38 protein-coding genes and 6 pseudogenes are annotated in these 55,635 nt (G+C 46.3%); 25 read left to right on the plus strand and 19 right to left on the minus strand.

Annotated features, from left to right (window positions below):
- A pseudogene (mglC, locus tag D908_RS20355) lies at positions 1 to 137 on the plus strand (galactose/methyl galactoside ABC transporter permease MglC); the annotation flags it as partial.
- Positions 138 to 316: 179 nt separating this feature from the next.
- On the opposite strand, the gene D908_RS15840 reads toward mglC, so the two are convergent.
- The 4 genes from D908_RS15840 to D908_RS15825 all read right to left on the minus strand — a co-directional run bounded on the left by D908_RS15840 (position 317) and on the right by D908_RS15825 (position 5,632).
- Positions 317 to 1,960, minus strand: coding sequence for a TIGR04141 family sporadically distributed protein (locus D908_RS15840; RefSeq protein WP_005522772.1), 1,644 nt, complete (start codon positions 1,958 to 1,960; stop codon positions 317 to 319).
- A gap of 370 nt (positions 1,961 to 2,330) precedes the next feature.
- On the minus strand, positions 2,331 to 3,860 hold the full coding sequence (locus D908_RS15835) for a tripartite tricarboxylate transporter permease (protein WP_000883965.1): 1,530 nt from the start codon (positions 3,858 to 3,860) through the stop codon (positions 2,331 to 2,333).
- Positions 3,861 to 3,869: 9 nt separating this feature from the next.
- Positions 3,870 to 4,367, minus strand: coding sequence for a tripartite tricarboxylate transporter TctB family protein (locus tag D908_RS15830; protein ID WP_001281722.1), 498 nt, complete (start codon positions 4,365 to 4,367; stop codon positions 3,870 to 3,872).
- Between the two features lie 293 nt (positions 4,368 to 4,660).
- The gene (locus D908_RS15825; RefSeq protein WP_000911044.1) at positions 4,661 to 5,632 is read right to left on the minus strand and encodes a tripartite tricarboxylate transporter substrate binding protein; all 972 of its coding nucleotides are present in this window, start codon (positions 5,630 to 5,632) and stop codon (positions 4,661 to 4,663) included.
- Positions 5,633 to 6,059: 427 nt separating this feature from the next.
- On the opposite strand from D908_RS15825, the gene D908_RS15820 reads away from it, so the two are divergent.
- The 9 genes and pseudogenes from D908_RS15820 (at position 6,060) to D908_RS15780 (ending at position 20,160) form a co-directional block, all read left to right on the plus strand.
- Positions 6,060 to 9,170, plus strand: coding sequence for an HD domain-containing phosphohydrolase (locus tag D908_RS15820; RefSeq protein ID WP_005522775.1), 3,111 nt, complete (start codon positions 6,060 to 6,062; stop codon positions 9,168 to 9,170).
- Positions 9,171 to 9,333: 163 nt separating this feature from the next.
- On the plus strand, positions 9,334 to 10,038 hold the full coding sequence (locus D908_RS15815; RefSeq protein WP_000842810.1) for a GntR family transcriptional regulator: 705 nt from the start codon (positions 9,334 to 9,336) through the stop codon (positions 10,036 to 10,038).
- Positions 10,039 to 10,048: 10 nt separating this feature from the next.
- Positions 10,049 to 10,945: a methylisocitrate lyase gene (prpB, locus tag D908_RS15810; RefSeq protein ID WP_005522777.1), complete on the plus strand. Its 897-nt coding sequence runs from the start codon at positions 10,049 to 10,051 to the stop codon at positions 10,943 to 10,945.
- Between the two features lie 175 nt (positions 10,946 to 11,120).
- Positions 11,121 to 12,254, plus strand: coding sequence for a bifunctional 2-methylcitrate synthase/citrate synthase (gene prpC, locus D908_RS15805; protein WP_005522778.1), 1,134 nt, complete (start codon positions 11,121 to 11,123; stop codon positions 12,252 to 12,254).
- Positions 12,255 to 12,331: 77 nt separating this feature from the next.
- Positions 12,332 to 14,938: a Fe/S-dependent 2-methylisocitrate dehydratase AcnD gene (acnD, locus tag D908_RS15800; protein WP_005522779.1), complete on the plus strand. Its 2,607-nt coding sequence runs from the start codon at positions 12,332 to 12,334 to the stop codon at positions 14,936 to 14,938.
- Between the two features lie 50 nt (positions 14,939 to 14,988).
- Positions 14,989 to 16,052: pseudogene (gene prpF, locus D908_RS15795) on the plus strand (2-methylaconitate cis-trans isomerase PrpF); the annotation flags it as partial.
- Between the two features lie 100 nt (positions 16,053 to 16,152).
- On the plus strand, positions 16,153 to 18,030 hold the full coding sequence (locus D908_RS15790; protein ID WP_005522783.1) for a propionyl-CoA synthetase: 1,878 nt from the start codon (positions 16,153 to 16,155) through the stop codon (positions 18,028 to 18,030).
- 173 nt (positions 18,031 to 18,203) lie between these two features.
- The gene (locus tag D908_RS15785) at positions 18,204 to 18,680 is read left to right on the plus strand and encodes a GNAT family N-acetyltransferase (protein WP_005522785.1); all 477 of its coding nucleotides are present in this window, start codon (positions 18,204 to 18,206) and stop codon (positions 18,678 to 18,680) included.
- 31 nt (positions 18,681 to 18,711) lie between these two features.
- Complete coding sequence (locus tag D908_RS15780; protein ID WP_005522787.1) at positions 18,712 to 20,160, plus strand: bifunctional NUDIX hydrolase/phosphatase PAP2 family protein; 1,449 nt, start codon at positions 18,712 to 18,714, stop codon at positions 20,158 to 20,160.
- Positions 20,161 to 20,235: 75 nt separating this feature from the next.
- On the opposite strand, the gene D908_RS15775 is transcribed toward D908_RS15780, so the two are convergent.
- Entirely contained in the window at positions 20,236 to 21,342 is a 1,107-nt protein-coding gene (locus D908_RS15775; RefSeq protein WP_005522789.1) for a tripeptidase T, read from the minus strand.
- A gap of 460 nt (positions 21,343 to 21,802) precedes the next feature.
- On the opposite strand from D908_RS15775, the gene hppD reads away from it, so the two are divergent.
- Genes hppD through maiA form a run of 4 tightly spaced genes read left to right on the plus strand, consistent with a single transcriptional unit; the run spans position 21,803 to position 25,676 of the window.
- Entirely contained in the window at positions 21,803 to 22,876 is a 1,074-nt protein-coding gene (gene hppD, locus D908_RS15770; RefSeq protein ID WP_000969343.1) for a 4-hydroxyphenylpyruvate dioxygenase, read from the plus strand.
- The gene (locus D908_RS15765) at positions 22,869 to 24,074 is read left to right on the plus strand and encodes a homogentisate 1,2-dioxygenase (RefSeq protein ID WP_005522791.1); all 1,206 of its coding nucleotides are present in this window, start codon (positions 22,869 to 22,871) and stop codon (positions 24,072 to 24,074) included. The genes hppD and D908_RS15765 overlap by 8 nt, the downstream gene beginning before the upstream one ends.
- Complete coding sequence (locus tag D908_RS15760; protein ID WP_005522793.1) at positions 24,013 to 25,035, plus strand: fumarylacetoacetate hydrolase family protein; 1,023 nt, start codon at positions 24,013 to 24,015, stop codon at positions 25,033 to 25,035. Before D908_RS15765 ends, D908_RS15760 begins: the two co-directional genes overlap by 62 nt.
- Positions 25,032 to 25,676 (plus strand): maleylacetoacetate isomerase, encoded by a 645-nt coding sequence (maiA, locus tag D908_RS15755; RefSeq protein ID WP_000052753.1) that lies wholly within the window; start codon positions 25,032 to 25,034, stop codon positions 25,674 to 25,676. Before D908_RS15760 ends, maiA begins: the two co-directional genes overlap by 4 nt.
- Here maiA and D908_RS15750 read toward each other — a convergent pair.
- Complete coding sequence (locus D908_RS15750) at positions 25,658 to 26,797, minus strand: response regulator (RefSeq protein ID WP_005522795.1); 1,140 nt, start codon at positions 26,795 to 26,797, stop codon at positions 25,658 to 25,660. The genes maiA and D908_RS15750 overlap by 19 nt on opposite strands.
- Positions 26,798 to 26,918: 121 nt before the next feature.
- Between D908_RS15750 and D908_RS15745 the strand changes: the two are divergent.
- Both D908_RS15745 and D908_RS23180 read left to right on the plus strand, forming a co-directional pair.
- Positions 26,919 to 30,246 (plus strand): annotated as a pseudogene (locus D908_RS15745) (hybrid sensor histidine kinase/response regulator); the annotation flags it as partial.
- 80 nt (positions 30,247 to 30,326) lie between these two features.
- Positions 30,327 to 30,896 (plus strand): annotated as a pseudogene (locus D908_RS23180) (Hpt domain-containing protein); the annotation flags it as partial.
- Positions 30,897 to 30,974: 78 nt separating this feature from the next.
- Here D908_RS23180 and D908_RS15740 read toward each other — a convergent pair.
- Positions 30,975 to 31,448, minus strand: coding sequence for a peroxiredoxin (locus D908_RS15740; RefSeq protein WP_005522798.1), 474 nt, complete (start codon positions 31,446 to 31,448; stop codon positions 30,975 to 30,977).
- 619 nt (positions 31,449 to 32,067) lie between these two features.
- Between D908_RS15740 and D908_RS15735 the strand changes: the two genes are divergently transcribed.
- Complete coding sequence (locus D908_RS15735) at positions 32,068 to 35,004, plus strand: ligand-binding sensor domain-containing diguanylate cyclase (protein WP_032467513.1); 2,937 nt, start codon at positions 32,068 to 32,070, stop codon at positions 35,002 to 35,004.
- Between the two features lie 25 nt (positions 35,005 to 35,029).
- On the opposite strand, the gene D908_RS15730 is transcribed toward D908_RS15735, so the two are convergent.
- Both D908_RS15730 and D908_RS15725 read right to left on the minus strand, forming a co-directional pair.
- Positions 35,030 to 36,223 carry a class I SAM-dependent methyltransferase gene (locus tag D908_RS15730; RefSeq protein ID WP_005522800.1) on the minus strand — a complete coding sequence of 398 codons (1,194 nt, stop codon included), beginning with the start codon at positions 36,221 to 36,223 and terminating at the stop codon, positions 35,030 to 35,032.
- A gap of 94 nt (positions 36,224 to 36,317) precedes the next feature.
- Complete coding sequence (locus tag D908_RS15725; protein ID WP_005522803.1) at positions 36,318 to 37,721, minus strand: methyl-accepting chemotaxis protein; 1,404 nt, start codon at positions 37,719 to 37,721, stop codon at positions 36,318 to 36,320.
- Positions 37,722 to 37,809: 88 nt separating this feature from the next.
- Between D908_RS15725 and yccX the strand changes: the two genes are divergently transcribed.
- Positions 37,810 to 38,085, plus strand: coding sequence for an acylphosphatase (gene yccX, locus D908_RS15720; RefSeq protein WP_005522805.1), 276 nt, complete (start codon positions 37,810 to 37,812; stop codon positions 38,083 to 38,085).
- Positions 38,086 to 38,161: 76 nt separating this feature from the next.
- Here the strand turns inward: yccX and D908_RS15715 are convergent, their stop codons facing one another.
- The 6 genes from D908_RS15715 to D908_RS15690 form a co-directional block, all read right to left on the minus strand.
- Positions 38,162 to 38,491 (minus strand): TusE/DsrC/DsvC family sulfur relay protein, encoded by a 330-nt coding sequence (locus D908_RS15715; protein ID WP_005522810.1) that lies wholly within the window; start codon positions 38,489 to 38,491, stop codon positions 38,162 to 38,164.
- 113 nt (positions 38,492 to 38,604) lie between these two features.
- On the minus strand, positions 38,605 to 39,276 hold the full coding sequence (locus D908_RS15710; protein WP_005511563.1) for a Bax inhibitor-1/YccA family protein: 672 nt from the start codon (positions 39,274 to 39,276) through the stop codon (positions 38,605 to 38,607).
- Between the two features lie 244 nt (positions 39,277 to 39,520).
- Positions 39,521 to 40,276 carry an amino acid ABC transporter ATP-binding protein gene (locus D908_RS15705; RefSeq protein WP_000193743.1) on the minus strand — a complete coding sequence of 252 codons (756 nt, stop codon included), beginning with the start codon at positions 40,274 to 40,276 and terminating at the stop codon, positions 39,521 to 39,523.
- A gap of 22 nt (positions 40,277 to 40,298) precedes the next feature.
- Positions 40,299 to 41,396, minus strand: a complete 1,098-nt coding sequence (locus tag D908_RS15700; RefSeq protein WP_000848140.1) for an amino acid ABC transporter permease — start codon at positions 41,394 to 41,396, stop codon at positions 40,299 to 40,301.
- Between the two features lie 2 nt (positions 41,397 to 41,398).
- On the minus strand, positions 41,399 to 42,604 hold the full coding sequence (locus D908_RS15695) for an amino acid ABC transporter permease (RefSeq protein WP_000805331.1): 1,206 nt from the start codon (positions 42,602 to 42,604) through the stop codon (positions 41,399 to 41,401).
- A gap of 134 nt (positions 42,605 to 42,738) precedes the next feature.
- Positions 42,739 to 43,767 carry an amino acid ABC transporter substrate-binding protein gene (locus D908_RS15690; RefSeq protein ID WP_001284564.1) on the minus strand — a complete coding sequence of 343 codons (1,029 nt, stop codon included), beginning with the start codon at positions 43,765 to 43,767 and terminating at the stop codon, positions 42,739 to 42,741.
- A 465-nt stretch (positions 43,768 to 44,232) separates the two neighbouring features.
- On the opposite strand from D908_RS15690, the gene D908_RS15685 reads away from it, so the two are divergent.
- On the plus strand, positions 44,233 to 45,165 hold the full coding sequence (locus tag D908_RS15685) for a precorrin-2 dehydrogenase/sirohydrochlorin ferrochelatase family protein (RefSeq protein WP_005522811.1): 933 nt from the start codon (positions 44,233 to 44,235) through the stop codon (positions 45,163 to 45,165).
- Between the two features lie 53 nt (positions 45,166 to 45,218).
- Here D908_RS15685 and D908_RS0118910 read toward each other — a convergent pair.
- Positions 45,219 to 46,039: pseudogene (locus D908_RS0118910) on the minus strand (Cof-type HAD-IIB family hydrolase).
- A gap of 220 nt (positions 46,040 to 46,259) precedes the next feature.
- Between D908_RS0118910 and queE the strand changes: the two are divergent.
- Complete coding sequence (gene queE / locus D908_RS15680; protein WP_032467514.1) at positions 46,260 to 46,910, plus strand: 7-carboxy-7-deazaguanine synthase QueE; 651 nt, start codon at positions 46,260 to 46,262, stop codon at positions 46,908 to 46,910.
- Between the two features lie 12 nt (positions 46,911 to 46,922).
- Entirely contained in the window at positions 46,923 to 47,618 is a 696-nt protein-coding gene (gene queC, locus D908_RS15675; RefSeq protein WP_005522820.1) for a 7-cyano-7-deazaguanine synthase QueC, read from the plus strand.
- Here queC and D908_RS15670 read toward each other — a convergent pair.
- Positions 47,590 to 49,533, minus strand: coding sequence for a diguanylate cyclase domain-containing protein (locus tag D908_RS15670; protein ID WP_005522821.1), 1,944 nt, complete (start codon positions 49,531 to 49,533; stop codon positions 47,590 to 47,592). The two genes, queC and D908_RS15670, sit on opposite strands and share 29 nt — an antisense overlap.
- A 275-nt stretch (positions 49,534 to 49,808) precedes the next feature.
- Between D908_RS15670 and D908_RS15665 the strand changes: the two genes are divergently transcribed.
- The 3 genes from D908_RS15665 to D908_RS15655 all read left to right on the plus strand — a co-directional run bounded on the left by D908_RS15665 (position 49,809) and on the right by D908_RS15655 (position 52,537).
- Positions 49,809 to 50,033: a hypothetical protein gene (locus D908_RS15665; RefSeq protein WP_000498505.1), complete on the plus strand. Its 225-nt coding sequence runs from the start codon at positions 49,809 to 49,811 to the stop codon at positions 50,031 to 50,033.
- 156 nt (positions 50,034 to 50,189) lie between these two features.
- Positions 50,190 to 51,209, plus strand: coding sequence for an ABC transporter substrate-binding protein (locus D908_RS15660; RefSeq protein WP_005522823.1), 1,020 nt, complete (start codon positions 50,190 to 50,192; stop codon positions 51,207 to 51,209).
- Entirely contained in the window at positions 51,206 to 52,537 is a 1,332-nt protein-coding gene (locus D908_RS15655; protein WP_000610835.1) for a GGDEF domain-containing protein, read from the plus strand. Before D908_RS15660 ends, D908_RS15655 begins: the two co-directional genes overlap by 4 nt.
- 57 nt (positions 52,538 to 52,594) lie before the next feature.
- Here the strand turns inward: D908_RS15655 and D908_RS15650 are convergent, their stop codons facing one another.
- On the minus strand, positions 52,595 to 53,248 hold the full coding sequence (locus D908_RS15650; RefSeq protein WP_000434279.1) for an MSHA operon transcriptional regulator: 654 nt from the start codon (positions 53,246 to 53,248) through the stop codon (positions 52,595 to 52,597).
- Positions 53,249 to 53,631: 383 nt separating this feature from the next.
- On the opposite strand from D908_RS15650, the gene D908_RS15645 reads away from it, so the two are divergent.
- Positions 53,632 to 54,708, plus strand: coding sequence for a GGDEF domain-containing protein (locus D908_RS15645; RefSeq protein ID WP_032467518.1), 1,077 nt, complete (start codon positions 53,632 to 53,634; stop codon positions 54,706 to 54,708).
- Between the two features lie 56 nt (positions 54,709 to 54,764).
- Here the strand turns inward: D908_RS15645 and D908_RS20360 are convergent.
- Positions 54,765 to 55,635: pseudogene (locus D908_RS20360) on the minus strand (Hsp70 family protein); the annotation flags it as partial.

Genomic DNA, 55,635 nt, shown 5'->3' on the forward strand with positions numbered 1-55,635 from the left:
TGGTGCTGATCTTTACTGTTATTAACTACGGTATGACCTACATCGGCGTTAGCCCGTATTGGCAGTACATCATCAAGGGTTCCATCATTATCTTCGCCGTCGCGCTAGATTCAATGAAATACGCGAATAAGAAATAAACTGTGTTTCGACTCAAGCTTGCTAAGGCCTTACATTCATCAGGCCTTTTCTTTTTTATAAAGGCAATAGACTTTGGTCTTTCTAATTTTAGTACTGGATAAAAATATTTAGAATCTTAGCGAAAAATAGTGCTCTATAGGTGAAAGCTCCTGACAAAAATATCTAACATTACTTATGTTTACTCACTTTCAGTTAATAATTTTGTACATTTGGCAGTCTTTGATTGACACTGGCATTTAGAATTATTCAATGAATTCAAAGGGTTTTTATCAACAGGAATCTCTGCTAGCTCGACAATGAAGCCTTTATTCTGCATTTCTCGTGCATGATGACGAAGATTAACTTTGGAGAAGAAAGGAATATTAAGATTTCCTGAATGAGGATATATGATTGCTAAAACAACTCTATGAACTCTTTTCCCCAATGGTGAAAAATCAAAGCTTATGTATGTTTCCTGTAAATGTTCTTGAACTTGAGGAATAACCTCTGGGCAATTTAACATCATATTTAGCCCGTTAGTAGCTTGTGCAAATAAATGACTGAATACGCTACTCCCGCCATAGTGCTTTACATGGATTATACGATTACATTGAGTAATTAAATCACAGAATTCATAGTTTTGTTTTACATCTTTTTGTCTTACCCAATGCTGATCAAGCACAGCTATCTGCTCAGAATCAGCTATTCTCCTTAAATAACAGCATTCACGCTGATCTTTATAAGGCTTGTCTTTAAGGCCATCCCAGCGGTCCAACGAGTAAAAATATGATTCAACCACCTTCGCAAAAGAAGGTTTAACATGATACCAATGGCCATCATTCAATACATATTTAAAACCGTTATGGTCTAACTCACCATTAAGAGATTCAAAAAATCCAATTGTATCAATGCAACGATCATCACCATTATATAAATAGATTTCTTTTGCTTTTATTGTGCTGATAGAAATAGATGCCTTACTCTTAAATGGAGCTTCCGCCAAAAAAATATCTAGTCTTAACTCAGGATGCTTACAGGGTGCTTTATGTCTTATTGTTTTGGTTGAGTAAACAAAACCAGAGAAGTCATGATAATCAATGATTTTAGGTGGAGCTAACCAAAAACCATCTATACTATCAGTCTGGAATTTTTGAACTAATTTGGATTCAAGTTGCTTTATTATTTCCGGGTCTGATTCCAAGCCAATAAATTCAGCCCAAGGATACTGCTCTTTGTAGTTATCACTAAAATAAGCGGCGACTAATCGTTCTGCAATTTCTCTAAACTTGTCAGCATCAATTTCAGTATATAAAGATACTGAGTCGTTGCCAGATACCATTTCAAGATCATCATCGTTTCTACTAACTATTGCTGTGATGGATTTCAATATTTCATGGTCGAAAGCAAAGTCGAAATCTTGAATTCCCGAGTTCAGTGCCACTTGAGATCGTGTATTTCTAGCAACCCTATCTAAGGTTGATTTGTCTATTGATTTGAGCTGCTCAGGATCACCTAGGTTCATAGAGACTCTTAGTCCAAAACCACGTTCAATAGACGACTTATCTAGAAGACTTCTTCCGTGACCGAATGTAAAAATTACATATCGATTTTCGACTTTAACAAAAAATGCTCCTTTAACAGATTTTTGTTTGAAGTGCTGATCCGCAATGCAGTAATCTGAAAATAGTGAAGCCCATTCAGCTTGGTTTGTATGGTTTGATAAACAAAGAACTAAGTCATCGGTTTCGTTCTTACAGTGTGATGTAAATTGCTTTTTGCTATTTTGAATTTCTTCAAGTAGCAAGCCTTCTTTACTTAAAAAAGCGACTACGTTTCGTTTCATTCACTTTCCTCCATCACAAAACTATATAAGCCACAATTCATATAGTTTATGTCAAGATAACAACATGTCTGTAGTAAATAGTTAAATTAGATAACTATAAATTGAAGCTCGTTATATTTTGAAAGGACATAATGTTTATCATGACGAAACTTATACTCTATTTCATTTGGATTAATCATGACTCGATATAGAAAATCTTCCGTTAGCGACTCGTTGATTGTTGGGTCTAGCAGTAAAATGATGAAACGAAGTTCTGTATTAAAAATGTCATATTTTTATCATCGCTAGATATTAACAGTGATTTCTCCCCCACGAAAAAGCGCCACCTAAATGGTGGCGCTCTCATGTTCTCGTGAAGAATAAGCTTTAATTAGTGCGGCAGTTTCACACCTGTTGGGCGCTTTTTACGCTCCATCAAGCGGCCAAACAGTGGGCTGAGTAGCGTTACAATCGCCAATACCGTAAAGGCTAAAGTGATTGGGCGTTCCCACAGGAAGCTGATTTCACCATCAGTAATGATCAATGCACGGCGCAAGTTCTCTTCCATCAAGCCGCCCAAAATAAAGCCGAGCAGTAGGGGAGCGAGTGGGAAGTTCGCTAGACGCAGAGCAATTGCGCCCATAGCCACCAGAATCATCACATACACATCCATAGTATTGAACGACACCAAATACACGCCAGTGATTGAGAAGAACAGAATCATCGGCAGCAGTACAGTGCGTGGTACTGCAAGCAGTTTGGAGATGTACGGAATCAACGGCAAGTTAAGGATCAGCAGTACGATGTTACCCACGTACATAGAGATGATCACTGACCAGAAAATATCGGGATGCTCAACAAACAGACGTGGACCCGGTTGAATGCCGTAAGCAATCAATGCACCAAGCATAATTGCAGTAGTACCAGACCCCGGAATACCCAGTGTTAATAGTGGTACAAATGAGCCGCTGGATGCCGCGTTGTTAGCAGATTCTGGCGCAACCAGACCACGAATAGAGCCTTGGCCAAATTCTTCTTTCTTGCCTTTAGGTGCGAGATTACGCTCCATACCGTAAGCCAAGAAAGCGGCAATTGTCGCACCTGCACCGGGCAAAACACCAGTGAAGAAACCAAGGATTGAGGAGCGCAGTGAAACCGGAGCCGCTTCTTTGATCTCTTCTTTGGTCAGCTTCATGCTGCCGATGTTTTTCATCTGCTCTTGTTCGTTGGCACTGTTGTCGGCATCCGGTTTTAAGATGCCCATCAAAGTTTCGCCAAGTGCAAAGGTCGCCATCGCTAGGAGTAGGAAGCTAAAGCCATCCATCAAATCCGTCAGGCCGAAGGTGAAACGTTCTACACCAATGCCTTTATCAATACCTACTGTGGAAAGCATTAAACCGAGTACGGTCATCATCCATGCTTTGATCACTTGGCCTTTGCCAGCAAACGCGGCAACGGCTGAAAGACCAACCAGCATCAGGGCAAAATAGTCTGAGGATTGGAAGCTGAGTGACACTTTCGCCAGTGCAGGAGCCGCAAACAGCAACATAATGGCTGAGAGTGTGCCGCCGGTGAAAGATGCGTAAGCAGCCAATGCTAGAGCTTTACCCGCTTGGCCTTTTTGTGCCATTGGGTAGCCATCAAATGCGGTCACGACGGTTGAAGAACAACCCGGGGCGTTAATCAAAATCGAAGAGGTTGAACCGCCAAAGATGGCGCCGTAGTAAACGCCGGCCATCAAAATCAGGCCAGAAGCGGGTTCTAATCCGTAAGTAATTGGGATCATCAGCGCAATGGCTGAAATAGGGCCTAAGCCGGGCAACATACCGATGAAGGTTCCTACGAAGCAACCAATCATCACCATCATCAGGTTGGTCGGCATTACCGCCGTCGCCAGCCCTTGTAAAATTCCGTCTAACATGATGAGTTCCTATCCGAAAGTAAACAGATGACCCGGCTCAAGATAGACATCCAGTCCTTTGGTCAGTAGTAAATAAAAAGCGATAACGAAGGGGAACGAAGCACCAAATAGAATGCTTTTACGTCGCTCGCCCAACAGGTAAAAACCCGCCATGAGGAAGAAGGAGGTGGCGATGACAAAACCAAGGTACGTCAGGCCAAGACCATACAGCGCCATCAAGACTAAAAAGCTGATCAACAACTTCCAATTGAACTCCAGTACTGCGCCACTTTTCTTGTCAGGTTGCCCAACAACAAGCAGTAGCAGCGATAGGGCGATGCCCGCATAAGTCAAAATGGTAGGCAGAGTTCGAGCGTTAAACGGTTCGAGCTCATCCCCCGGAAACATGGTGATCAGTGAGGTTTGATAGCCGTAACCTAAGGTAAACAGCAGAAAGAGCATGGCTCCGACTCGATCACGGCAGAGCAAATTCTCTTTGGTAAAAATTTTGGTTGGCAAGTCCGACATATCCAACTCCATTGGGTTTGTGAACGGTACGAGAGAAAAGAGCCGGGTAAACACCAGTTAATGAAGGTCGATTAACTCTCTCTTCCTACTTGAAGCGACAACGCCAAGTAGTTGGAGTAAAAAACCTGTCACACTGCCAACACGAATGTCGGCAGGTTTGAGGTGTAAGGGTAGATGAGGGACTGCCTGTCAAAGGATTCACCCATAACATTTACCCATAAACAAAGGAGTAACGGTGTATATGCTTACCCAGCAAACGGTGAGAGAAGCGGATTACTCCGCTTCTGCTGCAATTACTTCAAGAAGCCTAGCTCACGCATGAGATCAGCCATTTGCTTCTCTTGCTCTTCGAGGAAAGTGTAAAACTCTTTATCGCCCTTATAGCTGTCAATCCAGCCGTTACGGTCGCGGATCACTTTCCACTCTTCGCTAGCGAACATCTTCTTGAACACTTCGTTCCACTCAGCCACTTTCTCTGCACTCACGCCTGGAGCTGCAAAGTAGCCACGCCAGTTTACGAACGTGGTTGGGTTGCCGTAGTCAGCAAGTGTTGGGATATCCGGCGCGATATCGAGACGTTTTGGTGAAGTGATCGCAAGAACGCGTACTTGACCAGATTTCGACATCTCCAGAACTTCACCCAAGCCAGTTGAAAGCACTTGTGTTTCACCAGAAAGCAATGCTGTCATGGCTGAGCCACCTGCATCATAAGCGACATAGCGCACTTCTTTCGGGTCTAAGCCTTGGCCTTTAAAGGCGGCGGCTGCGACCAAGTGGTCCATGCTACCGCGTGCTGAACCGCCCGCGATTTTGATTTGCTTAGGGTTAGCTTTGAAATCAGCAACCACTTGTTCCCAAGAGGTGTATTTTGAATCACCAGATACAACAAATGCGCCGTAATCAGACACAATTTCAGCTACAGGAGTTAAATCACGGAAGGATTGTGGGAAAACGCCAGACAGTGAGCGAATGACGATCGGGGTTGAGTTCACCATCAAGGTATCTTGCTGACGATCAGCCGTTTCAATCAGGTGAGCAATCGCTTTGCCGCCGCCGCCACCAGATAGGTTTTGGTAAGACGCGTTTTCGATCAACTTGGCTTTCATTAACGCATCGCCTGTTGCGCGTGCGGTCATATCCCAGCCACCACCAGCACCACCGGGTACGATAAAGTGGATTTTCTCAATATCGGCCGCGAGAGAGGAGAAAGAAAAAGTAGCGGCCAGCATGGCGGCGGTGATAGAGGGTTTAAAAAACTTCAACATGTTTCACGTTCCTTATGTCGGCGCATCATACTGCACGTTGATGCTTATTGTTTTGTACTGTCCCCTTCCTACTGAAGCTATCGTGTTACTCACGACAACCACTAAGGGTCGGGTTAAAGGGCGTCAACCAACGATAATGACAGGTTAACGACCCACTACCGATGACTTGGTATGTAGACAAGGTTAAAAAGCTGTTAAAGAAATGTCTTCAATCCGTCAATAAAAACAATATTGGGCATTAAGGGGATTTTGTTCATAAAGTTCACAGATAAAGAAAGAAGCTAATTTAGGTAACTTGCTAATAGTGGAAATCGTGTAAATACTTTTGTTTTAAGCCATGGAATGGAAAGAAAATCCGTGATGCAGTGTAATCAGGAAATAATAAAAAGTTGGATCCATGGTCTCTGTCACGAGAGGACACAACATCATGGGTGGTTTAATACGTCGGGCTAGAAAAATATCTATTCGCTACACAGTGGGAACGTTATTTTTAATTGCGACCACATTAACGGCATTAGTTGCAATTGCCTTGCAGTTTCATTTCGGTAAGCAGACATCCCAAGAACAATTATTATCGAAACTGATCATGGCCTCGGCAGCGATCAGCGAATATGTCAGCGAGATGGAACTGAGTGCGGTGAGTAATGCCCGTATCTTAAAAACCATTTCTATGGCTGATACGGAGAAGTTTTCACAACGTGAAATTCGAGATCTTTTGGTTGAGGTTTTACGTGATAATCCATTGTTTTACAGCATCTATTATGGAAAGCCGAACGATGATTTTTACCAAATAATCAATTTAGATTCTTCCCCAGTCGTACGCCAACGTTTACATGCAGAAGATAGGGAAAGATGGGTAGTGATTAATATTGATGGGAGTGGTGCGCAGCGAACGCGTGCTACTCGCTATTTTACCGATCGTTTAAGCCTGACTCGTATCGTTACCGAGCCCAGTAATTATTTTCCGACTCAGCGTCCTTGGTATTCCACAGCGCAAGCAAACAAAGTCAATAAAACCCATCCTTACTTGTTTCAGCATTTCAAAATTACTGGCCAAACGTATTCTATAAAAAGTCGAAATGCCGTAATTGGCATTGATATTGTGCTCTCTTCTGTAGCCTCTAAATTAAGTACTCAAGCGCTTGGGCTAGGAGTTCGGCAAGATGTGGAAACGTATTTGTTTAACCGAGAAGGGGAAATTCTGGCCTCGAATTTTAATCAAGTATCTCCCAATGAATCCTCGCTACCTGAGGTGCAGCCTTTGGTGCTTTCTGAGCCTCAACAGCAGATAGTTAGGCAAATTAAGTCTCTGAAAGTATCAAATCAAACCGATTGGTTTCCTTACGATTTTGCTAATGCGGGGGAACCTCAAGGCTACACCATAGATCTGCTGAACATGGTCGCCCAAATGATTGGGATTAAACTGGAGTACATGAACGGGTTCAGCTTTGAGGAACTTTCAGATCAGTTCCAAAAAGGTAAGCTGGATGTGCTCAACGCGGTAGCTTTGCCACAAGGTGAAAACAGCGCTTTGAGCGCTCCTTTGGTGTTAGATAAACCTGCTTTATTGAAGGCGGAAAATGTACAAGGTTGGCCCCAAACGGTGGCGGTTGTGCGGGGTCAACAGTGGCCATTAATGAATGAGCCTTCCGTGCGATGGATAGAGTTTGAAGATGTTAACCAGGCCGTTGAGGCTTTCCGCGCTGGACGTGTGGAAGGGTTTTACAACGCTTATCAGGTACTGAAAAGCGTTAATTTGACTGGGCTTGAACAACAAACACAGATTCAAATTCTGGATGCACAACCAGAAATCCCCATCTCCTTAGTCATGAGCCCGCAATACGCGGAGTTGTCGGCGCTATTCAATCAAGCTCTTGCTCAAATCACGCCAGAGCAGCTCACTTGGTTACAGGAAAAATGGTTCAGTGGGCATACTACCTTTTCACGTTGGGTACCTTATTCGATTTTGCGTGAAGTGAGCCAACAGCAAGAACAATATGGCCGCATGCTGCCGATTACCGTAGCGGATAAAGACCGTTACCTTTATTTAGTGCCAGTGAGTGATGAGCAGGAATATTTGGCCGTCTTAATTCCGCAGCACTTAGTGACTGAGCAGGTCGTCGCACAACTTTGGAAATCACTATCAATGACGGTGGGCGTTATGCTCATTCTTCTGCCTGTCGCTTGGTGGTTTGGTACGCCGATTGTGAATCCGATCAGTCAGTTGATTGATGAAACACACAAAATCAAACGACGAGAGTTTGAGGATGTAAAATTGGTCGATAGCAAAATTAAAGAAGTGTCAGAACTTTCTGGAGCGATGACGGATATGGTGAAAGAGATCCGCCGCCATGAAAAATCGCAAGAAGAGTTCGTTGAAGCCTTCATTCAGCTCATCGCAGGAGCGATTGACGATAAGTCACCGTACACGGCGGGACACTGTAACCGAGTACCTGAATTGGGCATGATGCTTGCCAAAGCGGTAGAAGAGAGTGACGAAGGTCGCTTCAAAGACTTTCGTTTCGCCAATGCCAAAGAGTGGCGTGAGTTTAGGATTGCGGCATGGCTGCATGATTGTGGGAAGATCACTACGCCAGAACATATTGTCGACAAGGGCAGTAAGTTAGAGGCCAATTACAACCGAATTCATGAAGTTCGTACCCGATTTGAAGTGTTATGGCGTGATGCGCAAATTGAAGCGCTGAAAGCCCAGCTAAAAGGCACACCGAAAGCTCAAGCGGAGAGAGCTTGTAAACAACGGCAGCAGCAACTGCAAGAGGATTTCGCCTTTATTGCTCAGGCCAATATTGGTAGTGAGTTTATGAGTGACGAATCACTACGACGTATCCGCACCATTGCCACGCAAACGTGGGTACGTCATTTCGATAATCGCTTAGGTTTATCGCCGTTGGAGGAACTGCATCAACCGGAGAATATGAAAGCTCCACCAGTCAAAGAAAAGCTGCTGATGGATCGCCCAGAACATATTGTTCACCGTGAACGTTCAACCCATTTTGATCCTAAATTGGGAATTAAAATGGAAGTGCCTGAACACCTGTATAACTTGGGTGAAGTGTATAACCTCTCAATACGGGCGGGTACGTTAACGGCGGAAGATCGTTACAAAATCAATGAACACATGATCAGCGGCATCAAAATGCTGGACGCTCTGCCTTTCCCGAAAGAGTTGAGTCGCGTTCCTCGCTATGCATCGACACACCACGAAACACTCAAAGGTACAGGTTATCCACGCAAGCTGAGTGCTGAAGAACTCTCAATCCCTGAGCGGATCCTGGTGATTGCCGATATTTTTGAAGCGTTAACCGCGGCGGATCGGCCTTACAAAAAAGCGAAGCCATTAAGTGTTGCTGTCGACATCATGTACAAAATGGCCTGCGACCAACATATCGACAAAGACCTCTTCCTCCTGTTCTTAAAACAAGGAGTTTATCTCGAATATGCACACATGTTTTTGCCTGAAAAACAGATAGATAAAGTCAATATTGAACAGTATTTTCAGCAAGAAAAGGTGGCATGAATTCAACATAATTAATCGCTCATGTTTCTTATACCTTAGTCTAAAGTGTCGACAATTTGCTTGATTGTCGACACTTTGTTGGGCTACTTTTTCATCAGACCGAATTGTTATTAATGAGTACCTAGGTACAAAGATCTAGGTGCGATAGTGAGAATTACGATTGATGAAAAGCAGTACCTTATCTCGTCAGCCGAGCACCGAAAAAGAGAACACCAAATCAGAGAACCTAACTGAATATCTGATTGAAGCCATTGTGGAAGGGGAGCTCGCTCCGGGCAGCAAAATCTCTGAACCTGAACTGGCAAAACGTTTTCAAGTCAGTCGCGGCCCGTTACGTGAAGCCTTAATGCGAGTCGAAGGGCTTGGGTTGATAGAGCGCATTCCGCACATTGGTGCGCGAGTGACTCAGCTTTCACCCACCAAATTGGTTGAGTTGTATGCGGTGCGCGAAGCATTAGAAGGCATGGCTGCAAGGCTTGCGGCGCGCAATATCACCGAAATCGAATTGGCGGGCTTAGAAAGCTTATTGTCGACACATTCGACCCATATCGATCAGGTTGAAGGCGCTTCTTACTTTCACCAGCAGGGTGATTTCGATTTCCACTACCGAATTATTCAAGCCAGCCGCAATCAACAACTGATTGGTTTGCTGTGTGATGAGCTTTACCACTTGCTGCGCATGTATCGTTACCAATCGCCGCGTTCGCATTCGCGCCCGGTAGAAGCTTTGGAAGAACACAAATTTATTCTGCGTGCGATCCGCCAACGAGACGAAGAGTTGGCAGAAATGCTGATGCGTCGTCACATCGCGTGCAGTCGTCAATTGATCGAACAACAAATAATGCTGGATGCCCAACAACAAGGTTAAGGAGAATCCCATGAGCTTAAGCCCAGGAGCCAAATTCAGGCTCGCGGTTAAAACCAACCATCCGTTGCAGATCGTCGGCACGATCAACCCTTATTGCGCGATGATGGCGAAAAGTATCGGTCATCAGGCGGTTTATCTTTCCGGTGGTGGCATTGCTAATGCTTCGTACGGCTTGCCGGATTTGGGCATCACCACGCTGAATGATGTGCTGGTGGATGTGGAACGCATCACCAACGCCTGCGATTTGCCCCTATTGGTGGATATTGATACTGGATTTGGCGGCGCATTTAACATTGCACGCACCATCAAAGCGATGGAAAAAGCGGGAGCCGCAGCAGTGCACATGGAAGATCAGGTGGCGCAGAAACGCTGTGGTCATCGTCCCAATAAAGCGATTGTTAGCCAGCAAGAGATGGTGGATCGCGTCAAAGCCGCAGTAGATGCGCGCATCAATCCTGAGTTTGTGATCATGGCACGCACCGATGCGTTAGCGGTGGAGGGCATGGACAGTGCGATTGAACGAGCGATTGCTTGTGTGGAAGCTGGCGCGGACATGATTTTCCCCGAAGCCATGACTGAGCTGAAACAGTACGAGCAGTTTTCGACGGCACTGCGCAGTGCCACAGGTAAACATGTGCCGATTTTAGCCAACATTACCGAGTTTGGTCAGACCCCCCTTTACAGCGGTGAGCAATTGGCGGCGGTGAATGTGGATATGGTGCTGTACCCACTCAGCGCTTTCCGCGCCATGAATAAAGCCGCGGAAAATGTGTATCGCCATTTGCTTGAACACGGTAATCAGGAAGCGCTGCTCGATCAAATGCAAACGCGCAAAGAACTTTACGCTTACCTGCATTACCACGAATACGAAGACAAGCTAGATCAGCTGTTTTCACAATCCTCTTAAGTCGAGGGAAGCCCAAGGAAAATTAGTGCCCCCTAAAGATTTGGTGTTGCCAAACAACGCCAGATCGGCAGGGAAAAATCCAATAACGTGAAATTGCTCTCCCGACACACCTGAAGGTGGACACTAAGAGGTCGGTGCGTAAGCGCCAAAAGGAGAGCCAGAAAAGGAGTTCGACATGTCTGCTGCAAAAGAGTTGGGCGGAGCAGGGCTGCGCGGCCAAAGCGCGGGAAGCACCGCTTTGTGTACTGTGGGTAAAACGGGAACTGGGTTAACCTACCGTGGTTACGACATTACCGATTTGGCTCATCATGCTCAGTTTGAAGAGGTTGCACACCTGCTATTGGTGGGGCACCTACCAACGCAAGCCGAGCTAGATCAGTACAAAACCCGTTTGATTGGCCTGCGCGGTTTACCCGAAAAACTCAAACAAGCGCTGGAATTGATCCCTGCCGAAGCGCATCCCATGGATGTGATGCGTACGGGCTGCTCGGTGCTTGGTAACCTTGAGCCTGAACACTCTTTTGCAGACCAACAATCGGCTACCGAGCGCATGCTGGCGCTGTTTCCGGCGATTATTTGTTACTGGTATCGCTTCAGTCATGATGGGGTGCGCATTGATACTGCGGATCACAGCGAAGACTCGATTGGCGGCTATTTCCTTAAAATGCTCACTGGCCAAGCGCCGAGCGAGCTGTTCAAACAGGTGATGCACTGCTCGTTAACTCTGTATGCCGAGCACGAATTCAATGCATCCACCTTCACCGCGCGAGTGTGTGCGTCAACCTTGTCGGATATTCACTCTTGTGTGACGGGCGCGATTGGTACGCTGCGTGGGCCTTTGCATGGCGGGGCTAATGAAGCCGCGATGGCGATGATTGAGCAGTGGCACAGTGCCGATGAAGCGGAAGCGGGCACCATGCGCATGCTGGCTAACAAAGAGAAAATCATGGGCTTTGGCCACGCGATTTATCGCGAGAGTGACCCACGCAATGCCTTAATCAAAGAGTGGTCGAAGGCGCTTTCCGAAGCGGTGGGTGATACTCATCTCTACGCTGTCTCTGAGCGTGTGGAAGCGGTGATGAAGCGCGAGAAAGATCTGTTCTGTAATGCCGACTTCTTCCACGCCTCGGCCTATCACTTTATGGGCATTCCGACCAAATTGTTCACGCCAATCTTTGTGATGAGCCGTTTAACCGGCTGGGCGGCGCATGTTTATGAGCAGCGTGCGAATAACCGAATTATTCGCCCAAGCGCGGATTATGTGGGGCCTGAGCATCAAACTTGGCTGCCGATTGAACAGCGTGGCTAACACTGAACAAGTACAACGAACCCTCCAGTGGAGGGTTCAGAGCCATTTCAATGGCCAGCAGCAATGGAAGCAAAATAATGAATAGTCTGTATCGTAAACCCTTACCGCTAAGCTCCGCGCAATCTCAGGTCGATTTCTTTGATACGCGAGCGGCGGTTGAGGCGTTAAAACTGGGCGCGTACCAAACTTTGCCTTACACTGCGCGCATTCTGGCCGAAAACTTGGTGCGCCGCTGCCCGCCGGAGCAATTGAGCGAAAGTCTGCTGCAAATTATCGAGCGTAAACGCGACCTCGATTTCCCTTGGTATCCCGCGCGCGTGGTTTGCCACGATATTCTCGGCCAAACCGCGCTGGTCGATTTAGCGGGCTTGCGTGATGCGATAGCCGATCAAGGCGGCGACCCAGCGCAAGTCAATCCTGTAGTAGAGACTCAGCTGATTGTTGATCACTCGTTGGCGGTGGAATATTCCGGCTGCGATCCTGATGCGTTTGAAAAAAATCGCGCGGTGGAAGACAGACGCAACGAAGATCGTTTCCACTTTATCGAGTGGTGTAAAACCGCGTTTAAAAACGTCAGCGTGATCCCCGCCGGTAATGGCATCATGCATCAGATCAATCTGGAAAAAATGTCACCAGTGGTGCAAGTGAAAGAGGGCGTGGCCTTCCCTGATTCTTGCGTAGGAACGGATAGCCACACGCCACACGTCGATGCCCTCGGTGTACTGGCGATTGGCGTGGGTGGTCTTGAAGCGGAAACCGTGATGCTCGGTCGCCCTTCGATGATGCGCTTGCCAGATATTGTCGGCGTGAAACTCACTGGAGCGCGCCAACCGGGCATTACCGCAACCGATATTGTGTTGGCATTAACCGAATTTCTACGCCGCGAGCGAGTGGTCTCGGCCTATCTGGAATTTTTTGGCGAAGGGGCGAAAGCGCTGACCATCGGCGATCGCGCGACCATCTCCAACATGACGCCGGAATACGGCGCGACCGCGGGCATGTTCTACATTGATGAACAGACTATTCAATATTTAAAACTGACTGGCCGCGAGCCAGAGCAAGTTGCGTTGGTTCAAAGCTACGCTAAAGCCACAGGTTTATGGGCGGACAGCTTAGAGCACGCTGAATACGAACGTGTGCTTGAGTTTGATCTCTCCAGCGTTGAGCGCAATTTGGCGGGGCCTTCCAATCCACATCGCCGCTTGCCAACGAAAGAACTCAGTGCGCGCGGCATTGCGATACCTGCTCAGCAACGAGAAGCACAACAAGCAGAGGGCTTGATGCCCGATGGCGCAGTGATCATCGCCGCCATCACTTCCTGCACCAACACCAGTAACCCGCGTAACGTGGTTGCGGCAGGGCTGTTGGCTAAAAAAGCCAATCAGCTTGGCCTTAAACGTCAGCCTTGGGTGAAAACCTCTTTCGCGCCCGGCTCGAAAGTCGCCAAATTGTATTTGGAAGAAGCCGGTTTGCTCTCTGAACTTGAACAACTTGGTTTTGGTATCGTGGCGTATGCCTGTACCACCTGTAACGGCATGAGCGGTGCGCTCGACCCTACTATTCAACAAGAAATCATTGAGCGCGATCTCTACGCTACGGCGGTGCTGTCTGGCAACCGCAATTTTGATGGCCGTATTCATCCGTATGCCAAGCAAGCGTTTTTGGCTTCGCCGCCACTGGTCGTGGCTTACGCGATAGCAGGTACGATGCGCTTTGATATTGAGCGTGACGCTCTAGGTCACAATGCGCAAGGCAAACCGATTTATCTCAATGACTTATGGCCAAGTGATGAAGAGATTGATGCAGTCGTTGGCCGCGCGGTGAAACCGGAACAGTTCAAACAGATCTATATTCAGATGTTCAAACTCGATGAGACGCAAAGCGTGAGTTCGCCGCTGTATGACTGGCGGCCGATGAGCACTTATATTCGCCGTCCGCCATATTGGGAAGGGGCGCTCGCGGCACCGCGCACCTTGAAAGCGATGCGACCACTGGCGATCTTGGGTGACAACATCACCACGGATCATTTATCTCCCTCCAATGCCATTTTGGCCAACAGTGCAGCAGGCGAATACCTAACTAAAATGGGCGTGCCGGAGGAAGATTTTAACTCTTACGCCACCCACCGCGGCGATCACCTGACTGCACAGCGTGCTACGTTTGCTAACCCGAAACTGTTTAACGAAATGGTCAAAGAAAACAGGCAAATCAAGCAAGGCTCCCTCGCACGCATTGAGCCGGAAGGCAAAGTGACGCGCATGTGGGAAGCGATTGAAACTTACATGAACCGCAAACAACCGCTGATTGTGATAGCAGGAGCGGATTACGGCCAAGGCTCATCACGTGATTGGGCGGCCAAAGGCGTGCGTTTAGCCGGCGTTGAAGCGATTGTTGCCGAAGGCTTTGAGCGGATTCACCGCACCAACTTGGTCGGGATGGGCGTACTACCGTTGGAATTTAAATCGGGTGCCAATCGCCACTCGTTAGCGTTGGATGGCACTGAGCTGTTTGATGTGGTGGGAGAGATCAAGCCCGGTGCAGATTTAGCCCTAGTCGTGACCAGACAAAATGGCGAGAAGCTCGATGTGGCGGTGACGTGTCGTTTGGACACGGCCGATGAAGTGCACGTATACCAAGCGGGTGGCGTGTTGCAACGCTTCGCGCAAGACTTTTTGGCGCAGTAGGAGGCAGTATGAACGAGACAGTGTCACAAATTCGTATTGCTGCCACCTACATGCGTGGGGGAACCAGCAAAGGTGTGTTTTTCCGTCTGAATGATTTGCCGATTGAAGCGCAGCTTCCCGGTGCTGCCCGTGATGCCTTGTTGCTGAGAGTGATTGGTAGTCCTGATCCTTATGGCAAGCAGATTGATGGCATGGGCGGCGCGACATCGAGCACCAGCAAAACCGTGATTGTCAGTGCCAGTTCGCGTGAAGATCACGATGTGGATTATCTGTTCGGGCAAGTGGCGATAGATAAGCCGTTTGTTGATTGGAGCGGAAACTGCGGCAATCTTTCCGCTGCGGTGGGGCCGTTTGCGATCCACGCAGGGCTGATTCCCGCTGAACGTATTCCGCACAATGGCGTAGTGGCGGTGAAAGTGTGGCAGGCCAACATCAGCAAAACCATTGTGGTGCATGTACCGATTGTCAATGGCGCGGTGCAGGAGTGCGGTGAATTTGAACTCGATGGTGTGACCTTTCCGGCTGCCGAAGTGCAGGTCGATTTTGTGGATCCTGCGGATGACAGCGGCGCCATGTTCCCAACCGGTAACGTGATGGATGATTTGCAAGTGCCGGGTATCGGCACGTTCAATGCCACATTTATCAACTCGGGTATTCCGACCATTTTTGTCGATGCCGAAGCGCTCGGCTATCAAGGCACTGAGCTGCAAGATACCATCAACGGTGATCCACAAGCCTTGGCGAAGTTTGAAACGCTGCGCGCTTATGGCGCACTGAAAATGGGGTTGATTGAGCGCATTGAAGAGGCGCAAAACCGCCAACATACGCCAAAAATTGCTTTTGTCAGTGGCGCGAAAAGTTACTTAGCTTCAAGCGGTAAGCCAGTAGATGCGGATTCGGTGGATCTGCTGGTGCGTGCGCTCTCGATGGGCAAACTGCATCACGCCATGATGGGCACGGCCGCTGTGGCGATTGCCTCTGCAGCAGCAGTACCGGGCACGTTGGTCAATTTGGCCGCGGGGGGGGGGAGCGTACGTCAGTCACGTTTGGTCATCCCTCTGGCACTTTAAAAGTCGGAGCGAAAGCCAAGCAAGGCGAGCAAGGGTGGCAAATTGAGCGCGCGATCATGAGTCGCAGCGCCAGAATTCTAATGGAAGGATGGGTACGCGTTCCCGCAAATTACGCTGCCCTCAGTGAGAGCAAGGAGTAATGCGATGTCTGCCTATCAAGAGCAATATCAATGGTCGAAAGAGCAGCCCGAAGCCTTCTGGCGTAAACAAGCGCAGCAGATCGACTGGTTTCAACCGCCGCAAACTATTTTGGCCAATGACGAGCACGGTATTGAGCGCTGGTTTCCTGATGGCGTGCTCAATACCTGTTGGTTAGCACTCGATTATCACTGTGAACAAGGCCGTGGCGATCACACTGCGCTGATTTACGATTCTCCCGTGACGGGCAAAAAGCAGCGCTACAGCTACTCGGCACTGCGTGACAGTGTGGCGAAAATTGCCGGTATGCTGGCTGCGCAGGGGGTAAGCAAAGGTGATCGCGTTATCATCTACATGCCGATGATCCCAGAAGCGGCCATGGCGATGCTAGCTTGTGCGCGCTTGGGCGCCATTCACTCGGTCGTGTTTGGTGGCTTCGCACCGAATGAGCTGGCAGTGCGGATTGAAGATGCGGAGCCGAAAGTGATCATGACCGCCTCGTGTGGCGTGGAAATCAATAAGGTGATTCCCTACAAGCCAATGGTCGATAAAGCCATTATGGATAGCCGCTGGAAACCCGAAAAAGTCTTGGTTTATCAGCGCAGCGAATGTCGCGCTGAGCTCACTCATGCACGTGATTTGGAATGGAACACGGTCGTGCAATCGGCCACGCCACACGGTTGCGTGCCTGTGTTAGCCACCGATCCGCTGTATATCCTCTACACCTCAGGCACCACTGGCAAACCGAAAGGGGTAGTGCGGGATAATGGCGGCCATGCGGTCGCGCTCAAGTATTCAATGCAGATCATCTACAACATGCCGCAAGACGGGGTGTTTTGGGCGGCTTCGGATGTGGGTTGGGTAGTGGGTCATTCCTACATCGTGTATGCGCCGCTGCTCCATGGCTGCACCACCATTTTGTATGAAGGCAAACCGGTACGTACACCCGATCCCGGCGCGTTTTGGCGAGTGTGTCAGGAGTATCAAGTGACTGTGCTGTTTTCTGCACCGACTGCGTTTCGTGCCATCAAAAAAGAAGATCCCGATGGTGAGTATTTAAAACAGTACGATTTGTCGGCGTTAACCACCATTTTTATGGCCGGAGAGCGGCTTGACCCACCGACCTTGGAATGGGTACAAGCCAAAACTTGCAAGCCAGTGATCGATCACTGGTGGCAAACCGAAACAGGTTGGGCGATTGCCGGAAACCCAACGGGGCTAGAGCTGATGCCAGTCAAAGCAGGCTCGGCAACCAAACCGATTCCCGGTTATCAGGTTGAGATTCTCAATGAATTAGGCGAAAACATGCCCGCCAATCAGCAAGGTTTTGTGGCACTGAAAAGGCCACTACCACCAAGCTGCTTGCCTACCGTGTGGCGTAACCATGACCGTTTTGAGTCGGGCTATTTGGCACAATTTCCTGGTTACTATGTGTCGGGCGATGGCGGCTATCTCGATGAAGAAGGGTATCTCTTCATCATGGGTCGTATTGATGATGTGATAAACGTCGCGGGTCATCGACTATCGACGGGCGAGATGGAAGAGATCGTCGGCGCACACCCAGCTGTCGCGGAATGCGCAGTGATTGGCATTCATGATGAGCTGAAAGGGCAGTTGCCACTGGGTTTAGTGGTGCTGAAAGATGGGGTGAAGATTGATGCGCAAACGTTGGAATCTGAGTTGGTGGCCAGCGTGCGAAATCAGATAGGTGCGGTGGCCTGCTTCAAACATGCCATGGTGGTGGAGCGCTTACCGAAAACGCGATCAGGCAAAATTCTGCGCCGTATCATCCGTCAAATTGCTGATGGCGAGAGTTACACCATCCCTTCTACGATTGATGATCCAATGAGTCTGAATGAACTGGAAAAAGTGTTTCAACACTGATTTCGTATGCTAACACTGAGAAAGTGCTCCTATTGGGGCACTTTTTAGTTACCCATCTCATGTATGTGACAAAGATAACAACCTGATTGCACAAAATCCCTACAGTCAAAGCTGATTTTTTTCCGCACTTCCTATACAATTTCGCCCCACTATAAATTGATAATAATCACAAAATGATCAACTTCTCACTCTCGGCGGCAAGCAGTGCAGACTTAGAGCAACTCAATCAGTTGATGTTTCAGTTGCATGATGAGCACCATCAGCAGTGCCCTGAACATTTCAAAACCGCGGAAGAGATTGAGCAAGAGAAAAGTATCGCTCGTTATTTGGATGATCCAGAATGCTTAGTGTATGTGGCTAAGCAGCAAGATCAGGTGGTGGGTTTTATTACTGGTCATTTTTGTGAGCTGGTTTCGACCGTTAGTCAGGCGGTTGCGATGGGCAGTGTCGATGAACTCTATGTGGTTCCGGCATTTCGTGGACAAGGGATTGCCAGCCAGCTATGTCAAAAATTAGAGCAGGTTTTCAAAGACTATGGGGTGAAACAGATGTTTGTTGAAGTATGGGACTTTAACCGCTCTGCCCAAGACTTTTATCAGGATTCTGGATTCGTTCAGCATATTCACTGGTTACGTAAGCCGCTTGTTTAAGTCAGTTCGTTTTTTAAAAGGAAACAGTACCTTGTTGGCACATGTTCGAGCACTCTTGTTGGTGTTGGGTTTCACCTTCTGTTTAGGGATCTCTTTTTCGGCGTTGTCCAGCCAAGAAGAGGATTCTGCTTATCGCGGCGCATTATGTTTGATTCGTGCCGATAACAAATTGGTGATGACGAAAGAGGTACTCACCGGAAAGCTTTCACTCCCCGGCGGCACTATTGAAGCGCGTGAAACGCCACAAATGGCGGCTCAACGTGAAACATGGCAAGAGACAGGAATGGTTGTATCCGTTGGTCGTCTGCTCGGTCACACCGCTACTGCTTTGGTGTATGAATGCATCAGCGAATCACAAGTTATTGCGTACTCGTACCAAAATGGCTTAGGTGGCTATGAGCTGCCAATTTGGTTTGCACCGGATTACGGGGTAGAAACTGTCTCTGCGATGCTGGTTACGCCAAGTTATATTAAGGCGGCACAGTATCGTTATGCGGAGCAGTGGAACGCCATAAACGACATGTTCAAATCGAGTGCTGATCAATCGGTTGACTATGTGGCTGAGCTACACAAGGCAGCACCCAAGTTTCAGCAGATGGAATTAGAGTGGCTCAACCAGTTGCAACATGCTTTCGCCCAAGTGCAAAAGAGCATGCCGTGGCTGCAACATCTGATCTTAACTGGGATGATTTTTAATCTTCCTGTGATGGGTTTAGTGCTGTTTCCGCTCATTTATTGGCAGTTTGGCAAGCCATATTGCTACAAAATTATGTTTGCGATGACGGTGACGTCACTGCTTTGTTTGGTTGCCCAGCAAGGCTTTGCTTTACCAAGGCCACATGTTTACCAGCCGGGATTAGAGCTATTCCCGAGCTACGGTTTCGCATTTCCTAATTTGCCAGTGGCATTGTGGAGCTGTTTAGGTGTACTTCTGTGGCATGCGCAACAAGAGTTTACTCATCGTTGGGTAATGCGAGGCTGGACAGGCGTGTTTGTTTGGCTCTCGTTTGCTTCATTCTATTCCGGTAGTGCATTTTTAAGTGATATTGCGGCTGGCGCGTTGTTTGGTGCCTTGGTGGCTTGGCACATTATCCGTCTCGACTTGAAACCGGGTGTGAATGTACAGAACTTACTCTGTTCTAAGCCGGTTTGGTGGGGGCTGACCATCGCTTGTGCGATCCTCTCCATTATTTGGCCACAGCCTATTTTCACTCAATGGTTGGCGTTGTTGGTGACGATTTCTGGCTTAGTTACCGTGCTAAAACCTGCATCAGCTCCTCTTTCATTACGGGATGTGCTGTTGATCATCGCTTTACTGTTGTTAGCGAATGAAGGTATCTCTATGGCGATTGAACTCGTTAGCTACAGTGGATGGTATTCACTGATTGGCGAAACACTTCGCTACCCATTATTAGTTTTGCTGTTTGTCGCGCTAGTACGTCGTTGCTTAAAAGCACTCGTGGTAAGAACCGCACACTAGAAATCTGTTTTAAAGAGATAAAAAAACCGGAAGCCATGAGCTTCCGGTTTGCATTTAGTTCGGATTCAGAACGGTTTAGGCGGTTGTGTACGCGCAAACGAATTCTGCAATTTTTACCATGTCGGCAATCGCAATGTATTCTTCAGTGGTGTGGACTTTGGCCATGCCGGTTGACAGGTTTACCGTGGTTAACCCTTTAGCATTGAAGTTGTTGGCATCGCTGCCGCCGCCGCTGAGCTTGGTTTTTGGCTCAACGCCAATCGCTTCGAAACTCGCTTTAATCGCTTGGATGTGCGCGTTATCTTCTTCCAACTTGAATGCGTTATAAGCGCGAGTGGATTCAATCTCTACTTGTGCACCATGCTTCTCCGCTGCGCGCTCAAAAGTTTCGATCATGTGCTGAACTTGGGCTTCTAACTTAGCATCGTTGAGTGAACGAGCTTCCGCCACAATTTTCAGCTCAGGCATCACAATGTTAGTCGCTTGACCACCTTGTACGATACCGATGTTGGCCGTGGTTTCTTCGTCAATACGCAGCAGTTTCATTTGAGTGATCGCATCCGCTGCCACAGAAATCGCGCTGATCCCATCTTCCGGAACTAAACCCGCGTGTGCCGGTTTACCTTTGATCATCGCAACGATTTTTTGTTGGCCCGGCGCTGCGCGAACGATAGTGCCGATCGGGCCGCCTGTGTCGAGAACAATCGCTTTTTGTGCTTGCACTTTGCTCATGTCGAAGTGCTCAGAGCCTTTCAGGCCGCCTTCTTCATGCACAGTGAAGGCGATCTCAATGGTTTTATGCGCTTGCTGACTGTCACGCAATACCCGTACTGCTTCGAGAACCGCTGCAATGCCTGATTTGTCATCACCACCTAAGATGGTGTTGCCTTTGGAACGGATAATGCCATCTTCAATCACTGGCTCGATACTATTGCCCGGTTTTACCGTGTCCATATGGCAGCTAAATAGAATGCTATCGTTCAACGTGCCATCAAGACGGGCATATAGGTTAAAACCGTTCGACACATCCGCCGGAACAGGCAGTTTTTGGACGGAGAAACCGAGTTCACCCAGCTGTTCAGCTAGGGTTTCAGCAATCTGCTTTTCATTACCAGATTCGCTATCGATTTGGATCAGTTGCAGGAAATGGTCAACAAGACGTTGGGTATTAATCAGGCTCATAGGAATACCTCTTTGAGAACAGAGGCAGTCACCATGCCTGCAATCGAGTTCACAGAAGATGCGTTAAATCAAAAAAAGGCCGAAAAAGGGTGGGGAATACGTGCTTGAGTGAAGTAACCCTCACTTTGGTGAATTGAGACGCTGGATTAAGCCTTAGTACGAATTGCGAGTAACAATATTATTACATTGTAAGCTGGACTTTACTCTAATGATTAATGAGTCCTTGAGAGTGAACATAAATAGATATTTTTAACTATTTGTTAGTATTCATAAGCTTGTGGTTTGTTTTTGTACAAGATGGTTCGATTGATTTGTGGTTTTAAACGGGTGTGTTAGAAATGTAATTATTTTGTTACTTTTAACTAAGGGAGACTCATCTAACCCACTTTACGGATTGGGATTTTCTTTATTCAGCATTTCAGCCATGGTTTAAACAATCACACTCACCAAGGAAACGATGATGATGGATAGCTTAAACCCATTAGGTACAGATGGATTTGAATTTGTGGAATATACCGCCGCGGATCAACAGGGTATTGAAAGCCTCAAACAACTGTTTACTTCTCTGGGCTTTGCCGAAATTGCGAAACACCGTTCTAAGGAAGCTTGGTTATATCGCCAAGGCGACATCAATTTTATTGTGAATGCTCAACCACGCAGCCAAGCTGAAGCGTTTGCCAAAGAGCATGGTCCTTCTGTCTGCGGGATGGCCTTTCGCGTGAAAGATGCGGCCGCCGCGCTCAAACATGCTCTGGCTAATGGTGCGGTTGAATACAAAACCGAGATTGGGCCTATGGAGTTGAGCATTCCAGCGGTGATGGGTATTGGTGACAGCTTGCTCTACTTCGTGGATCGCTATGGTGATCACAGCATCTATGATGTCGATTTTCATTTTTACCCTGACAGCGAAGAACGCCTAGCGAAAGCGCAAGTGGGGCTGTACGAAATTGACCACCTCACTCACAACGTGAAGCGCGGCAATATGAACCAGTGGGCAGGTTTTTATGAGCGCATTGGTAACTTCCGTGAAATCCGCTACTTTGATATCGAAGGCAAATTAACCGGTTTGGTGAGCCGAGCCATGACAGCACCATGCGGCAAAATCCGTATTCCGATCAACGAGTCTTCTGACGATAAATCGCAAATCGAAGAGTTTATTCGTGAATACAAAGGTGAAGGGATCCAGCATATCGCTCTCAGCACGGATGATATTTATCACACAGTGAAAACCTTGCGTGAACGCGGTATGGATTTTATGCCGACTCCAGATACCTATTACGACAAGGTGAATCAGCGGGTGGTTGGACATCAAGAAGATGTCGATGCGCTGCGTGAATTGCGCATCTTAATTGATGGCGCACCGATGAAAGACGGCATTCTGCTGCAAATCTTTACCCAAACCGTGATTGGCCCTGTGTTCTTTGAAATCATTCAGCGTAAAGGAAACCAAGGTTTTGGTGAGGGCAACTTTAAAGCGCTGTTTGAATCGATTGAAGAAGATCAAATCCGCCGTGGAGTATTGACTGATGCATAAATGGATTACTTTTCCGCATCGTGAAGGCACCTGTTCAAGGCAGGCGCATGCAGACTTTCCTGAGCACGCTATTTACGAACGTGAAGCGGGGCGTAGCGGCTTTTTCGGCCCAGCGGCACATTTTCATCATCAACATGCACCCACAGGATGGAGTGAGTGGGAGGGCGAACTACGTCCACGCGCGTTCAACTTCAACCATGTTGAGGGAGTGAATGCTTTATCCCCTTGGCAAGTGCCTCTTTTACTGCATAACCATGAAGTGAAAGTGCGGATTTGGAAACTGACCCAAGCCATGCCAGCATTGGCACGCAATGCCGATGGCGATGAATTGCTGTTTATCCATCAGGGCAAAGCCGATCTCTATTGTGATTATGGCCATTTGACGGTGAGTGAAGGTGATTATGTGTTGATCCCACGCTCCACCAATTGGCGTTTAGAGCCGATTGAGCCGATGTTTATTCTGATGATTGAAAACACCGATGCAGCGTATTCACTGCCGGAAAAAGGCTTAGTAGGAAATCATGCAGTGTTTGATCCTGCGGTTCTAGACGTTCCTTCGATCAATGATCAGTTCCGAGCGCAATATTCTGAGCTGCAGACTCAAGTGCAGGTGAAGCGTCACGGGCAGATCAGCACCATTACATTCCCGTTTAATCCATTGGATGCGGTCGGTTGGCATGGCGATCTTTCTGTGGTGCGCTTGAACTGGCGCGATATTCGCCCGCTGATGTCGCACCGCTACCATCTTCCGCCTTCGGCACATACTACTTTTGTCGGCCAGGGTTTTGTGGTGTGTACTTTTGTCCCACGCCCGATTGAAAGTGATCCCGGCGCACTCAAAGTGCCGTTTTATCACAACAATGATGATTACGATGAAGTGCTGTTTTACCACGCCGGAGATTTTTTCAGCCGCGACAATATTGAAGCTGGCATGGTGACTTTCCATCCTGCGGGTTTTACTCACGGGCCGCATCCGAAAGCATTCCAAGCAGGGCTGGAGTACCGCAAAAAATTCACTGATGAAGTGGCGGTGATGATTGATACCCGCCATGCGCTGCACTTTAGCGAAGCGGCGCAGCAAGTCGAAAATCGTCAGTATGTTTACAGTTGGCAGAGTAAAAAGGAAGTAGGGCGGTATGAAGTTAGCGACCCTGAGAAATGGAACGCGAGATGGTCAGCTTGTGGTGGTCAGCCGTGATTTGACTTTGTGTGTGGCGGTGCCGGATATTGCGGGGACTCTGCAGCAAGCCTTAGATGATTGGCCAACGTTAGTGGACAAACTGCAGGATGTGTATTTTGCGCTGAACGAGCGCACCATTACTGCCCGTTTGTTCGACCCAGATCTTTGCCTCTCTCCACTGCCGAGAGCTTATCACTGGGCGGATGGCTCTGCTTATGTCAATCATGTCGAACTGGTGCGCAAAGCGCGTGGCGCAGAAATGCCTGAGAGTTTTTGGACTGATCCTCTGATGTATCAAGGTGGCTCAGATACGTTTTTAGCCCCGCGGGATCCGATCGTGATGGCTGATGAAGCTTGGGGTATCGATTTTGAAGCGGAAGTGGCGGTGGTGACTTCCGATGTGGCGATGGGAAGTTCAAATCAAGAAGCGGCGCAAGCCATTCGGCTACTGATGCTGGTCAATGATGTTTCACTGCGAGGGCTGATCCCGAACGAACTCGCTAAAGGGTTTGGCTTCTATCAATCCAAACCTTCTTCTGCATTTTCACCTGTTGCGGTAACTCCAGATGAGCTTGGTGAGGCGTGGGATGATCAACGACTCGCGCTACCTTTGCGCACTACTTATAACCACGAGTTGTTCGGTTGCCCCAACGCAGGCGTGGATATGACCTTTTCATTTCCTGAACTGATTGCTCACGCTGCAAAAACTCGTGCGTTGTGTGCAGGGTCGATTATTGGCTCGGGGACGGTCTCCAATAAACAAGGTATCGATTATGGCAGCGCGATCCGTGAGGGTGGTGTGGGCTATTCCTGTATTGCGGAACTACGGATGATTGAAACGCTGCGTGACGGAAAACCCAAAACGCCGTTTATGCAGTTTGGTGATACGGTGCGAATTGAGATGCTCAATGAGCAACAACAAAGTGTATTTGGTGCGATTGAACAGCGTGTGATGCCGCACCACAAGGAGACAGAATGAGTTTAATTCTCTACGGTTATTGGCGTTCATCGGCAGCGTATCGGGTGCGAATTGCGCTGAACATCAAACAGTTGACCTATGAGTCGCGAGCTGTGCATCTCAGCAAAGACGGTGGGGAGCAGCATCACGCGACTTTTCACCACCTGAATCCTAGTGAATTGATCCCAGTGTTGATTGATGGTGAGTTTCATTTGAATCAATCGCTGGCGATTATTGAGTATCTGGATGAAATCTATCCTGAACCTCGTTTAATCCCCGCACGCGGTGCAGAGCGTTACCAAGTGAAGGCGCTTGCGCTTGATATTGCAGCCGATATCCATCCCATCAATAACTTGCGTATTTTGCAGTATCTCTCGGCGGAGTTAGCCGTATCGGAAGATCAAAAAAACACTTGGTATCGGCACTGGATTGACACTGGTTTTCGAGGCTTAGAAGAGAAATTGAGCCAAACGGCGGGCGAGTTCAGTGTGGGGAATCGGTTATCGTTGGTCGATGTTTGCTTAGTACCACAGGTGTACAATGCGGAGCGGTTTAATCTAGATATGAGTTGTTACCCCACTTTGCAACGGGTGGCGGAAACATTGCGCGCATTACCCGCTTTTGTGAAGGCTGCGCCTGAAAATCAACCTGATGCCCATTGAGCTGGAGTCTGAGCGGTTATCTCAGGCTCCTCATCAGAAAATTGCTGCGCAATCGCGATGAAGTTCTGTTCTTCAGTCAAAAACGCTTCGATCACTTGTGGATCGAAGTGAGTGCCGCAGCCTTTTAAAATAATCGCTTTAGCTTCTTCGTGGCTCATGGGTTCTTTATAGACTCGCCGGCAAATCAAAGCATCATACACATCAGCGAGCGCCATCAAACGGGCACTCAGAGGAATGTCTTCTCCTCTGAGTCCTTGCGGGTAGCCTGAACCGTCCCATTTTTCGTGGTGCCCCATGGCGATTTCTTTGGCTGCTTTGATGAGTTCAGTACAAGCACCAGAGAGTTTTTCTGCTTTTTCCAACGCGAGCTTACCCAAGAGTGCATGGTTGCGCATGATGGCGAATTCACTATCGGTCAATTTCCCCGGTTTGAGCAGAATATTATCGGGGATGCCGACTTTACCAATGTCATGCAATGGTGCTGCTTTAAAATAGGTATCTATGATTCTTGGCGTCAGGGCTTCACGGTATCTGTCTGTCGTAGCCAAACGTTGGGCGAGCAGTTTGACATAGTGCTGAGTGCGTAGCAGATGGTTGCCAGTTTCAGGATCGCGCGTTTCGGCAAGGCTTGCCAGTGCAAACACAACCGCATCTTGCATTCGATCTAATTCGCTGGAACGGCGCAACACCTCAGTTTCCAGATAATCGTTTTGATTGAGCAGGATGTCTTTAGAAAGCTTGTTTTGCAGGTGAGTTTGTACCCGTGATTTAAGCAAAGGTATGCTCACAGGTTTAAACACATAATCTACCGCGCCGAGTTCAAAACCCAGTTGCTCATCTTCAGGGCTGCTTTTACCGGTAAGAAATATTACGGGGATGTTCTCTGTGTGCGCATTCTGCTTAATCTGGTGAATTACGTCATAGCCAGACATTTCTGGCATGACAATATCGAGCAACACGAGATCGATGGGATATTGTTCTAGAATTTCTAACGCCACTTTGCCGGAGCGTGCCGCTTTAATCCGATAGTACTGCGCCAAGCCTTGTGACATGAAGGCAATATTATCCGGTGAGTCATCGACAATCAGTATCGTGCATTGGGTCAAATCTTTCATTGACATGCGAAATATCCTATCCATCACAAAGTTTAAGGATTTGAGATCAAAATGGCATCCATTGCTTAAACTATAGCTAAACTTTGGAAATTAGCTGCACAAAATCCTGTGTGAAGAAGGAGATAGCATGCGCTCGATAAAGGCAATGTTTGCAATACTGTTTTGCATGATGGCGGTGTTGGCACTGGCCATGTTTAAGGTAACTCGACAAGTGGCGGATCTGAGGTTGGAGAGTCACCAATACAGTGAGCAGCTTTATCAGTTTTATCGGTTATCACAGGAGTTAAAACAGAGCTCGGATCATCTGACAAAGTTTGCCCGCGCTTATGCCAGTACGGGGAATGAACGTTGGCTTCGCCTTTTTAACCAAGTGTTGGACGTGCGCAATGGTAAATTGCCTGCGCCAGCGAATAATGATTATGAATTCTGGGATGTGGTGGTACTCAACGACAGCAAAGAGCTGGATCAAGTCTCTCAAAATCGTTATCCAGCACTGATTGAGCGAGTTCGTCAATCGGGCATCAGTTCGGTGGAATTTCTCGAACTGCAAAACGCCCTAGCGCTGTCGGATCAATTAGTCTCACTTGAGCGCGAAGCTTTTATGGCCGTGAAAGGGTGGAAAAAAGAGTTTGCGGGAGACTACAAATATACTGGCGAGCCTGATCTTAACTTCGCGCGCTCGTTACTCTACAGCGAAAAATACTTTCTTGAGAAAGCCAAAATCATGGCTGCGATTGGGTCTGCTCACTCCAATATTGTTCGGCGTATTGAATCTCAAGTGAAAGCGGCTGAAGGTCAAGCGGAGTATTACGAAAAGGTCAATATTGTTTTAGTCAGCCTCTTACTTTCCGCCATTATTGCTTCCTTTGTTTTACTTTGGGTGGTGTATATCGCGCCATTAACAACATTACTGAAAACCGTAGTCAAACAAGTGCGCAGTGAAGACTACGAATTTACTCTGACTCAAAAAGCGTATGGAGAATTGCAGCGTTTTATCGACAGTTTGAATGTTGTTTTCCACCACATAGCCGAGCAATTAAGTTTTAATACGCTTGTTAAAGATTTCAACATCATCATTCGTAATAACCCCACTACCGAAGCCTTATGTAATCAGGTTACACAGTTCTTATTGCATCAATTCCCTGTCGAATTGATTGGTTTGTATATTTATCGAGAGGGCGTGCTGACCCGTATCGCCGGTGTTGGTCAAGTAGAATCTGCTCAGCGTGAATATAGCGATCCCACAACCACGTATTTCAGTGTGCTGCGATCTGGAAAGCCGTACGCCATGAAAACACTCAATGGTAATTACCAAGTAGTGTCTACCTCAGGGGTTATCGCACTGAATGAAGTGTATTACTTGCCGTTGCAAGTTAATCATCAACCTATCGGATTGCTTGAATTGGGAACCGTGGGAATGCTGAGCATGCAGCAGTACCATTGGTTGTCACAGATGCTGGATGATCTGTCTGTCGCAATTCAATTGACTCAAAACGCGGAACTGCAACGCTTGGCAGAACGTAAAGTGTTGGAGCAATCTCAGCTCAATCAAGAAATCCTCGATGCAACGCCAAACCCTATGTATTGCTTAAGTGCGAACGGTACCTTTTTGACAGTTAACGCGAAGTTTCTTGAGCTCATGGGGCTGTATAACAACGATGTGATTGGTAAACCTCCGCAGGAGATTTTCCCTTCATCGGTGGCCGAACGTTTTGCCCAAGCACATCAAATACTGACTCAGCAGCAGAGCAGCCAGAATTATGAAATTTCCTTGATTGACTACGCTGGTGTTCAACGCGAGATGTTGGTCTATGAAGCGTCATTCAGTGATCGTGCTGACAAAGTTAATGGCATTGTGGGTATTTTACTTGATATGACTGAACGCAAAGAGATGGAGCAAGAACTGCGTGAAGCCAAAGACGCGGCTGATGCGATGAGTCAGGCCAAAGGGGACTTTTTAGCTAACATGAGTCACGAAATCCGCACGCCGATGAACGCTATTTTAGGGATGGCGCATTTGGCACTGAATACTCAGTTGGATGCCACCCAACGTAAGTACGTCACGCGTATTAATGAGTCGGCCAAAAACTTACTGGGCATCATTAATGACATACTCGATTTTTCAAAAATCGAAGCGGGGAAACTCAATGTTGAACGGATAGATTTCAGCCTTGACGATGTGCTGGACAATGTAACTGCCGTTATTTCATTGAAAGCTCAGGAGAAAGGTATTGAGTTCTTGATGGATATTGATCCGCATATTCCACTAGGGTTGATTGGTGATCCACTCCGCCTTGGGCAGGTCATGGTCAATTTGTGTGGTAATGCCGTGAAGTTTACCCAACAAGGTGAAATTGTTATCTCGGCACGAGTCAGACAACTCAATGAACAGCAAGTGATGCTACTTTTTGCGGTGAAAGATACTGGCATTGGCATTGCGCAAGAAAAATTGGATGATCTGTTTAATGCGTTTTCTCAAGCCGATAACAGCATCACACGCCAGTATGGAGGTACTGGGCTCGGTTTGAGTATCAGTAAACAACTGGTCGAATTAATGGGTGGGCAAATCTCCGTACACAGTGAAGAGGGGAAAGGTTCCACCTTCGAATTCTCGGTTGTGTGTGGACTGCAAGAAGCCAAAATGCGTGACATTGCTCAGCCATTGTATGGTTTGGCGAATAAGCGGGTGTTGGTGGTCGATGATAATGATTCGGCACGCAATATCTTGGATTCATTACTGACTGCAATGCGCTTTAATGTGGTGACGGTCAGCAATGGTTTTGAGGCATTATCGGAACTTCAGCACAAACCGTTTGATATGTTATTCGTGGATTGGAATATGCCGGGTATGAACGGCATAGAACTGCTCACACGAGTGAAATCACTGGGTCTGCGTGATCACACGAAATGCTTCCTCGTCACGGCGTATGGTCGTGACATCAATTTAGATAGCGAAAACAGTAAACTCATTGATGCCTTGATCGTGAAACCTGTGAATCCGTCGAATCTGCTTGATGCGATAGTGACCAGCTATGGAATTGATCATGTAAGACATAAACAGAACGAACTTCCTCAGCATTCAAGACCCAACTTCGCAGGGCAGAAGTTATTGTTGGTTGAAGATAATGAGGTCAACCAAGAGGTGGCATTAGGGCTGCTGGAAGAAACCGGACTCAGCGTTACGATAGCCAATAATGGGCAAGAAGCGCTGGAAAAACTGGAGAATGCTGACTTTGATTTGGTGTTGATGGATATGCAAATGCCGGTTATGGATGGGATTACTGCCACGAAACATATCCGAACTAATGGGCGTTGGAAAAACTTGCCAATTGTGGCAATGACCGCAAATGCTATGGCAGCGGATATAGAACGCTGTTTGCAAGTGGGAATGAATGGGCATCTATCCAAACCTATCGAAGTTGATAAGTTTTATCAGGTGCTAAAGCAATTCCTTAAATCAACGAATACTGCACCGCAAAACAATCACACAATAGATACCGCCAGCCTTTTAAATGAAGTGATCACCGTATCGCAGAGTGATTTACCGACGCTTACCGGCATTGACCTTGAACAAGCCATTTTCCGAATCGGAGGGAATCGAAAACGCTATTTTGAAATCTTGCGCCATTTTATTGATAGTCAAAAACAAGAATTGGAGAGCTTGTCGGGTTTAATTAAGGAGCAGGATTGGGTTTCTGCTACTCGTGTGGCGCATACCCTGAAAGGCTCTGCTGCCAACCTAGGCTTGGATGAATTGGCACAATTAGCCGCGAAAATGGAAAATGACTTAGAACAGAAATTAGAATTGGAGACAGAGCTGATTGAACGGGTCGACACAATTCTTATGCAGGTCGATGACGAACTCTCGATATGGGAAAATCAACATAAGGAGTCAGAGCGAGATGCCAGCATAGATTGGGCGCAGTGGTATCAGCAACTTCATCAGGCGATCAGTGATTATGATGTGATTGCTCTTAACTTGAGCAAACCGATTCGGCAAGTAACGGTTTGGAACTCTGCCCAGCAGGAAGCGCTCATCAATGCAATTGAAAACTTCGATTTTGAGCAAGCGAAGCAATTGTTGGAAAGCTACCCAGCACTTTAAAGCGCGAAGCCTTGAGGAAAAAACACCTTGCTGCATCAAGCAGCAAGGTGTCAGAAATTCGTCTGTTTCTAGAGTCGCTTAGAGACTTGCAAGAACAGTTTCAGCTTTGCTCAGCTCAAAGGTTTTTGGTGGTTCAACATTGAGTAAAGTCACCACATTGTTCTCGATCACCATAGCGTAACGCTGAGAACGAATACCACCAAAGTTACCGGTATCCATTTCAAGGCCTAGAGCCTTAGTGAAGCTGGCATCACCATCCGCAAGCATGAGAATTTCACTGGCATTTTGAGCTTCGCCCCATGCCTTCATCACGAATGCATCATTGACGGATACGCAAGCGATCAAATCAACACCTTTGTCTTTCAGTTTGTCGGCAAGAACAATGTAACCTGGTAAATGCGCTTCTGAGCACGTTGGGGTAAATGCACCCGGTACCGCAAACAGCACTACTTTTTTGTTAGCAAACAGGTTTTTTACTGAATGCGTTAGCGTGCCTTCGCTGGTTCTTTGGCTTAGCTGAACGTCTGGTAAAGTTTGTCCAATCTGAATCATCATCTTTTCCTTAATTTCGGTAGGCAGATCCTGAAGACTTGAAGCCTTCGCTCAAGTCATTTAGGCATAAACAACTCTAGTGTAGTGCTTTACGAGCCAAACAAATACAGAGTGTTATTAGGGGTATAGCATAGCTTAAAGGTGGATTGTCGAGAGTTAAACCTACGCTAAGTTGAGCTCACTATTTCGATTGAGTTTTTAACGAAACTCGATGAGTTAGTTTATTTTTCATAATGCTTTGTGTGCGACAAAATTGAAATAAACTCAGTGAATAGTGTGATCAGAAAATAGATAATTTACCGCTTTGATTGACGATCTCATAAAAAGTAATGAAACCTTGGCATCTTGGTGGATGACAACTAGAAATGGAATTAAACCACGACCACGAAGGAATACCACCATTGCCAATCGACGTCAGTGATATCTCAAGTCACTTCAAAGATAAGTGAGTTTAGAAAGGCTAGTCATCAAATAACAAGAAACCCACACATCGTCGTTGGAAATGTGGTGTTTTGTATTGCTTCTAAAAAATGAGTACAAAATAAAATTATCCAGATTAATGCTGGAAATGGTTAAGACCAAACGGTCGGCATTTCTGGTGTGAAGGACAATTAGAATAATGAAAAGAATTAGGCTTTTGGCTTGCCGTTGGCTGCAGATGTGTACAGCGATCATGTTGCTACTCAGTTCATCTGCTTACGCTGTAGTGGAACATATTTCGGATTACTTTGTGGAAACCTGGACTTCTACTGATGGTTTGCCACACAACAGTATTAATAGCGTAGCTCAGACACGCGATGGCTATTTATGGTTCGCAACGTGGGAGGGTGTGGTTCGCTACAACGGTCTCAATTTTCAGCTGTTCGATCGTAGCCCACAAACCGGGATGGAAGATTCAGGCACTCGCACCTTATTACCTATGAGCAACAATGGCCTATTGGTTGGCGGTGCGCGAGGTAGCTTAACGCAAAGGCTCAGTTACGGTTGGCTTTCTTTTCGCTCGGCTCCCAGCTTGGTGAATGGCGCTCTCATCGATGAAAAGCAAAATCTGTGGTTAGCCATTGAAGGTTTAGGGGTCATGATTCGTCCTTATATCGGGGATGGTCAGTATGGCCCAGATCGTTGGTTACTAACGGATGTCAGCGCTTATCGACTAGTGAAAAATCAGCAAGGCGTAGTGTTTGCAGCAACCGATAAAGGGCTATACCAATTTGATGATCAACAACCCTCGGTTGTTGAATTGCCCAAAGGTCGTTATCAGCGGATTAACTATATCTCCATCAGTTTGAATCAAGAGCTTGTGGTCGCAACAGATCATGGAGTTTGGGTTGCGGATACGGCAAGAGAGGGCTTTCAATCACTCTTTCCACCACTAGAGGAAGAAGTGGTGACTTTAGCCGAGCAAGACCGCGTCGGAAACTGGTGGATTGGCACCGTCAATCGTGGGATCGCCCGACTTAAGAATCAACAGCTGCAATTCTTAGAGCCTAATCGTGGCTTGCCGAATAGCCGTGTGTTGTCTTGGTATCAGGATATCGAAGGAAGCATATGGGTTGGTACAAATGCCGGCTTGATGCGTTTGCGTGATGCTCCTTTTATCAATATCAACTGTGATAAAGGTTTAATTGGTAACTATGTGCGTTCTCTACTGCCACTTGATGATCAACGCATCATGGTTGGAACCAGCAGTGGTTTAAGCATTATTGAAGATGGTTTAGCTCATAGCGCGATCAAGCCACACGTTGGCACTCGTCCTTCCGTATTGAGTTTAGCCAAATCCAGCACTGTAGAGGGTGGCGTTTGGGTTGGCAGCGTACAACGAGGGCTACTACTTTGGCAAAGCGGCTCATTATCCCCAATTCTTGGTGAAAAAGATGGTCTGCCTAGTAATGAAGTGAGAGCCATAATTGAAGATGAACAGGGCAATCTTTGGATAGGTACGTCGGATGGCATAGTCAAACGATCAGTTCAAGGGGAGCTCACGACTTACAATAAGAGCAACTCTCGGCTTCCTGACAACTACATCATGGCGTTGGCGATTGATGAAAAAAGGCGGCTATGGGTGGGTAGTGCAGTCGGAGTTGCTTATTTTGATGATCAAGGACAAATCCATCCGGTCGATCTCACCAAAATGGAACAGGCACAATATGTATTTGGTTTCTATATGGAAGCGGATTACGTTTGGATGGCAACCGATCGTGGAATTGTTCGCTACCGACTGAGTGATGGTACAACATCTTTAATTGGTCGTGCTGCGGGGTTGCCGATTGATAAATTCTTCCAGATGCTGCGTGATAATGAGGGGCATGCTTGGTTATCAAGCAACCGAGGGATATGGAAACTGAATTATGATCAGATGCTTGCGGTTGCCGATGGGATGAGCACTCAGCTCGAATTTGAGCACTTTGACGAAGGTGATGGAATGGCGACCAGTCAAGCGAATGGGGGGACTAACCCTGCGGCCGCCAGTCTACCAAGTGGAGAGCTCTATTTTGCGACGGCAAAAGGCGTCGCTAGTATTAAGGTCAAACGTTTACAACAATTGAGTGAATTGCGTTTACCTGTGGTTTTGGAATCTGTCAGCTTTGATGGTGAGAATATTAATCCGGAGCAACAACAGATAGCTGAAGCAGGAACTAACCGAGTCAGTTTCGGTTATGTAGGCTTGGGTTTTGTGATGTCGGAACGCTTGCAGTATCGCACTAAGCTAGAAGGTTTCGATGAGGATTGGTCTTACCGAGGTCACAATACCTTGGCGGAGTACACCAACTTAGAACCGGGGAACTATCGCTTTTTTGTCAGCGCTCGTTATCCGTACGGTAAATGGAATGACGCGACCTACAGCTACTCATTCACTATTGCTCCTCATTTCTGGCAGCGTAAAGAAGTCATCTTTATGTTGGGGATGTTAGTTGTCGCCTTGTTTATTTCCGTGGTGATGTGGCGTATCAGAACGCTGAAGAGGCGTGAGTGGTACTTAGTTGAGCAAGTAGCGCTTCAAACCCAAAAATTGCGTTTTCAGGCAGAAAAATTTGAAAGGCTGTCAAAAGAGGATGAGTTAACTGGACTTGCGAACCGTCGGGCGTTTGATGTGTATCTCAAACAGGCATTTTCGCGTGTTGATCACCCTGGACAACAAGTGAGTATTGGTTTGCTCGACATCGATCATTTCAAACAGATTAACGATCGTTATTCTCACATCATAGGTGATCAGGCGATTGTCGCGGTATCACAACAGTTACTCAAGTATGTTAGGGATAAGACTCGAGTGGCTCGCTGGGGCGGTGAAGAGTTTACGATTTTGTATGTGGGCGATCCCAAGGAAGCTTGGAGCTACTTCGAAAAACTGCGTTGCACGATAGAACAGGTCGATTTCTCCACCGTAGCTCCCGGACTTACTGTGACGGTAAGTGTGGGATTTGCGGATTCGCAACAGGCAGAGAGTTATGAGTCGGTGCTGAAATTAGCGGATCATGCACTGCTAACTGCAAAGAAACTCGGTCGTAACCGAGTGGTGAAAAGTGAAACGTGGCAAATAGAAAACGGTCTCAATTGAGACCGTTTATACATCTATTCTTTGCTTACAGAACCTTACAAGCGAAGCCTTTCAGGTAGAAGCCTTCAGGGTAAGCTGTGTCAGTTGGGTGATCAGCCGCTTGCTCAAAGCGCTCCACAAATTTTACATCACGACCCGCATCAAGTGCTGCATCAGCAATGATTTTCTGGAACAGCACTTGGTCCATCAAACCAGAACAAGAGTAAGTCAGCAGTGTGCCACCTGGTTTTAGAATCTGCATCGCCAGCATATTGATGTCTTTGTAACCGCGACATGCGCCATCAAGTTGAGCTTTAGATTCAGCAAATTTCGGCGGATCCATTACCACAACATCAAAACGTGTACCTTGGTCACGATACTCGCGCAGCAGTTTAAATACATCAGCGTTTAAGAAAACCGCTCGTTTTTTACTGATATCAAATTCGTTCAATTCTGCATTGAGTTTTGCAGTATCCAAAGCAGGTTGAGATACATCGGCGTTGATCACACGTTTGGCTCCACCTTTAAGTGCGTATAAGCCAAAACCACCGGTGTAAGAGAAACAGTTCAAGACTTCTTTGTCTTTTACGTATTTCATGGATTGGAAACGGCTGTCTCGCTGATCCAGATAGAAACCTGTTTTATGTCCACCCACAATATCAACGCTGATCTTGACGCCATTTTCTTCAATGACTACCGATTTGGGTGGTAATTCACCATGAAGTACACCAACGCGCTCTTCCAAACCTTCTTTCTTACGTACCGCAACATCGGAACGCTCATAGATATGGCACTCAGGGAAGCAGTGAACTAATGCTTCAACTAAGGTTTGCTTTTGGTATTCCGCACCAGCACTCAGTAACTGACAAACGAGATAATCTTGATATTTGTCGATAGTAATACCCGGCAAACCGTCAGATTCTGCAGCAATTAAGCGATAACCGGTTAAGCCATCACGCTCAATAATATCGTTACGCAGAAGTTGTGCTTGTTCGATGCGCTTAATGAAGAAATCACGATCGATCGGCTGTTGCTCGAAGCTCCACACGCGTGCGGTAATTTGTGAATGCGGTGAGTAGGCGGCTTTCGCTAACCATTTACCCTCAAAGGAATAAACATCGACGGTTTCACCCAACTCAGGAGTCCCTTCGACTTTGCTGATACCACGAGAAAAGATCCATGGATGTTTACGACGCAAAGATTTGTCACGGCCTTTGACCAAATAAATTGCAGGAGTCATTACGCTACTCAGATGGAAATACAAATGGGCGGCTATTGTCGTGGAACTGAATAAGAAAAGCAAAAGAAAAGAGCCGCGATAAGCGGCTCTGGTACTAGGCTTTCAGCCCGGTCAGTAAACGTTCTAATTGATCGCTTTGCTGACGTAATTGCTTGATCGTTTGTGTGGTGGATTGGATGGTTTTATGAATACCCGATGCTTGTTCGCGAATTTCTTCCACGCTGGCTGCAATATTATCGGCAACCACGCCTTGCTCTTCGGCTGCGGTAGCAATTTGCACGCTACTGTCGGAAATCGACTGGTTTTTCTGAGCAAGGGAGTTAATTTCACCGCTGACTTCACTCATCAGATGGTGGCCTTGGTTAGCACTCGCCACAGTAACGTCCATCAATTTGGTCAGAGATTGGCTATTGCGCTGTAACGCCTCAATCATGGATTGAATTTCAACCGTTGCGCTTTGCGTTCTTCCTGCGAGAGCGCGTACTTCATCTGCCACGACAGCAAAACCACGCCCTTGTTCACCCGCACGAGCTGCTTCAATGGCAGCGTTCAGCGCTAACAGGTTGGTTTGCTCGGAGATGGCGTTGATGGTTGTGACCACAGCATCAATTTGCGCTGCGTTACTATCAAGCTCAGTTACAGCGTGAGAGGCGGAACCTATTTCGCGAGCGAGTTGTCCTACTGACGTCAGAGTTTGCGTGACTTTTGCCTGCCCGCTATTCGCTACTCGTTTGGCTTCTTCCGTTTGTTGGCTTGAATCATGGGCGAGGCCAGCCACTTCTCGGATTGTTGAAGCCATTTGTTCTGTAGCACTGGCGAGTGAGTTGAGATGCTCTTGCTGGCTCTCTGAGGCACTTGCGCTGCTTTGCGCGGAAAGGTTAAGGTCAGAACTGATTTGCTGCATGAGCGCTACAGATTCTTGAATCGAGTGAACGAGTTTTTGTTCTCGCTGTGCCACTTTATCAAAAGTAATCGCAATTTCGCTGAACTCATCACGCACTGGGAAATAGTTCATACGATAGGTCAAATCACCTTTTCCTAGTGTTTCAAGCGCCTTATGCAAAGAGTACATGGCTCCGCCAATGAACGTCATGATGTAGTAAACACCTGCTGCCATCACCAGTAAAGTCACACCAATGACCAACCAATGATGCCAAGTTAAGGTATGCCACAAGTCGACATCATGCAAAGTGGTTAAGCCAAATGCACCATCCATAACGGAGATCGCATTTGCACCATTGCCAAAGGCAATAGTGCTAGAGTTGGCTATTATTGAAGAGACTTGTTGTTGGGAGAGCGAACCCGCTTCAATCAGATCTTTCATCAGCAGCAATTCTTGGCGATACAGTTGCTGAAGCATGAGATCGGCAGCACTGTCTAATACGAGAGTGACGATAATCAGTGCCAACATAGGGAGTAAAAACAGCAGATAGAATTTCTCTTGGATTTTGAGATGGATGAGGTATTTGTCTATCCAACGAAAAGGGATCTCTTTCATATTTTACGGCTCGTGTTCTGGTGAATAGGGCATCAGAAGGGTTATGAGATGCGGAGTATATCACTCGGCAGATTAAGGGGTTAAGGCGATGGTAACAAAATGCGACAGATTCATAGTGTCCGGACATGTGCAAGGGGTAGGGTTTCGCTACCATACTTCTCATCAAGGCCTGAAATTGGGTTTGACTGGCTACGCAAAAAACCTCAATTCTGGTGATGTAGAAGTCGTGGCGTGCGGCTTGCCTGAAAAGCTAGATGAATTCTACATATGGTTGCAAGATGGCCCCAAAACGGCCAGCGTCAAACAAGTGATTCGCTCAAGCTGCGAGCTAGAAAGAGTTTATCCGGGATTTGAAATTCTTTAATGGCAATATAAAAAGGCGAAGCCGCTTTCACTGACTTCGCCCTATTCATTGTTCAGTTTTGTGTTTTGCTTAAGAGTTACAAGCACTTGGCGGGCTTTGGCAAGCCTGCAAGTTTAGTGGCCTGTTTGGCAGGACCTTTGGGAAAAAGCTTAAACAGGTATTTGCTGTTGCCTTTTTCTGGGCCGTGTTCTTTTTCCATTGCTTTCACCAGCATACGAATCGCGGGCGAGGTTTTAAACTCTTCATAAAAGCGACGAACAAAGTGGACAACTTCTAAATGAGCTTCAGTCAGCTCAATCCCTTCTTGTTCTGCCAGCAGAGCGATCATTCCTTCTTCCCATTGGGTAAAGTCGAGAAGGTAACCCTGAGCATCGATTTCGATAGTTTGGCCTTGGTATTCAAGCATGATGAGTTTCTGTGGTTGGAAATTTTCGCATAGGGTAGCGAAGCTCAAGGCATGGCTCAAGCACAAAAAAGCCCGATGAAATTATCGGGCTTAAGGATAAACAATCTAACGAATTAATCGTTGTTGTTCATAATACCCAGAATGCTCAGCAAGCTTGTGAACAGGTTCAGGATATTCAGGTACATAGAGATTGTTGCTGACACATAGTTAGTCTCTTCACCGCGTACGATGCGGCTGGTATCAAACAGAATGAAACCAGAGAACACCAGTGCAGAAACACTACTGATTGCTAGGTGAGCAACGGTTGAGCCAACGAAGATGTTGATCAACGATGCCACAATCACAATGATCAGACCTGCGATCAGGAAGTTACGCATGAAAGAGAAATCTTTCTTGCTGGTAATCGTGTAAGCCGACAGACCTAAAAACACCATACCGGTTAAGCCAAGGGCTTGCGCAATCACGATTGGGCCATTTGGCATCGCAGCATAGAAATTCAGCATTGGGCCAAGAGCACCACCCATCAATCCTGTAAAGACGAAAGTCCATAGGATACCTGATGAAGAGTTAATCGCTTTTGGCATTACGAAGAACAGAATGCCAATGGCAGCCAACTGCATCACCAAAGCAAAGATAGGAGAGATGCCGATAGCCATGGTCGCCATCGCTGCAATAGCACTGGTGACTAGGGTCATAGAAAGCAGGAAGTAAGTATTCTTCAAAACTTTGTTAGTTTCGAGAGTACGTTCCATGCCGGAAGTTCTGGTAAACATTGGCGTATTCATACTTTTCCTCTGTTGAAAGTACTGATTGCTACAGGGACAGTTATGAGGCTCAATGCCATAAATTTCAAGCCCCTTGATCTGTCTAAATCAATAATAATCAAATTCGCTTGTTAACGTTATGTGGAGTTGTAACACGATATTTCATTGAGTTGGCTGAATGTAATTATTTTATTTCTATGATTTTAAAAGAATTCAGAAGCGTTTAACGCTTCTGAATTTAGGGATGGGGAATGCACGTTCGTTATTAATGGTGCAGAATTTGTGAAAGGAAGTTCTGAGTACGATCCGATTGCGGATTTTCAAAGAATTCTTTCGGATTATTTTCTTCAATAATTTCCCCCGCATCCATAAAGATAACGCGATCTGCGACTTCTTTGGCAAAGCCCATTTCATGGGTTACACACAGCATGGTCATGCCTTCTTCGGCTAATTCGACCATAACATCCAGCACTTCCCGTACCATTTCAGGGTCGAGTGCAGATGTGGGTTCATCAAATAACATGACTTGTGGATTCATACATAGTGAGCGAGCGATTGCCACACGCTGTTGTTGACCGCCTGAAAGTTGTCCCGGATATTTATCTGCTTGCTCAGGAATACGTACACGAGTGAGGTATTTCATTGCAATTTCTTCAGCTTTGTCTTTGGGCATTTTTTTGACCCAAATTGGCGCGAGAGTACAGTTTTCCAATACTGTTAAATGCGGGAAAAGGTTGAAGTGCTGAAAACACATGCCGACTTCGCGGCGTACCAATTCGATGTTTTTCAAATCTTCGGTTAATTCATTCCCGGCAACGATAATTTGGCCTTTCTGGTGTTCTTCGAGGCGGTTAATGCAGCGGATCATGGTGGATTTACCAGAGCCGGAAGGGCCACAAATAACAATCTTTTCGCCTTTTTTGACATTTAAATTGATGTTTTTCAGTACGTGAAACTCGCCATACCATTTATTCATGTCTTTAATTTGAATCATGAGTTCTTGATTAAGTTGTTGCGTCATAATACGTTCCTTGCAGAGTGACTTATCGTTTGTGACCGGTATGGAGTTTGCCTTCAAGCCAAATCGAATATCTCGACATGCCGAAGCAGAAAATCCAGAACACTAACGCGACAAAAACATAACTTTCCGTAGCAAAACCAAGCCAATTAGGGTCAGTGTTTGCTGATTGACCTATACCCAAAACATCGAACATGCCGATGATCAGCACCAAGCTGGTGTCTTTAAACAGGCCGATGAAGGTATTCACAATGGATGGAATGGTGATTTTCAGAGCCTGCGGCAAAATGATCAGCCCCATTTTTTTCCAGTAACTTAGGCCAAGGGCATCTGCAGCTTCATATTGGCCTTTCGGGATGGCTTGTAAGCCGCCACGGATCACTTCGGCCATATAAGCGGCACTGAACATGACTACCCCAATTAAGGCACGCAGCAGTTTATTGATCTCAGAGCCTTCAGATAAAAACAGGGGCAGCATTACAGAAGCCATAAACAGCACGGTAATGAGTGGAACACCACGCCACACTTCAATATACACAGTACATAAACTGCGAATGATCGGCATGTCGGATCGACGGCCTAAAGCAAGCGCAACACCAATTGGCAATGAGGCAATGATGCCGACCAAGGCAATGATCAAGGTGACGAGCAAGCCGCCCCATTTATGGGTTTCGACCACTTCCAGACCAAACAATCCACCGTACAAAAGAATGGCGGCGAAAAAAGGGTAAATGTTGACAAAAACAAGCCATATCCAGCCTCTTTTCGGCGTTTTCTCGTACGCAAGCAGTGCTACGAAAATTGCGAGCGTAATGAAAAATAGCCTTGGTCGCCATAGTTCAGCGGCAGGGTAGAAGCCGTACATAAACTGCTCCCAACGGGCACTGATAAATACCCAGCAAGCCCCCTCAAGAGTACAGTCGTTGCGCGTTGTTCCGCTCCAATTGGCGTTGATGATGGCCCAATCAAGAATGTTCCAAATACCTTGCGCCGCCAAATACCCCAAAGCTAGGGTCGCTATGGTGTTGAATGGACCATTAAATAAGTTCTTACGTAGCCAACCGATAGGGCCAGTTGTGTTGGCTGGTGGCGGTAGGCTGGGTTGAAATTGATGTGTCTTCATAATTATCTCTCCACCAATGCCACTTTGCGGTTGTACAAATTCATGAGTGCTGAAGTGAGCAAGCTTAAACTCAGATAAACCAGCATGGTCATCGAAATAATTTCAATCGCTTGACCCGTTTGATTGAGCGTAGTGCCAGCAAACACAGAAACCAGATCTGGGTAGCCAATTGCCATCGCCAAAGAAGAGTTTTTGGTTAGGTTCAAATATTGGCTAGTCAGTGGTGGAATAATGATGCGCAAAGCTTGAGGAATAATGACCAGCTTTAAGGTTTTTGCGCGCGGCAGTCCGAGTGACATGGCGGCTTCGGTTTGGCCATGGCTGACCGCATTGATGCCCGAGCGTACAATCTCCGCGATAAATGACGCGGTGTAGATGGTTAAAGCCACGAGCAATGCAGCAAGTTCGGGTAAGACAGTCAGCCCGCCTTGGAAGTTAAAGCCTCGTAATACGGGATACTCTGCCGAAATAGGCTGGCCGAGCGCAAAATAAACCAAAAGTGGGAAAACAACGCAGCAGATGAGCACATATCGTCCCATCGGTGTTTGTTGTCCCGTTAATCGCTGGCGGTTGTTTGCCCAAATACTTAATACCCAGCAAAAGGCAATTCCAGCGAGTAGAGCAATCAATACCCAGAGACTGCCTGCTTCAAAAACTGGCTTCACCAAATAAAGGCCTTTGACGTTTAAATAAAGCCACTCTCCCAGATGCATACTTTGCTTGGCAGAGGGGAGAGCTTGCAGCACAACGAAGTACCAAAAGAAAATCTGCAGCAGTAATGGGATGTTTCGGAACGTCTCAATGTAAACAGCGGCTAAACGGCTGATGAGCCAGTTTCTTGATAGACGTGCAATACCGAGAACAAAGCCCAATAGGGTGGCGAAAATAATCCCAAGAACAGAGACCAAAGCCGTATTCAGCAGACCGACCAAAAACGTTCGGCCATAGCTATAGGTTTCGTCATAATCCACTAGAGATTGGCTGATACCAAAACCGGCAGCGTGGTCCAAAAACGCGAATCCGGTTGCAATCCCCCGAGATTCAAGATTGTTTAATGCATTGTTGACTATGGTGTACAGAAAAAAACTTAATGCACACACAGCAAGAAATTGAAAAACAGCAGCCCGAAAGGTGGGGTTATAAAGTAAATTGGCATGCTTAGAATGCGCGTCAGCATGTTGTGACGCAGCGTGATTTGTGGGTTTCATACAGCAGTAACCTCTTATCCATTTTTGTGCTCGGCAATCAGCCCAGCACAGGTTCCTTGTTTACTCGAAGCCGCAGCACGCGGTTACACTCCACGTACTGCTGCTTCAAGCTGGTCAGGGATTATGTTTATTGATTAACGGATAGGTGGTGCGTACATGAAGCCGCCCGCATTCCAGAGCGCATTCACACCGCGGTCAATTTGCAGTGGTGAACCAGAGCCGACCGTACGCTCAAAGCTTTCGCCGTAGTTACCCACTTGTTTCACGATTTGATAACTCCAGTCGTCACGAATGCCAAGGCCTGTGCCTTTAGGACCGTCAAGACCGAGAATGCGTTTTACCTCAGGGTTATCAGATTTCATCATCTCATCGACGTTCTTAGAGGTGATGCCGTACTCTTCTGCGTTCACCATCGCGTACAGTACCCATTTCGCAACGTTGAACCATTTATCATCGTCTTGGCGCACTACTGGTCCAAGTGGTTCTTTGGAAATGATTTCAGGGAGAACTAACGCAGAATCTGGTTTCTCTAGATTCAGACGCAATGCGTACAGACCGGATTGGTCAGTGGTAAGAACATCACAACGACCTGCATCAAAACCTTTTGAGGTTTGCGCTGCGGTATCGAATACCACAGGTTTATATTTCATCCCGCTATTGCGGAAGTAATCCGCGAGGTTGAGTTCAGTAGTGGTTCCGGATTGAACGCACACAGAAGCCCCATCCAACTCTTTAGCACTTTTGATTCCCAGATCTTTTTTCACCATGAAGCCTTGGCCATCGTAGTAGTTCACCCCAACGAAATTAAGGCCTAGAGCGCTATCACGCTGCAAAGTCCAGGTGGTATTACGTGACAGAACATCAATTTCGCCAGATTGTAGCGCGGTGAAACGCTCTTTAGCGGTGAGTGGAACGAATTTAACCTTGGTTTTATCGCCTAGTACAGCCGCGGCAAGTGCTTGGCAATACTCAACGTCAATCCCTTCCCAATCCCCCTTAGCATTAGGGTTAGAGAACCCTGGTAAACCGGTACTGACGCCACAAGTAATAAAACCTTGAGCTAACACTTTGTCTAGTGTGCTTTCTGCGGCTGACGCCGAATGGGCGAGTAGTGCAGATGAGGCAGCGACGACAGAAGCAAGAACAGTGAGTTTATTCGCCATTTGTATCCTTCCTGTTTGATCCGTATTTTGACCAGGTAACACCTGATACAAGAGTTTAGCTATGTTGTGTTTATTGAATTATTTGTTATTGGTCGCAGTCATTGTTGTTGCACATTGACAAATCAACCAGTTGTAAGCGTAGGTAAGGATGTTGGATTTCTCAAACAACTCATCAAAAGAGTTGATTAATTCGTCAATTCCTTAACTGCGCCAAGGATGTCTAAATGTTAAATAAATGTAAATAGTGCAACTGGGTTACGGAATGGTGCAACAGAATGGGATGGTGGTGAGGCAATTAAGTTTTAATTAATAATTCTATTAATTAATGGTGATTTAGTCAGATTCACTAGTTTATGGGTGAAATTTGCACAGAATTTATTTCATTCCGGTTATCAGATGCTTTTCTTGCCCCATTTTTGGTAGCATGTAGCCAAGTTAAGGATAGACAACTCATAAGATGTCACTATGCGCTATTTTCCGTTGTTTCTGGATCTGACTAACAAACCCGTACTGGTTGTTGGTGGTGGTGAGGTAGCTTGCCGAAAAATTGATGCACTGCTTAGAGCGGATGCCAAAGTGACTGTGATCTCGCCACAAGTTGCACCAGCACTGCAAAGCTGGATTAATGAAGGTAAATGCCACTGGATTCAGCATTTTTATTCATCACATTGGTTAGATAAACGTTACGTTCAGGTGTGGGCAACTACGGATAATCCAGAGCTCAATCATCAAGTACATAAAGATGCGAAAGAGCAGGGCATCTTAGTGAATGTGGTGGATGATCAACCCTTCTGTGATTTTATTACACCATCAATGATTGAACGAGGACGTATCCAACTGGCAATTTCCAGTGGTGGAGCCTCGCCAGTGTTGATCCGCAATATCCGAGAAACACTCGAAGCTGTGTTGGCTCAGAATTTATCATTATTAGCGGATTTCGGTGCTTCAAAGCGAAACTCGATCAAAGACTTCTTACCCAATGTCGACTTACGTCGCCAATTTTGGGAGCGTTTCTTTGCTCATCCTGAAGTAAAAAGCGCCCAAGAAAGAGAAACACTAGAACGCATATATATTCAATTGATCGGCCAGTCCGCAGACAAAATGTTTGCCACGACTTGGATTGAGTTTGGACGTGATGTTGAACTTTTGTCTCTCAAAGCGCTACGTCACATGCAGCAAGCTGAGTTGGTGTTGCATACTCAAGATTGCCCGTTTGAGTTTATTGATTTGTGTCGACGTGATGCGCAACGGCAAAGTTTTCACTCGTCGGTAGAATTGAGCACTTTGCTGTCTCAAGCTCAGAATGAAGCGCAAACAGTCTGTGTGTTGATACCGGGAAGCAGTAACGAGTATGCCTTACTGCAAGGTAAAGCTCGCGTATTAAAACTGGCTCAGTAGGATCAAGAGGCAAGACAAAAGGTAAGGCAGAGATTGCCTTACCTCAAAAGACATTAAGCTTCGCTTAGGCAACCGAGTGCAAAACGTTCAATCGCGACAGCTACACCATCTTGGTCATTACTCAGTGTGATGTGGTCAGCAATGCGTTTGGTTTCTTCCATCGCATTGGCCATCGCAATTCCTAAACCTGCGTATTCAAGCATATGGTGATCATTTTCCGCATCGCCCATACAAATCACTTCGTTTGCTTGAATGCCTAAGTGTTCCGCAATCGCCTTCACACCGACGCTTTATTGCTTCCTGTATTGAGAAATTCTAAAAAGAAGGGCGCACTTTGTACCACGGTGAACTCTTTACGCCACTGTTCTGGCATTTGGCTAATTGCATGGCTTAATTTATCTGGCTCACCCACAATCATGGCTTTAATAATTGGGTGATCATCTGCCAACTGTTCAAAATCCATTTCTGTAATAGTGAGGCCGTTAAGAGCGGCTTCGACTTCGGTGTATTGGCTGGTTTTTGGGGTGATCAAACCATGAATCTGGCTAAATGCATGGGCATTGAGCCCCCATTCTTGAGCAAGACGAGCCACACGTTTGGCAGCTTTACCATCAATGATCTGTTGGTGAATGATCTGCCCGCTACCTACGTTAGCAACCATAGAACCGTTGTAATACAACACATAATCGTTATGACCAGTGAGGTTTAACTCTTCCAGCTTGCTACGCATGCCATCGATAGGGCGGCCAGAAGCCAACACAACTTGAATTCCTTGTTGGCGAGCGTTAGCAATCGCCTGCTTTGTACGAGGAGAAATCTGCTTTTGGCTATTGAGCAGCGTACCATCCATGTCGAGCGCAATCAGTTTGTACATCGGTTACCTACGTAAAGTTAAAGTGGAAGAGGTGAAGGAAGCCGATTATATACACTTCCCGCTTGAACTGTGAGCCATCACGGCTAAAAATGAAAACGTGAGCAATTTTGCGAGCTGGCTATCCATTTAAATTGACCTTGATCGCCTTCTCCATTATGGTCTGCCCCCTGCAACTCTGTTTATCCATGTTAGGTAGTTCATCTTGTACCGAATCAATGAAATGTTTGAGACCATTCAGGGCGAAGGCGTGTTTACTGGCGTGCCTGCGGTGTTTGTACGTTTGCAAGGTTGCCCTGTCGGGTGTGCTTGGTGTGACACCAAGCAAACGTGGGAAACCTTAGAATCAGATCAAACCTCATTTCCCCAAATTCTGCTCAAAACGAGTGATGCCCCTACTTGGTGTCAAGCCAGTGCTCAAGACGTTATAGAGCGTTATCGAGCTCAGGGATATCAAGCCAAGCATATTGTGATTACTGGTGGTGAACCTTGCATTTATGATTTGACAGAGTTAACGCAAGCTTTTGAAGCGATAGGCTGCCAGTGCCAGATTGAAACCAGTGGTACCTATGAGATTCTTGCTACGCCTACCACATGGGTGACAGTGTCACCAAAAGTGGCAATGAAGGGTAAACTACCAATACTGGATTCAGCATTACAACGTGCCAATGAAATCAAACATCCGGTCGCGACCGAGAACGATATTGGTAACCTCGATGAGTTATTGGTGCGTGCCAGTGTAGATGAGAAAACGGTTATCGCGCTGCAACCCATTAGCCAAAAGCCTCGTGCTACGGAACTTTGTATCCGTACATGTATAGCGCGCAACTGGCGTCTTTCTATCCAAACTCATAAATATCTCAATATTGCTTAAGGGGAACGCAACATGAAAAAAGCGGTCGTGGTATTCAGTGGTGGGCAAGATTCAACTACCTGCTTGGTACAAGCGTTAAAAGAGTTTGATGAAGTACATGCCATCACCTTTGATTATGGTCAGCGCCATAAGCTAGAGATAGAAGTTGCTCAAAAACTTGCCAAGCAATTAGGCGTGGCTGCACATAAAGTGATGGATGTTGGCTTGCTAAATGAATTAGCCATCAGCTCACTGACACGTGATGACATTCCGGTATCACATGAGCTGCAAGCGAATGGCTTGCCGAACTCATTCGTACCAGGACGCAATATTCTCTTCCTGACATTGGCTGGAATTTACGCTTATCAAATTGGTGCCGCAACAGTGATCACCGGTGTGTGTGAAACCGATTTTTCTGGTTATCCAGATTGTCGCAATGACTTTGTGCAAGCAATGAATCAAGCCTTAACGAAAGGGATGGATATGTCGTTAACCATCCGCACTCCGTTAATGTGGCTGAATAAAGCAGAGACATGGGCTCTGGCAGATCAGCTTGGTGCTTTGAATTTGATCCGCCACCAAACGTTAACTTGTTATAACGGATTGATTGGTGACGGCTGTGGAGAGTGTCCAGCCTGCCATCTTCGCAAGGCTGGTCTGAATGACTATCTAAACAACCGTGATAGCGTACTCAATGCGCTTATGGACAAGCAGTCAGTAGAGCATTAGTTGGGTCGGCGGCATCCACAACGCCGCTTCGACTATTTTGTTTGGCGATATTCAAAGCAGCATCCAATTTTGGATAGTAGCGATGGAAATTCGCCAAATCTCCCTCAAGTGCTAAATAACTCATCGTCACACTCAACCCGGATTGATGTGGTGTTGCTTCGGCTTTGACATTCACTGAGTGATGAAGGGCGAAAAGACGAGTTTCAGCACTGACGCGCTCACTGTTTGGCATCACAATCAGAAATTCATCATCGCCAAGTCGGCACAAGAAATCCTCTGAACGAAGTTGTTTCAGCAAAGTATCAATCATGCTTTGCAAAGCCGCGTCACCTTTTTCATAACCATAACGTTCGTTAAACAGTCGGAGTTGGTCCACATCTAACAAAGCCAGCAGATGAGCTTGTTCAGGCTGCTTATTTGATTTGATTTGGGTTAAACGTTCAAGGCCAGAGCTACGGTTTAACACACCTTGTAAATGGTCTTGGCCTGTCAATTCGCTTTCTCTTTTACGGCGATAATAAGCAAAGGGTAGTGCGATGGCGAGCATGAGGATCAGTAGCGAGAGTGATATGCGCTGCCATTTCAACACCTCATATTTATCCGACAAAATGTGGTAGTTTTCCCGCCAGAGATTAACACTGTGTTTTTGCTCTATCTCCGCTTTGGAGAGATCCAACGCCTCAAAGGCTTTGCGTTGCTCGGAATTACGCAGTTGTAATTCACTCTCTGCATATTGGCGGTACCATTCGAGCGCTTGTTGGTACTGCTGCTGGTGATCAGCAATAGTGGCTAATTGTAGATAGGCTTTACCTTTAAGACGAGGTAGAGAGGCAGATTCACTAATCGCGATCGCTTGGTTCGCGTATTCAACTGCTTCTTCAAATTTCTCTTCTTTAAAATGCGCTTGTGAAAGAGATAAGTAGATAAGCCCCTGTAAAAATTGGTCTTTATGTTGGCTAACGTACTCCAACGCTTTTAATAAGTGTTGGTCTCCTTGGACGAATTGATTTAATTCAACATGCGCTTTTCCAAGCCCAAGATGGACATAAGCTAAGCCGAACAGATAGTTAGCAGGAGAGAGCAACTTCTCCGCTTGAGTAAAGTGGTTAATGCTTTGCTGGTAAAGGCCTTGTTTAAAATAGGCATCACCTAAGCTGTGCTCAACTTGTGCGATCAGTAAAGGATTCCCTTGCTGAATTCGATATTCCAAGGCTTTGTTTAGATATTCCAATGCGAGCTGATGTTGCCCCAAAGTACTCATTAAAAGCCCAACATCGTTATACGCGGCGGAAGGGTCAACATAATCAGGCAGTAAATTGAGTAGAAGATCATAGGTTTCGGATGCTTCTTGGTATTCGCCTAAAAACTCAAGATTATTGGCCACAAGATGCAAACCGCGATAGCGCGGGAATAATGGGTCTTCAGCATTGAGTAGCCTTTGATCCATTTGTGAACAATAAAAACGCGCTTTATAAGGTCGGCCATGACGCTGATAAAGCCGACAAAGATGGTATTCAAATAACAGCATGCCATCTTGGTTATCTTCTTGCTTCATGCTGGAGTAGAAAGAGAGGTAAGTCTCTTCAGCTGTTCCATAGTCCAACGCTTCTTCTTTATTCAATGCTTCTAAGAAGCGTTGCTCGGATGCGGCGTATGCATCGTGCGTGCTGGTTGCTTCTCCATAATAGGGCTGACTTTTTAGTACAAAATAGCCTTGAATTTTGGAGGCCAAGTAGAGCTTTTCTGCTCCATTGGGGAGGGAATGATAACGATCGCGCAATAGCTGTAACGCGGATTCATCATGTTTATGGAGGGATTTTGAGTAGACTTCCTCCCACGCTGTGCGTTCGGAAGCGGCACAGAGTGATGCAAACAGACCTAGGACAAGCAGCGAGCGTTTAAAATAAAGTTTCATAATTTAATTGTGTGATCTTAGTTCGGAAAATATATAGAACGATCTGTTGATTAACAATGGCTTATTATGTTCGCAGTCATAATTTTGTGATGACGACGACAATGCTAACCCTATGAATTACTTGAAGTGAGGTATTTGTTCCCTGTCTACTTCGCCAGCTTTTGATAACTTGCCTCCTTAATATATCCTTATACTGTATAAAAAAACAGTTTATTGGTTGACAATCCTGTAAAGTTAACTAAGCTGTAATTATATACAGTGAAGGAGGGCGAAATATGTTTTGGGACACACTAGAACGCGTTAATCGTCTGCGCCAGCAAGCGATGAGCAACCCTGAATTTCTTCAATCTGCCAAACAGCACGAAGAAACCTTGCAGCATGTAGAGCAATACTTTGAACCGAAAAAGCATCGGAAGAGTACTCAGAAACGCCAAAAAACGTTAGCCGACATCTATGATCAAGCGGATTTTGGTGGACGACCTGATGATGTCACCCATTAATTTCAGAAGAAAACTACCGAATAATCATATAGGTATATTTACTACTCCCATTTAACTTCATCGCAGAGTGTTGTTCTACCGTGACAACACTCGCGAATAGCCAATTAGCATCTAAACTGAGTATATAACTATATACAAACAGATTCAGAGGTTGGCATGTTCTTGGCTGGGCAATACCATCGATGGGTGGTCTTCCTATTAGCAATCGCAATAGTTTTTGGCTTGTGGAGAGGGTGGGAGTCTTTCGCTGCATCGAATGCTCCGACTCTACCGACTTCTTTAGTCAAAATAGCGGTATCACAAACGCCTCTTTCTTCCCCTTTTTATATTGCCGAGCAATTGGGCTTTTTTAAACAGCAGGGCATCAATGTGGAATTGATAGCGTGCAGTGGTGGTGTTCAATGTAGTCAGGCATTGATGAATGGTGATGTGAGTTACGCTACTGCCTCGGAAACTGTAGTGATGTTCACCAGCTTTGAGCGACAAGATTTTCAAATACTGACGAGTTTTGTGCAGTCTGATAATGACGTAAAGCTGCTCGCTTTAGAAAGTGATGGCGTTCGTTCAGTGAGCGATCTGCAAAATAAACGGGTGGGAATGATCAAAGCCAGCTCCAGCGAATTCTATTTCGATTCGTTGCTACTCGCGAATAACTTAAAAGGTTTAATGCCGATTGATAAGGTCTATGGCTCGGCGGATCAACTCTATCAACAGTTATTTGATAAACAGCTTGATGCCGTTTCTATATGGGAACCATGGGGTTACAAAATCGATGTTACTGCTGATTCCAAAGTGACCAATCTCAGTTTACCGGGAATTTATACCCTATCGTTTAACTTATTAGTGATGAAAAATACGCTTACAACAGAAAAGCAAAATGCGCTCGCCCTGCTAAAAGCACTCAAGCAGGCGATTGACTGGATGCACCAAAACCCAGACCGCACACGGCAGCGAGTGGCAGGGGTGCTTGGCATTGATGAAAAACAGTTGAAATGGTCATGGCAGGATTATTCATTTCGTCTCTCGTTGGGCAATACATTACTCACCAATCTACAAATGCAAGGACGCTGGGCTTTGGATAGCCGGCTTGTGCTTGGGCAGCTTCCCGATTATCGACAATTCATGGCTGATGAACTCTTCATCGAGGCGTTACAACGTGAGGGGAGTAAACCATGATTAACTCATTGACGCGCAAGATGACGGTGCTCTTTATTGCTTCACTGACGTTGGTGTGTTTTATTGCGTTTTCACTGTTCAATCTGGCGCAAAAACAGCAGCAAACGAATGCTCAGTTAAACACGATTTTAGAAATTCAGAATAGTGTCGCCATGCTTCGCGGCCAGCTCTGGATTTTCTTACAGTACAAGGATGCCAACAGCCTGGATTTGGTTTACCGATCTCAACAAGTGCTTGCACGACAACTGACCGTGGAAATGGTGGCTGAGCAAAAGTTAAGTAGTATTCAAAGAATGAATAACAGTTTGGCAGGGCTGCTAGAGCAAGAGCGCCGCATGGCACAAGAATCCGGCATCACTATTTTGGTGGATGGGTTAGGCACCTATGAATTGTTCCACTCTCGCTACAATATTTTGGTGCAGAACATGAATGAAGAATTAACCTTTATTCAGCGTCAGGTGATGGAAAGCAGCATTACAAGCCAACGCTCCCTTTTGCTCACAACTATGCTTCATTTACTGGTGTTTTCTTCTGTAGTGTGTGGCATCGCCTTAATTGTTTTACGTCGTTTTCGACATGGTTGTCAGATATTGCGCGAGGGGATTGACTCCACGGCAAAAGGTGATTTGACAAGCCGAATATCAAATGAAAACAACGAGCTAGAATTTGTTGAGTTAACACAGTTCTTTAACCAGATGAAGTCTTACTTGCAAAGTACAACGGTGACCAAAGATGAATTGCAAGCTGAAGTAGCAAGAAAAACTGCTAAATTGGAACGTCAAAAAGCAGAGTTACGTTTTCTGTCTGAAAGGGATTCACTCACTGGCCTTTTGAATCGTCGAGCGTTCAAGCAGCAGCTCAGCCAAGCGTTAATCAAGGCCAAACGTTCCAATTTGAAACTTGCCTTACTGTTTTTTGACTTGGATAAATTTAAAGAAATCAATGATTCAAAAGGACATGACGTGGGTGACATTGTGCTCCGAGAAGTGGCACAAAGGCTGAAAGCAACGATTCGCGAATCCGATTTCTGTGGACGCTTGGGTGGCGATGAGTTTGTGGTCTGCCTTGATATTCTGCAAGATCATTCAGGCGTGAGAGATAAGAGCTACCAGATACTTGATAAGCTGCTGAAACCAATACGAGTTAACGATGAAGATTTAATCGTAGGAGTCAGTATAGGCATTGCACTATACCCAGAGCAGGGTACACAAATGCCGGGATTATTGCGTGTTGCTGATGAAGCGATGTACGTTGCAAAACACCAATCTGGCAGCATGATCTACTGTGCTTATCGTGACAAAGATGATAAAGAAACCTTGGTTGGCTAGATCTTCCTGATAATCGCAGTGTGACTGGCTATAGGCTCACACTGCGATTGCTCGTAACTAGTGGTTGGCATTTCTTGCTTCAAAACGTTTTGGTTGGAAACGACGTGGAGGCTTACGGCCTTCTGTGTGTTTCGAACGGTTACGCTCTGATTGACTTGGCTGAGCCTTCACTTTTTTGACCACAAAATAAGGGTCTTCAAAGTTATCCGCATGCCCAAACTCTTGCTTTACCAATCGGTTCCACAGAGAACGATCAAAACTTTGTTCCGGGATAGCAGGATAGAGTGTTTCAATCTCTTCTCGAGCATAATTGAGGAAGGCTTCTTTCTGGATCTGATTAAAGCGCTGAGCAATGGTATTGTGTTTCTTAATCCACGCTAATTTAAAACGGCGCAGTTCGTCGGTGGCCTGTTCCAAAGGCATGCGAGATAAATAGATGCGTTTATAAGACACTTTTCTATCGATCATTGTGCGCATTGCTGTTTGGATATAGTCACCATGATGAGTAATCGAAATATCATCAGGATCAAAGAGATTGACGCACCAACCTTTAGGTTGGAAGTCTGCATTCTTATATTGACGATTACGAGCCACTAATGCCTGGTGAAGCACCAAGTCAGATTTGCCTCGAAAGGTTTGCTGCCACTTGGCAATACGGACTTGAATTGAACCTGGCAAACGAAAAATGTGTGTAAATTTATCTTGTTCCATCAGTATATTTGCAACCAGAGCTTGTGTTACCTACAGATGGGCTTTCTTACGACGTTAGTGCGGATGAAAGCCGATATTAAGCAAAAGAGCAAACTGTCACAGCAGTTACTAACCAAAGGCGTTGACGTAATGTGTCTATTTAGACTGTAGTTTTTATCTGGGAGGCGAATTCTACACCCTTTATAGACATTAATGCGAGCCTAAGTTGTTAGCTAATTAATATTTTAGTAGTTATTTTTCATGAAGAGCGCCAAAATGATTGTTTTGTTGAATATCTTTCTGTGCATTTAGGATGGCCAAGTGTGATGGATCTTTCGTTCTTGGAGATAGCTAACGTAATCAATAATATTGCGTGTAGTTCGATAGCCGCTTTGTTTCTGTACATGTTAAGAAGTAAACTGGCCGACCATAAATTGGATACGGCAACGTGGTTTGTACTGCTGTTTCTAGCTTGTGGTTTGGGTTATACCACCTCTTCGCTACGTTTTATCTTACCGATGGGATTTGCCATCTTCACGAATAATTTGCTCTATCAATTAGGCTGTTATTGCATGTTATTTGCGGTATTGCGTTGGTATCAAAAGCCGCTTAGCGCGGGCTTGTATCTCCTTGCTCTAGGTCATTCATTATTATTTGCTCTGCTTGAGTACACCTTGTTTAAGATGAACCCTGATGGTATGGGAATACGTATTATGGTCGCGTCTGTGAGCATGTCGTCTGTATATTTGGTTACGGCTTTGGTTGCGGCTAAAAATGGGCAACGCGGACGACCAGAGCAAGCCTTATTGGCGGCTGTTTTGGCGATCATGATGGTGATGCTCTACATACCAGTAGTGACTTACCAGACATTACCATTAATGGCTGTGTTTCGGGCATCGACCATTGTGGTACAAAATCTCTTTTTCTTTATCACTCTCGGTACCATGCTGATGCTGTTTTTGTTTGAAGAAATTGAATGGCATCGCTTACGTTCAATACGTGATGAGTTAACGGGAGCTTTCAACCGCCGTTATTTTAAAGAACAAGTTCAACGCCAGCTTAACCAGTCAGATACACCTTATGTGGTTGCTTTGATCGATATTGATCATTTCAAACAGATTAATGATTCTTATGGTCATGATATGGGGGATGCGGTGATCTCTTTTGTGGTCCGGAAATTAGAGTCATTGAACTTAACGGATTGTTTAGTGGCACGGTACGGTGGGGAAGAGTTTGCGGTGTTTGCTCGTGAAGCTGACGCCGAACGAGTTAAAGCGGTGTTTTGTAGCGTTTGTGACGCTATTTCACAAGGTTTTTGCATTGAAAATCAGTCACTCAAAGTTTCTGTGAGTATTGGTGCAGTGTTGTTCGATACTCCATTCGATTATGGTGAGGCGCTACGCAAAGCGGATAGCGCAATGTATCAAGCTAAAGAACAAGGCCGAAACCGTGTCATGGTGCAGACGATACACTCTGCTTAATCCCATAAACCATCGGAGCCTTACGGCTCCGATGAAGGTGTTTGTGCTAAGGAGACTCAGTGAGTCAACAAGATTAAACCGCTTGGTAAACTTTCACCGAATGTACGTTGAGTTTCTGCTTCATCCAGTTCTATCACTTCGCTAACCAAATTGATCCATGAATCTGCAACGCGACTCTGCTTGAGTTTATCTAATACTTGCGTGCGCCATTCTTCGGATATATCGCGACTGCGATCGCCCGTTTTGCGGCACATCATCACGGTGGCGAAAGCGCACATGGGTTCTTTTTGCCAATCTTGCTCTAAGATCTTAGGTAGCCATTGTTGGATCTGCTCTTTCGGGAGTGTAGCGTGCAGGCTGCCATAGAAGGGAATGCGCGCTGCTAAACGCCCTAAAGCCCACCAGTGCGCTTGTTGGTATTGATTGTGATTCAGTGCCTTATTCAAAAACCAAGTGGCGAGTAGTGTTTTATCTTCAACCTGTAGCTGCTCTAACGAAGCCGCCAACCGCACCATGCTTCATAGCCTTTCTCTTGGGCTTCTTTGGTCGAAGCAGGAGTACGCATAGCACTCGGATGCAGGTATTTAGCAATATCCGCAAGCAAGGTTTCTTGCTGTTCCTGATTTAAACCACCGGCAACTCGACGCCAGAATACCCACCAATCCGTCCAACCTTGAGTGTTGGCGAACTGAATGCCTTGTTGGTACAACGCCCAAATTTGTTCAATCCGCCAACTGTCGGTGGCATCACCAAAACCGGGACGTAGGCTGAAACCGGCCAGTCGCAGCCAGTTCTTCTCATGCAGCTCTGAACGGCGGCGGCGCTTGCGGCCAAGCGCTAGACTGTCAAACAGGCTACGCAGAGTCGCGAAGTCCCATTCTTCCCGTTTGCCTAAGCGTCTTTCTAACTCTTTGGTGAGTGTTTTGA

It is taken from the genome of Vibrio mimicus CAIM 602 (assembly GCF_000338875.1).
In the GTDB taxonomy this organism is placed as follows: Bacteria; Pseudomonadota; Gammaproteobacteria; order Enterobacterales; family Vibrionaceae; genus Vibrio; species Vibrio mimicus.

What these genes read in the sequence shown, in the direction of transcription:
- D908_RS15735 (WP_032467513.1), top strand. Translation starts at nt 32,068, where the DNA reads ATGAAAAGAATTAGGCTTTTGGCTTGCCGTTGGCTGCAGATGTGTACA.
- D908_RS15685 (WP_005522811.1), top strand. Translation starts at nt 44,233, where the DNA reads ATGCGCTATTTTCCGTTGTTTCTGGATCTGACTAACAAACCCGTACTG.
- D908_RS15840 (WP_005522772.1), bottom strand. Translation starts at nt 1,960, where the DNA reads ATGAAACGAAACGTAGTCGCTTTTTTAAGTAAAGAAGGCTTGCTACTT.
- D908_RS15750 (WP_005522795.1), bottom strand. Translation starts at nt 26,797, where the DNA reads ATGTCAATGAAAGATTTGACCCAATGCACGATACTGATTGTCGATGAC.
- D908_RS15775 (WP_005522789.1), bottom strand. Translation starts at nt 21,342, where the DNA reads ATGAGCCTGATTAATACCCAACGTCTTGTTGACCATTTCCTGCAACTG.
- queC (WP_005522820.1), top strand. Translation starts at nt 46,923, where the DNA reads ATGAAAAAAGCGGTCGTGGTATTCAGTGGTGGGCAAGATTCAACTACC.
- D908_RS15740 (WP_005522798.1), bottom strand. Translation starts at nt 31,448, where the DNA reads ATGATTCAGATTGGACAAACTTTACCAGACGTTCAGCTAAGCCAAAGA.
- prpC (WP_005522778.1), top strand. Translation starts at nt 11,121, where the DNA reads ATGTCTGCTGCAAAAGAGTTGGGCGGAGCAGGGCTGCGCGGCCAAAGC.
- D908_RS15825 (WP_000911044.1), bottom strand. Translation starts at nt 5,632, where the DNA reads ATGTTGAAGTTTTTTAAACCCTCTATCACCGCCGCCATGCTGGCCGCT.
- D908_RS15705 (WP_000193743.1), bottom strand. Translation starts at nt 40,276, where the DNA reads ATGACGCAACAACTTAATCAAGAACTCATGATTCAAATTAAAGACATG.
- D908_RS15645 (WP_032467518.1), top strand. Translation starts at nt 53,632, where the DNA reads ATGTTAAGAAGTAAACTGGCCGACCATAAATTGGATACGGCAACGTGG.
- D908_RS15660 (WP_005522823.1), top strand. Translation starts at nt 50,190, where the DNA reads ATGTTCTTGGCTGGGCAATACCATCGATGGGTGGTCTTCCTATTAGCA.
- D908_RS15760 (WP_005522793.1), top strand. Translation starts at nt 24,013, where the DNA reads ATGAAGTTAGCGACCCTGAGAAATGGAACGCGAGATGGTCAGCTTGTG.
- D908_RS15730 (WP_005522800.1), bottom strand. Translation starts at nt 36,223, where the DNA reads ATGACTCCTGCAATTTATTTGGTCAAAGGCCGTGACAAATCTTTGCGT.
- D908_RS15785 (WP_005522785.1), top strand. Translation starts at nt 18,204, where the DNA reads ATGATCAACTTCTCACTCTCGGCGGCAAGCAGTGCAGACTTAGAGCAA.
- D908_RS15690 (WP_001284564.1), bottom strand. Translation starts at nt 43,767, where the DNA reads ATGGCGAATAAACTCACTGTTCTTGCTTCTGTCGTCGCTGCCTCATCT.
- D908_RS15830 (WP_001281722.1), bottom strand. Translation starts at nt 4,367, where the DNA reads ATGTCGGACTTGCCAACCAAAATTTTTACCAAAGAGAATTTGCTCTGC.
- maiA (WP_000052753.1), top strand. Translation starts at nt 25,032, where the DNA reads ATGAGTTTAATTCTCTACGGTTATTGGCGTTCATCGGCAGCGTATCGG.
- queE (WP_032467514.1), top strand. Translation starts at nt 46,260, where the DNA reads ATGTTTGAGACCATTCAGGGCGAAGGCGTGTTTACTGGCGTGCCTGCG.
- prpB (WP_005522777.1), top strand. Translation starts at nt 10,049, where the DNA reads ATGAGCTTAAGCCCAGGAGCCAAATTCAGGCTCGCGGTTAAAACCAAC.
- D908_RS15655 (WP_000610835.1), top strand. Translation starts at nt 51,206, where the DNA reads ATGATTAACTCATTGACGCGCAAGATGACGGTGCTCTTTATTGCTTCA.
- D908_RS15650 (WP_000434279.1), bottom strand. Translation starts at nt 53,248, where the DNA reads ATGGAACAAGATAAATTTACACACATTTTTCGTTTGCCAGGTTCAATT.
- D908_RS15835 (WP_000883965.1), bottom strand. Translation starts at nt 3,860, where the DNA reads ATGTTAGACGGAATTTTACAAGGGCTGGCGACGGCGGTAATGCCGACC.
- D908_RS15695 (WP_000805331.1), bottom strand. Translation starts at nt 42,604, where the DNA reads ATGAAACCCACAAATCACGCTGCGTCACAACATGCTGACGCGCATTCT.
- hppD (WP_000969343.1), top strand. Translation starts at nt 21,803, where the DNA reads ATGATGGATAGCTTAAACCCATTAGGTACAGATGGATTTGAATTTGTG.
- D908_RS15725 (WP_005522803.1), bottom strand. Translation starts at nt 37,721, where the DNA reads ATGAAAGAGATCCCTTTTCGTTGGATAGACAAATACCTCATCCATCTC.
- D908_RS15710 (WP_005511563.1), bottom strand. Translation starts at nt 39,276, where the DNA reads ATGAATACGCCAATGTTTACCAGAACTTCCGGCATGGAACGTACTCTC.
- D908_RS15815 (WP_000842810.1), top strand. Translation starts at nt 9,334, where the DNA reads ATGAAAAGCAGTACCTTATCTCGTCAGCCGAGCACCGAAAAAGAGAAC.
- yccX (WP_005522805.1), top strand. Translation starts at nt 37,810, where the DNA reads ATGGTAACAAAATGCGACAGATTCATAGTGTCCGGACATGTGCAAGGG.
- D908_RS15820 (WP_005522775.1), top strand. Translation starts at nt 6,060, where the DNA reads ATGGGTGGTTTAATACGTCGGGCTAGAAAAATATCTATTCGCTACACA.
- acnD (WP_005522779.1), top strand. Translation starts at nt 12,332, where the DNA reads ATGAATAGTCTGTATCGTAAACCCTTACCGCTAAGCTCCGCGCAATCT.
- D908_RS15665 (WP_000498505.1), top strand. Translation starts at nt 49,809, where the DNA reads ATGTTTTGGGACACACTAGAACGCGTTAATCGTCTGCGCCAGCAAGCG.
- D908_RS15765 (WP_005522791.1), top strand. Translation starts at nt 22,869, where the DNA reads ATGCATAAATGGATTACTTTTCCGCATCGTGAAGGCACCTGTTCAAGG.
- D908_RS15670 (WP_005522821.1), bottom strand. Translation starts at nt 49,533, where the DNA reads ATGAAACTTTATTTTAAACGCTCGCTGCTTGTCCTAGGTCTGTTTGCA.
- D908_RS15715 (WP_005522810.1), bottom strand. Translation starts at nt 38,491, where the DNA reads ATGCTTGAATACCAAGGCCAAACTATCGAAATCGATGCTCAGGGTTAC.
- D908_RS15790 (WP_005522783.1), top strand. Translation starts at nt 16,153, where the DNA reads ATGTCTGCCTATCAAGAGCAATATCAATGGTCGAAAGAGCAGCCCGAA.
- D908_RS15700 (WP_000848140.1), bottom strand. Translation starts at nt 41,396, where the DNA reads ATGAAGACACATCAATTTCAACCCAGCCTACCGCCACCAGCCAACACA.